Source organism: Planktothrix agardhii (assembly GCF_904830935.1).
Classification (GTDB): domain Bacteria; phylum Cyanobacteriota; class Cyanobacteriia; order Cyanobacteriales; family Microcoleaceae; genus Planktothrix; species Planktothrix agardhii.
Map to the genome: position 1 here is coordinate 1787817 of NZ_LR882952.1, position 42184 is coordinate 1830000.

Consider the following 42184-nt stretch of genomic DNA (forward strand, 5'->3'; position numbering starts at 1 on the left):
AAATCTGACGAAATTAATCAAGCAAAATACCTTGGTTATTGAAGAATTGGTACGTCAATCCCTGCGAGCAGAACAGGAATTGTCCGACCTAGAAATTCGTTTAGTCTGTTGGTTGGCAGTAAATCAAAAAGCGGCAACCTTGAGTGAGTTAGCAACGGATTTAATTCTCTCGGAAACTGAAGCCGAAGTCCAGACTTCCTTAGAATTTTTAGTTGAGCGATCGCTGTTAGAAACAACTAATTTTAGCGCTCCTATGGCTTACACGGTTAATAGTAACTTCAGAAAAGCCGTCTGGTATCAGTTAATGGGTAAATCCTTTAATGAACTGGGTTATAAACACTACTTAGAAGGGGAGTTTCAATCGGCTAAAATCAATTTATTGCAAGCAATTCGCTATCATTCGGCTTTAAGTGCAGGTCATTATAATTTAGGTTCGACCTATGAAAAGCTCGATCAGTTTGAAGAAGCCAGAAAACATTATCAAATTCTAGTCGATGTGGATAATAACCGCGCAACACAGGCGGCGGTAAATAATTTAGCACGATTGGAAATTTTAGATGGCAAAACCGAGGAAGCTATTGATAAATTAGAAAAAACCTTGGTACAAGTTAAGGATAAAGGAATCCGAGCCGCCTTATATAAGAATTTAGGCTGGGCTTATTTCCTAGAAAATAATCCAAAACAGGCTGAAGTTGAGTTACGTCAATCCTTAGAATTAAAAGAATCTAATGTGGTAGCTTACTATCTTTTAGCTCAGGTTTTAGAAGCCCAAAACCGTCATAAACAAGCCTTAACGTTTTGGAAAACGGCCTTAGAACAGGACGAATTAGATCAAAAATCTAATGGTGTTACCTGGCGTTTACCTGAATTGCTGGCTTGGCGGATGACTGCTCGCCAACGCTTACTGAAATAATCGCTTAAGTAGGTAGGCGGGATTAAACTTTTTCATTTAACAATATGTAAAGGAGGCTTAGATCAGCTATTAGAAAGCGTTAGAACGATTTACAATCGTTTACATGGAGACTTTATAGAGCCTACCTACTTAAAGCCTCCTTTCCCTATTTCCCTGACTTGGGGATTGACATCCACCCCGCCGTAAACGGACGGGGATTCCTCACCACGCTACCTTTTTAGGATGGTCGCTGAATGGGGATAACTGTCCTTTCGGATCAACAAAGAATTTCGTTGAAAAAAATCTACTAGATCATAGTTTAAAACATCTTTTGAAAAAATAAATTGACTTATACAACAAGGTAGAAATTTTAGCAATTGCAACCTTAAAGGTTATTTTTAAAAAACCGCTCCCTAAGTTTACCAAGGGCTTCCAATCATTGTAAATCCTGACCAGTAATAGGGATGGGATAGGCTGGTAATATTAAATTCTGTCAGATTCTCAGGGAGAGGAATAGCGCCAAAGGTGGTTATCAATTGATCATTTTCGATCCGAGTTTTTCCTTGAATCATGTCAATTTGTGCCTCTTGTAAAGCGATCGCTTTAATCGGAGCTTGCTTTAAAGATTCATAAAATTCACTCATTAATCCCAAGGTTCCTTGATCACTAACATACCATAAACTCGCTAAAGCGGATTTAACTCCCGCCTGCACCGCTAACCCAGCAAATCCTAATTCTGACCGTCGATCTCCTAATGCTGTTCGACAAGCACTTAAAGTTAATAATTCCACTATGGGATTATCCCAACCCAAATTAGGAAGTTCTGTTAAGGGTAATTTTTCATTCCATAATTGAATAAAAGAATTACTCGGAGATCCGGTTTTAAAATCAGCGTGGGTGGCTAAATGAATCACTTGAAAATCAGATATACGCCGTTGGGATTTCAGATTTTCCAGGGTAAATCGTTCGTTTAAGAATTTTTCCCCAGGCCAAATTTCAGTAATATTTTGGAGTTCAATTGGAACCGCCGGAAGTGGATTTTGTTGTTGAAATTGACTGGCTCCCATGGCTAGGACTTGCGCTTGACCAATGGGTTGATATCGAAAGTCAATTAAGCTGGTACTCGGAATTAAACTAATCCCATATTTTTCGGTTAAAAATTGTTGACCATCCCATAAAACTGCCATCGGTAAACTCCGTAAACCTGCATCCAGGGAGAATAGAATTGTAGAAATTCCTAATCTTTTCAAATTATCTTCTATCGGTTGAATCATCCATTGATAAAGTTGTTTCGCCGGAGCTTGATAACTGACTTTATCCCGTTTTCGGGGGTTGGTAATTTCACTTTGTAATTGTCGAACAACGGGGAATAATTTTTCTTTAGTGGCTTCAGGAACGCTATGTCTTATGGGTTCACCGAAGGAAGGAACCACAATGATTTCTAATTGCTCTTCCCTGGAAACAATATAAACAATCGCATAAACCTGTTTAGTTTTTATCTCTAATTCTTTTAAAAATTGTTGAACTTCTGAACGATTTAATTGGGTTCCTTGGACTCCTAAATGTTGTTTAAATTCTTGATTTCTTGACTGTTCTAATGCTAAAAATGTCGAATCTAAGTTATCAAAACCAAAAGCAATATCTACCGTTGATAAAATTTTCTTGGACAGAAAATTATTGTTATCATTAATAATAATTTCAGGAGAAGTTTCTTCTATTTTTTGTTCTTGGTCAGGAGGAATTAAGGCATCTTGTTGTAGGATAACTCCGGTATCAATTAAGGGTTGATTTACATTGGGGGGAATATTAGGCGCGTCATCGGTGGAAATAACAATATTTCCTGATGTGAATGAATCTTCAAAACTTTGGGGTGGCAGAATATTAAAGTCTCCTGTAGTATTGTTATCATTAATAATAATTTCAGGAGAAGTTTCTTCTATTTTTTGTTCTTGGTCAGGACGAATTAATACATCTTCTTGTAGGATAACTTCGGTATCAATTAAGGGTTGATTTACATTGGGGGGAATATTAGGCGCGTCATCGGTGGAAATAACAATATTTCCTGATGTGAATGAACCTTCAAAACTTTGGAGTGGCAGAATATTAAAGTCTCCTGTAGTAATGACGGAGGCTGTTCCATTCATTGCTAAGTTACCTCCGATTTCAAAGGGAGCAACAGGGGGATTCAGTGGCCCTCCGGCCTGACGAATCGTAATCGAACCCCCGCCCAGACGTCCTGCGGTGGAGATACTGGCGGTTCCCGTGGGGGAAAATTGGGTGGGGAAGGAGTTGGTAGCACGGAAGTAGCCTTGAGTTGATTCCGCAAAAACGTTACCCCCGAGACCATTGGGGGATTCAGCGTTAATAAATTCGACCTGAACATCATTAATCGGGTCGAGGAAGACGTTACCGCCCTGGGTTTGACCTTGAGTATCAATTTGTCCGGTGGTAATGCTGGTTTGGGCTTTAACCGTAACATTACCGCCTGTCGAACCGGATGTCAGTATATTTCCGGTTGTAACATTTCCGGTATTCGCTTCTAGGGAGATATTTCCGCCCGCATTACCTGGGGATGAGCTATTCAGGGTGTTAGTAGTAATATTTCCCTGGGGGGTACTTAGGGAAATACCCCCACCGTTAGCATTAGGGGATGAACTATTCAGGGAGTTAACCGTAATATTCCCGTTACGGCTATTGAGGGTAATACCAGGGGATGCGGTAATATCACGGGTGGTAATATCATTATTGGCGGTGACTGCAACCGTACCATTACTGAGAATATTAGCATTGAGGTTAACAATATTACTGGCATTAATATTCAGTCCCCCTGACCCTAGGGTAATAGGGGCGTTAGCTTGGACGGTTCCGGCGGTAATCCCTAAACCGTTTAGGGTAGATTCTGTGGTAAAAGTATCTAAATTTACATCATTATTCCCCGCGTTAAGAGTTAACTTTCCTTTTCCACCAAGGGTTGAACCAATAAAGTCAATTGCTCCATTTCCAATACTGGTGTCTAATGTAACTGAATTTCCAGAAACATTAACGGTATTTACGGAGGAAAAGTTAAGTCCGGCGCTGGTGTAGATATCTCCAAACAGGTTAAGGGCGCTCGCTTGTTGGAAAATTAATCCGTTTATGGGGTTATTATTATTACCAACGGTATTCAGGGAAATTGTTCCATTTCCGGCGTTGAGTGTTAGGGTTTGGGAACCTGTTATCGGACTATTATTAAATAGGATATTACCATTATTTCCGGTGGTATTAATAATAATAGGATTTTCGAGTTGAGTTCCCCCAGAAGCATTACTAAAATCAATATTATTATTTGTAGTTAAATTGCCTTTTAGGGTCGTGAGTCCGGTGGTATTAACTTGCAAACTAGACAGGGGGTTACTATCACCCACAGTAGAAAAAGTAATATTACCGCTACCCGCATTCAGGGTTAAGTTACTATTTCCTTGTCCACCAAGGGTTGAACCAATAAAGTCAATTGCTCCATTTCCAATACTGGTGTCTAATGTAACTGAATTTCCAGAAACATTAACGGTATTTACGGAGGAAAAGTTAAGTCCGGCGCTGGTGTAGATATCTCCAAACAGGTTAAGGGCGCTCGCTTGTTGAAAAATTAATCCGTTTATGGGGTTATTATTATTACCAACGGTATTCAGGGAAATTGTTCCATTTCCGGCGTTGAGTGTTAGGGTTTGGGAACCTGTTATCGGACTATTATTAAATAGAATATTACCATTATTTCCGGTGGTATTAATAATAATAGGATTTTCGAGTTGAGTTCCCCCAGAAGCATTACTAAAATCAATATTATTATTTGTAGTTAAATTGCCTTTTAGGGTCGTGAGTCCGGTGGTATTAACTTGCAAACTAGACAGGGGGTTACTATCACCCACAGTAGAAAAAGTAATATTACCGCTACCCGCATTCAGGGTTAAGTTACTATTTCCATTGATAGAATTATTGAAAATAATATCACCACTATTATTAGTTCCCGATGAAGTTAGGGTAATATTAGGGGATGCGAGTTGTAGGGGACTATTATATTGTTGTTGACTTCCGACCCCATTATTGCTAGAGGTATTAATATCACCATTTAAAATAATTGGATTATTTCCAGTGTTTAAAGTAACATTTCCCGCTTGGTTGTTTTGGGTGCTGGTATTGATTTCCCCCAGGGTAATATTAGCAGGAGTTGTCATCGTAATATCACCGCCATTGCTATTAGGAGAACTGCTATTAATAATTCCGCCACTACTATCAATATTTCCCGTATTGCTATTTAATATAATAGCTTGACCTTGGGTAGTTAGGTTGGCGGTAGTGATATTATTTTCGGCATTAATATTAATAGTGGCGGTATTCGTGGCGGTGATGGGTTGGGTTAAATTAACCGTACCACTGCTATTGATATTAATTCCTTCTCCCTCAAGATTAATTCCCCCATTACTATTGACATCTCCACTGGTTAGATTTAAAGTATTTAAGGGATTTGTTGCTCCTATTGCTTGATTAATATTAACCGTTCCCGTCCCCGCTTCCAGGGTTAAATTAGCAGTCCCTGGAGTATTACTATCAACGGTATTATTAAAGGTAACATTTCCACTTCTGGCGGTTCCCGATGTGTTTAAAGTAACGATATCTGCATCTAAAATCACCGGAGAATTAAAGATAATATTATTCCCTGAACCAATAGTAGCAGAAGTATCAATATTATTAGTTAAATTAATTGTATTTCCAGAGAGAGTTAGGGTTCCGGCTTGACTGGTTCCTAAATTAGATTCTGTGCGGGTAATTACTGCGCCTATAGTTAAATTTTCAGCCGCATTTAGGTTGATTTCTCCTCCGTTTTCGGTGGTTGAACTACTATTAAGAATACCCGATGCGGTATTAATATTTCCGGTATTACTGGTGAGAGAAATTCTTGACCCATTACTAATAATATCCGCCGTTGTAATATCTCCAGTAGCACTAACATCAATAGGACTATTATTAGCTGTTATGGTATCACCTAAATTAATATTTTGAGTTGCATTAACATTAATTCCCCCATTCTCTACCGTTACCGCAGACTGAGTAACCACATTTCCGCTATTAATGATTAAGTTTTGTAGCGGCAGACTATCCCCTATTGCTTGACTAAAAGTTGCATCTCCCGTTCCAGTTTCTAGGGTTAAACTATTACGTCCTCCCATTAGCAAGGGGAGGGTAGGGGTGGGGTTAATACCCCCGTTAATTGTTCCATTAAAGGTAACATTCCCCCCGCTATTATTTCCCGTTGTATTGATAGTAATATTGGGTTTAGGTAGAATAACATTAGCATTAAAATTAACATCACTTCCCTGACCTTTGGTGGCTGAGGTATTAATATCTCCAGTTAAATTAATAGTATTATTTCCTGAAGAAATATCTAGGGTTCCTGCCTGACTATTGGTAGAATTAGAGGCGGTACTGGTATTAATTCCTCCTAAAGTAATCGTTCCCGAAGCGTTGAGGGTTTGGTTGCCGCCATCATTATCAGAAGAACTACTATCTAAAATGCCAGCTTGGGTATTAATTTCCCCATTGGTAGCAGAAACCGTAATTGTATTACCCTGACCTGTGGTGGCGGAAGTATTAATATTATCAGTTACCGTAATAATATTATTAGCAGAAGTTAAACTAACACTTCCTCCTTGGGTGTTTCCACGGGCATTAATTCCGGCAACCCTAATATTACCCGCCGCATTAATCGCAATATTTCCCCCACTTCCCTGAATAGAACTACTATCAATAATTCCAAAACTACTATTGATATTTCCTTCACTACTTTGGAGATTAATTTCACCCCCGGTATTAGTCACGGAATTAATTAATAAATCTCGATTTCCTGATATGGTGATACTTCCTGAACCTGTGGTAGTAATGGGGGTATTTTCTCCAATAATTACACTATTTGTATTCTCGCCATTCTCGCCATTATTCACACCATCGATTAAAATTGACCCCGTATTACTTTGAATTTTACTCTCTCCAAATATTCCCACCGCCTGACTATTAGCAACTGCCGCACTACGACCTTGAATATTAATATTCCCACTCGCTAAACTATTAATTTCTGCGGTATTAATTAAAATAATCCCATTACTCTCACTCCCCGTACTATTGCCAGTTCCAGTTAAATTAATGCTCCCTGTTCCTGACGATTGAATTAGACTATTTCCCAATAAAATACCCTGTCCACCTAAAGAAGATGAACTCACTCCAGTTAAATTCAGATTTCCATTAATAACCCCAATAATAGGGTTATCTAAAATCAAAATCCCATGACTATCGGGAGTTTGACTACTACTTCCCACTAAATTAATATTTCCCGTTGCTGTCGCGGTAATATTTGCACCTCCAAATAGGGCAATTCCATGACTACTATTCCCCGTAGCACTACTAAGTCCATCTAAATTAATATTCCCAATTCCAGTAGAAACAATTTCACCTCCATCCCCAATAAAAATTCCTATACTTGAGGTTAAACCCTGTCCCAAACCGTTAATTTTAATATCACTATTTAGGGTTTGTATTTTTCCATTCGCGATAAAAATTCCCTCGCTAATATTACCCTGACCACTAACCCCCGATAAGGTAATATTTCCGGTTCCTGTGGAAGAAATTAGGGAGTTATTTAATATAGAAATTCCGTCATTATTATTTCCTGTGGCGTTATTATTTCCGTTTAAATCAATATTTCCAGTTCCGGTTGAAGCAATATTACTATCACTAATATAAACTGCCACGCTATTATTGATTCCGGCGGGAGTTCCTGTGATTTTAATTGTACCATCAACGGTTGAAATATTACTTTGGTTCAAATTCACACCAAAACTATTTAATCCATTCTCACTACTTCCAGTTAAGGTAATATTCCCTGTTCTGCTTTGTAAGGTAGAATTATTATTGAGTAAAACACCAATATTATTGGTTTGACTGCCTTTACTATTGCCAATAATACTAATATTTCCTGCCTCTGAATTAATAGTAGATTGTTCTAACCAAACTCCTATATTAGTCTCGGTTTGTAGACCACTGGTTCCAGTTAAATTAACATTTCCATTGCCAGAATTTAAGCTACTATTCGTTAATAGAATCCCATGATTAAAGGGTTGGTTATTAACCGCAATGCCATCTAGGGTGATGTTTCCCCCCAAGGTATTAATTTGACTATTATCAATCCAAACTCCAGAATGGAATAGGACATTTCCTCGACCCGTTGCGGTAAAATCTCCTCCCTTTGTATCGAGGGTAGCGTTTTTAATATAAATAGCACCATTATTATTATTCTCAAAATCTGCATTAAAATTCAGGTTTAATTTATCACTATCATTCGGGATACTATCCCTAATAGTTTGTCCATTCAGAATAATATTCCCCGCCGCATTTAAGGTTAAACTTCTTTCCCCCCCAATTCCATCAAAATCAAAGGAAGTTTGAAAGGTAATATTCCCATCTTGGGAATTGGTTCCCACATCCCCGGTTTCTACAACAACATTACCTTCACTTAGCGCCGACTTCAATACAAAAACACTTAATCTTCCATTATCATCGCTGGTATTAAATAGTAATTCACCCGTGGGTAAAGGATTTTGATTCAGGTTTGTATTTCCCCTCGTATCATCAACAATATCAATATTATTTGGGTCAAGTAACCAGGTTCCTCCTAACCCGACAGGGGCTGAAATATCGGGGGCGGTGTTAATATCTAAAATACCGCGACTACTGGTTTCAACAAATCCGCCATTGCCATTTTGGATTCCTCCCCGCACCTGAATATTACCATAAACTTGAGTTAAATCTTCAGACCAAATAATAACTCGACCGCCATTTCCCGTGTCTAAAGCATTAGCATTAATAAAAGAATCTGGACTAATAAAGGTTTTTTGGGCATGGGGAAAATCCCCTAATCCTTTATAGTCTCCCCCGATTAAAATTGTTCCTCCTCCGGTTAATCCCGATGCGTTTAAGGTACTATTAATTAAGCCAATCCTATCCCCTGTTAACTGAAGATTTCCCCCGCTTTGATTGGGTGAACTGACATCAATAGTTCCTGATAAAATCGTAGTTCCAGGTGTGGTGGGAACTGTAATTCCCGAAGCAGTTAAAATAACCTGACCCTGTTCATTAACCTTAACTTGACTCGCACTAACTGAATTTCCTCCAGTGAGTAATTCCGGTAAAGATAAGGCGGTAAAGGTAGAATTATTTTGAGGAATATCTGAAGTTAATTCTAAATTTAATAAATGTCCGTCCTGGGAAAGTCGAACTAAATTTTCCCCAGTCACCGACGCAATAGTAATATTTCCGGCGGGTGCGGATATTGTTCCGGTATTTAAAACCGTTCCTGCTAATAATGTTATATTCTCTCCAGGGGAAACCGTGAGATTTCCGAAATTAACTAAACTCCCAGGATTTTCGGAATTAAACACAAAATCCCTAGGAGTTCCGACTAAGGTTTGCCATTGATTTTCCCCGATAGCTTGTAACCAATTTTGATTCCCAAATCCAATCGAACTTGCTGTCGTAGCGGTAAAAGAGGCAGGAATATTTAAACTGGCATTTTCTCCAAAAACAATTCCCGCCGGGTTGATTAAAAATAGGTTAGAATTTCCGCCCGTAACTTGAATTAATCCATTAACAAAAGAGGCTTCTCCCCCGGTAACTCGTCCTAATATATTCTGAATTTTAGGATTAGAAATAAAGTTAATAATTTGACCCTGAGATAGTCCTAACTTTTCAAAACTATGGAATAAATTTGCTCCATTTCCCGATAAACTGCCGCCATTAATATTAAACTGATTTCCCTGATGAATGACTTGGGTTCCGGTTCCATCCTGTGCCGGAATAATCGTTTGTGCCACAATTGAAGTGGGAAATAGGCAAACTAACAGTACCGATGGAAGGACTACCCGGGGAGTGAATAGAACCGGAATTTGTGCAAAAGGTTGCAATTTGAGGAGGCGCGTTTGTTTCCGATTCATATTTCTAACCTATCCAGAGAAACCTGTCTCTATCCTAGGCCAGTTTTTCCTAAATAGCAACTCTTAATTTTGATAATAAATTATAAATCTTTATAAATTCATCAATTTCTATAGTAAACTAAGAAAATGCACTCAATCCCGTCTAATCATCAATGGATCAACATCAACATCCGGTAATTCTGAATGAGTCTGTCGCCACAACGGACTTAGCAACCCTGCGCCATTGGCTACTGGATTTATTTTGTCAACTCGCCTATAAAGAAGGAGATTTTGTACTTTCTTCCGGTCAACAGAGTTCCTACTATATTAATGGTAAACAAGTCACTTTGCATCCCCATGGAGCTTTGGCTATTGGCCGTTTATTATTAGCAATGTTACCCGAAGATACCCAAGCGGTGGCCGGATTAACCCTCGGTGCTGACCCGATGGTTTCGGCGGTGAGTGTGGTTTCTGCCTATCAAAATCGGCCAGTTTTTGCCTTAATTGTTCGCAAGGAAGCCAAAGGACATGGAACCCAGGCCTATATTGAGGGGCCAACTTTACCCCCTGACGCCCAGGTGGTAGTCCTTGAGGATGTGGTGACTACGGGACAATCGGCAATGAAAGCGGTCAAACGCCTACAGGATGCGGGATATCAGGCCCATCATATTATCGCTTTAGTAGACAGACAACAGGGGGGCGGGGAACTCTATCAGCAGGAAGGCTTAGAATTTCAGAGTCTATTTACGATAGATGATTTAAAAGCCCATAATGCCAGTAACAATTGTGCCAAAGTATGATATCCTCCTGAGTATTTTCAATTTTGCGACATACCATCCCTTCCCAAAAATTATCGATGAACAGCAAACATTTTATCTTGCCTGGATTTGCGCTTTTGTTGGGTACAGTGTTCCTGGGGACTGCGGTTGCTAGGGAACTCACCGCAGATGAGAAAACAGTCGTTTGTAAACTCAAAGAAGTAGTTAAGGATGCGGGGAGAGACGGTTTTGAATTGGCATTTTGGCCGATTGTCCGTAAGGGGCCAGCGAAGGCGAATGCTCCTCTAACCATTAGACTTGATCCTGCGATAGAATATTTATTTGTTGGCTATTGTGACGAAAATTGTACCGATGTAAATTTAAGTATTAAAACCCTGGATGGGAAGGTTTTACAATCAGAAAAAGATACTTTATCTGTGATGCCATTTAAACCTCCGGCTGCTAATATTTATGAACTTAATCTTAATATGACCAGTTGTAGCCGCAAAGATGGATGTGTTTATGGAATTGGTATTTTAGCACCCAAAGGGGTCAAAGTTCCCTATGCTCCATCCTTACCCAAAGACCTTGCTAAATTTGAGTTTTGCCAATAATTCAGTTATAGCAGGGAACGCCGGATCTGGGAACGCCGGATCTGGGAACAGCCCCCCCAAACCCCCCGTGCACGGGGGGCTTAGGGGGAAAATACTTCACCGTCTGGGTTCTAAAATCCGTCTGGTATCCTAACTGCCTTGACGGTTGCTATATAAGTAGAGACGTGCCATGGCGCGTCTTTACTAGCTGTTAACTGTTAAATGATTACCAACGCAGAATTTTTCCACACAGCGCACAAACATTTCTACACCCATAGCTAAGACCGTTTCATCAAAATTAAAACGGGGATGATGATGGGGAAAATCTAAATTTTTATCCGCATTTGCCGAACCCAAAAAGAAATAACAACCCGGAACAGCTTGGAGAAAATAGGCAATATCTTCCGCCGCCATAGTTTGGCATTCTGGCACAAGTCCGGCGGGAGTTTCAACTAAAGTTTCCGCCACACTTTGTACCAACTCCGTAATCCGTTTATCATTAATCACCGGAGGATATAAAGAGGCATAATTAAGTTCATAACTCGCCCCATGACTTTGGCAAACCCCGGCAATAATTTGTTCAACTCGACTCCCAAAAAACCCTTTATAGCTAGGATTAAAATACCGCACTGTTCCCAACATTTTAGCACTATCCGCAATCACATTATCGGTATTTCCAGCATGAAGGGAACCCACACTAACAACGGCTGCATCTAAGGGATTAACATTCCGAGAAACAATGGTTTGTAGGGCTAAAACAATATGGGAGGCAACCACAATGGAATCAATAGTTTGATGGGGAATTGCCCCATGTCCGCCCTTTCCATAAATTGTACATTGAAATTTTTCTACGGCCGCCATTAACGCCCCGCTACGGACTCCAATAGTTCCTAAAGGTAAATTATTCCATAGGTGTAATCCAATTAAACCATCCACATTAGGGTTCTTTAAAACCCCCGCTTCAATCATCGGTTTAGCACCCCCTGGCCCTTCTTCGGCGGGTTGAAAAATAATTTTAACTAACCCTTGAAAACTATGGCGATGATGGGCTAAATAATAGGCAGTTCCTAAAGCAATCGCCGTATGACCATCATGGCCGCAGGCGTGCATAATTCCCTGATGTTGAGATTTATAAGAAACATCATTTTCTTCTTGAATTGGTAAGGCGTCTAAATCGGCACGAATCGCTAAAACTGGCCCGGGTTTTCCACTATCAATAATAGCCACAATTCCGGTTTTAGCAATTCCGGTTTCATGCTCAATTCCCCATTTTTTCAGTTTTTCGGCAACAAATTCCGCCGTTAAGGTTTCCTTAAATCCCAATTCAGGATACTGATGTAAGTGGCGACGCCATTCGATTAACTGCGGCTGTAAGTTACGGATATCTAGTCGCAGTTGTGAGTTATTGACTGAATTTAAGCTGGGAATTGTAGAAACCATCGGTATACAGAAAATCTGAAAAATCTATTTAAGGATCTAAAATTAATTGTAACATTATTTTAATGTTTGTAGGGGCGGGTTCCGAATTAATCTTTATAACTTTACGAATAACCTACCTCAACTCTCCCCAACTATTACCCAATAAAATTCCAGATTAACTGAAAATCAATGCTGAGTTTGGGCGGGTTTTTCAGATTATTTGTGCTGAACATAAATTATTACAGAACCCGCCCCTACATCTTTGTGATTAATTAAAAATAGTTTCTATGTCTAAATTTGCAGCAATTTGAGTCAGTTTTTCTCGATCCGTTGGTGTATCAAGATGGGGTAAAATTCCTAAAATTGGAATTTGGGTTAAAGATTCTATCAGATTGGTAGGAGTCCAATTTTCAATATCCTGCTCTGAAATAGGTTCGACACAATTTAAGACTAAACCTTTCAGAAATACCCCCGTTTGTCGAGCTAAAGCCACATTAGCCACCCCCTGAGCGATCGCACCTAAACGAACCGGAACCACTAAAATAGTCGGTAAATGCCAATCCCGTGCCAAATCAGCAACTATTAATTCATTCGTCACCGGAGAACCCAACCCCCCCAACCCTTCTATTAATACAAAATCCAGACGCTCTTGCAACTGACAGAAATGCGACCAAACTAACTTTAAATCGACTATTTTTCCTTCCATTTCGGCTGCAATTGGAGGAGCAAGAGGGGCTTTAAAATGCAAAGGATTAATGTCTTCAATCGACTGACCTAAATCAAAAAGTTGAGTATACAATTCCCGATCGCCCTCTCCCGTTTGAATCGGTTTAAATACCCCTAAAGTTCGAGACAAATAATAGGTTTGCCAATAGGAAATTAACGCCGTTGTTAACACTGTTTTCCCCACATTTGTATCCGTTCCAGCAATCAATAAAGTCCTGTTCATAACTCTCACCAGTAACCAGTCAATAAATAAAATATTACACAGTTATAATTTTACCATAACAATCTTATGTGGCTGTAATAATACGAGCAAGACCTATGCCACTTATGCGTTATTTGGCTTTTTGTCTATTTGGCAACGGATGTTTTCGATTGAAATCAGTGATGACAAGATTGATCAACTCCTCGCTGATGGGGTCATTCATCTTGATATACAAGAATATGTTAAACAGTCTGAGCAGATTATTATTAAAGCTTGTCAAGAATATACTCAACAATTACCTAAGATTTTTGCAACATCAACTGAACGTTTTAAAAAAACCGAGTTTCAAGTAGAAGATGAAAGCGGGTCAACTTAAATTCAATCACTTGATCTAAAAATAAGAGAATGAAATACTCCTCAAAAATCTTCAATAGTTTTGATTCTTAATTAAATCTCTAATTTTTAAATTATGTTTTAATGAATCAAGACAGAATATAATCAATACAGCACAGTTACAGGTTGACTAGATGGCAATTTTACATGGAAGTTGGTGCATGACGTCGAAGGGGTGTTTTTTCCTTTGGGCAGAAACCTGGCGGCGAGTCCCGTCGGAGTCCTTTTATTCAGAAGCAATTTTTCCCTATCCTTTTGCTTTAAATGATACAGAATTATTGACTCAACCCTTATTAAAAAATATTGGGTTATCAAATATTCTATCCCAACAAATTATAGCGTTACCAACAGATATTTCTGAATCTGGAGACCTGACTCCGATTTATTCTGCTACAACTAATATTCCTAAATCCTATCTTTATCCTTGGCAAATTACGGGAATTTCTCTTAATCCTAAACAAGCGTTTCAATTTTTACAATTCCTACCCTTGAATACCGTTATAACATCTGATTCTGACCTGGGAGAGGATCTACGTTTTTGGTCACATATTGCTCGTTGGAGTTTGGATTTATTAGCTAGATCTAAATTTTTACCTGGATTAATTCAACAATCTGATCAAACTATTATATCTCAATGGCAACCGCTTCTTGATAGTGCTATTGATCAAGCTCGATTATTGCGTTTTGCCCAACAAATGCCAAGGGTTTGTCAAGTGTATCAGGAGTTAATAGCAGGTGATAGTTTAGCGATTAATTTGCCCCTATCTGCTCAGGATATTATTATTAATTTTTTATCGGTAATGATTGATCAACAGGTGAGAAATGTAGCCAAGGAAGTTAATAAAAAAGCGATTGTATCACTTCCAATTTGGCAGAAATGGTTACAAAGTTTAGGAGAACAGGAAAATACTATTAATGCCGAATTAACAGAAATAGAATCCCTAGAAACCGCTTTAAAAAATTGGACTGCTCCCCTACAATATTCTTTATCTGAACCCAATCTATTTGCGACGGCTTTTCATTTACATCCTCCCACAGAATATAATCCTAATTGGCAATTAGAATATTGTCTACAAGCTATTGATCAACCTGAATTTATTGTTAATTCTAATATTGTTTGGAATCATCCCGTTGACTCGTTTAATTATCGAGGGAGAACGATTAAACATCCCCAGGAAACCCTGTTAAAAGGCTTAGGATTGGCTTCAAAATTATATCCGGTAATTGAAACCAGTTTACAGCAAGCACGCCCCCAAAGCTGTAGTTTAAATCCTTTACAAGCTTATCAATTCTTGAAAAGCTATGCTTGGCGTTTTACTGATAGTGGTTTAGGGGTAATATTACCTCCCAGTTTAGCAAATCGAGAGGGGTGGGCGAGTCGATTAGGATTAAGTATTAAAGCAGAAACGCCTAAATTAAAAACCAATGAAAGATTAGGATTAAAAAGTTTATTTAACTTTAAATGGCAATTATCAATTGGTGGTCAAACCATGACTAAAGCGGAATTTGATCGCTTAGTTGCTAAGGAAAGTCCGTTAGTAGAAATTAATGGGGAATGGGTGGAGTTACGGGAATCGGATATTAGATCGGCAAAGATATTTTTTAGTCAAAGAAAAGATGAAATGACTCTTTCTTTAGAAGATGCGTTAAGGTTATCAACGGGAGATACTCAAATGATTGAAAAATTACCCGTTGTTAACTTTGAAGCGGGAGGAAAATTACAGGAATTATTGAATACTTTAACCAATAATCGTAACTTAGAACCGATTCCAAATCCTAAAGATTTTCAAGGGGAATTACGACCCTATCAAGCTAGAGGTGCAGGTTGGTTGTCTTTCCTAGAAAAATGGGGTTTAGGAGCTTGTTTAGCTGATGATATGGGCTTGGGAAAAACCATAGAATTTATTGCTTTTTTACTGCATTTAAAAGAACAAAATAGTTTAGAAAATCCGGTTTTATTGGTTTGTCCAACATCGGTTTTAGGGAATTGGGAACGGGAGGTTAAAAAGTTTAGTCCGACCTTAAAAGTTATGGTTCATCATGGCGATAAACGCGCCAAAGGTAAAAATTTTGCTAAAATAATTCAAGATAAAAATTTAGTGATTACCAGTTATCCCTTAACCTTCCGAGACGAGAAAGAATTGCAAGGGGTAACTTGGCAAGGATTGGTATTAGATGAAGCTCAAAATATTAAAAATCCCGATGCTAAACAATCCAAAACTGTTAGAAATATTAACGCATCTTTCAAAATAGCATTAACAGGAACTCCGGTAGAAAATCGCCTCTCGGAATTGTGGTCAATTATGGATTTTTTAAATCCAGGGTATTTAGGACAACGGCTATTTTTTCAACGACGGTTTGCTATTCCCATTGAAAAATATGGGGATACGGACTCTTTAAAGATTTTGCGATCGCTTGTTCAACCTTTTATTTTACGTCGGTTAAAAACCGATAAGGATATTATTCAAGATTTACCCGAAAAACAGGAAAATATAGTATTTTGTCTATTAACAACTGAACAAGCAACCCTATATCAAAAGATTGTCGATGACTCCTTAGCAAAAATTGATGATGCGGAAGGAATTCAACGTCGAGGGATGATTTTAGCTCTATTAGTAAAACTTAAACAACTCTGCAACCATCCAGTTTTAATCGAAGCTAAAGTTAAAAATAGTAAAAAATCAGATATAATTAAGACCCAATATTCGGGAAAATTACAACGTTTGACGGAAATGTTAGATGAGGTTTTAGCCGAAGGAGATCGGGCTTTAATTTTTACTCAATTTGCTGAATGGGGAAAAGTATTACAACCCTATTTAGAAGATTATTTCAACCGAGAAATATTATTTTTATATGGAAGTACCTCAAAAAATAAACGGGAAGAAATGATTGATCGGTTTCAAAATGATCCCCAAGCTCCACCGATTATGATATTATCGTTAAAAGCTGGAGGAGTAGGTTTGAATTTAACCCGGGCGAATCATGTTTTCCACTTTGACCGATGGTGGAATCCAGCAGTGGAAAATCAAGCGACAGATCGAGTTTTTAGAATTGGTCAAACCCGAAATGTACAAGTACATAAGTTTGTTTGTACAGGAACTTTAGAAGAAAAAATCCATGATTTAATTGAAAGTAAAAAAGCGTTAGCGGAACAGGTTGTCAGTGCGGGAGAAGATTGGTTAACAGCTTTAGATACCGATCAACTCAGAAATCTATTAATATTAGATCGGGACTCAATTATTGACGAATAAATTCCGTTGTAGCACCGTTGTTGCGCTGAAGCGCATCTTATCTTATAACAATTATTTGCGCTAAAGCGCAACAACTATCTGCGCTAAAGCGCAACAACTAGAAGGAGGACAAAATGAGTCAGGAATGGTGGTCACAACAATGGTTAGATTTATTGGACAAATATCGGTTCAAAAAACGCTTGGAACGAGCCAGAAATTACGCTAGAGAAGGTAATGTTTTAAAGATTGAATTTAAAGATCAAAAAGTTTTAGCACAGGTTCAGGGGACTCAAATCGAACCTTATACCGTTTCCTTGTGGTTGGATATATTTAGTGATGAAGAATGGAATTATATTATTACAACTCTATCACAACGGGCAATTTTTAGTGCTAAATTATTAGCGGGAGAAATGCCACAGGATATTGAGGATGTATTTGCCGCCAATGGGTTAAGATTATTTCCTTTTTCCCTAGAGAATGTTCATTCTGAATGTAGTTGTCCAGATCAAGCTAATCCCTGTAAACATATTGCCGCAGTTTATTATATGTTAGGCGATCGCTTTAGTGAAGATCCTTTTGTTTTGTTTCAACTTAGGGGAAAAAGTGCCGAACAAATTATTAATTCTTTACGACAGTTGCGAGGTCAAAGTCAAGATGAAATTAACGTTGCTACCTCGGAAGAAATCACTATAAAATCTAATCCTAATTCCTTGAAATTAGATCAATTTTGGAATTACTCTCAACAGCTAGATTCCGCTTTAGTTGTGATTACACCTCCTCCGAGTAGTGAAACGGTACTTGATATTTTAGGGGCAATAAATTTAGCTACAATAGGAATTAAATCTACAAATCGTTCTACGTTATCTGACATAGATATTGTGATGCAATATTTAGAAACAGTTTACAAAAATGTCAGCCAGCAAGCGGTTTTAGTAGCACTTAATCGGGAAAAAAATTAATTAATTAATCAACAAAATAGGGTAATTTAGTATCTGGTCTGTTAAAAAGAAGATCAATTAGGTGATCATATTCATCAAGATTGTCAACCTCTAATGTAAAAATGAGAAGTGTAGCCTTGCGTTAGGGATGGTTTAGAATCGTGGTTTTTAAAATTGGTTTATTAGGACTGGGAACAGTTGGAACCGGAGTGGTTGAAATTCTGTCCAACCCGGAGGGTCGTCATCCCTTGTTATCGGAATTAAGTTTGCATCGGGTGGGGGTGCGATCGCTTTCTAAACCCCGGAGTGTCAATATACCAGAAGATATGCTGACAACGGATTTAGAAACAATTGTGATTGATCCAGCCATTGATATTGTGGTGGAATTAATCGGGGGTTTGGAACCAGCGCGATCGCTAATTCTCCAAGCGATTGAAAATGGCAAGCATATTGTCACCGCCAATAAAGCCGTGATTTCCCGTTATGGGAGTGAAATTTTTGATGCGGCGAATAAAAAAGGGGTTTATGTGATGTTAGAAGCCGCCGTTGGGGGTGGGATTCCGGTGATTCAACCGTTAAAACAATCCTTGGGTGCGAATCGAATTCAAACAGTCACCGGAATTATTAATGGCACAACTAACTATATTTTGACCCGGATGAAAAATGAAGGGGCAGATTTCTCCGAAGTCTTAGCGGATGCTCAACGGTTAGGATATGCAGAAGCTGACCCCACCGCCGATATTGATGGCTTAGATGCGGGGGATAAAATTGCGATTCTGGCATCCCTAGCTTTTGGAGGCAGAATTAAGTTAGAACAGGTTTACTGTGAAGGAATTAGAAAGGTAACGGCGACGGATATCACCTATGCGGAAAAATTGGGATTTGTGATTAAGTTATTAGCGATCGCATCCCGCAGTCCCCAGGCGACTCCCGATCAGGATTTATTATCGGTTCGAGTTCATCCGACTTTAGTGACCTTATCCCATCCTTTAGCCAGTATTAATGATGTTTATAATGCCATTTTAGTTGAAGGGGAACCGATTGGACAGGTGATGTTTTTTGGCAGAGGAGCCGGATCGGGGCCTACGGCGAGTGCGGTAGTTTCTGATATTTTAAATATTGTTGCTGTTTTACAAATGCAAGAAGCAGAAGTTGTTAATCCGATTATTCCCCATGAAATGATGAATTGTACCCATCAACATTACTGTAAAATTGCGCCGATGGAGGATTTAGTCACCCGTTTTTATACTCGATTTCTAACCAAGGATTCTCCTGGGGTAATTGGAAAATTAGGAACTTGTTTTGGTCAGCATCATGTCAGTATAGAATCAATTGTACAAACGGGATTTCATGAAAATTTAGCAGAAATTGTTGTAGTTACCCATAATGTTTTGGAGGGTAATTTTAATCAAGCTTTAAGTGAAATTAAAGGTTTTGATGAAATTGACAGTATTCCTAGTATTTTAAGGGTACTGTAAATCAGTTATCAGTAAACAGTTATCAGTTATCAGTGCAAGGGTTATCAGTTATCACCGTAAAATTTATCGGTTGTCAGTTAACAGTAAAGAGATGACTGTTAACTGATGACTGTTAACTGATGACTGATGACTGATGACTGATGACTGATGACTGTTAACTGATTAGGAGTGTAGATCCGTAGGTTATGATAAATATATTCATATTTCTTAATTTTTGTTTACAAAATCCTGATGACTGCAACAAGCATCGCCAAAACCAAGCAATTCTTTAAGAAAACCATATTTTTTGACAACGAGCCAACCCCAGAACTGATAGCCATTTTACTGGTGTACTTTGTCCAGGGAATTTTAGGACTGGCCCGTTTAGGGGTGAGTTTTTTCCTCAAGGATGAACTGGGAATGAGTCCGGCGGAAGTGTCAATATTACTGGGAATTGTGGCGATTCCCTGGATTATTAAACCCCTATTTGGCTTTATTTCCGACGGTCTGCCGATTTTCGGTTATCGCCGTCGTCCCTATTTAATCCTATCAGGAATATTGGGGGCCTTATCCTGGGTGGCTATGGCCACAATTGTTCATACTCCTTTAGCCGCTACGGGGGCGATTGCCTTGAGTTCCCTTTCCGTGGCCATTGGCGATGTAATTGTCGATTCCTTAGTTGTTGAAAGAGCCCGTCACGAATCAATTAATAATATTGGTTCGCTGCAATCCGCTTCCTGGGGAGCGTCGGCTATTGGCGGATTAATTACCGCCTATTTAGGGGGGTTTTTATTAGAGCAATTTCCCCCGCAAACCATATTTTTAATTACAGCAACTTTTCCCTTAATTACTTCCATGGTGGCGGGATTAATTGCAGAAGAATTTCAGGGTCAACCCTCCAATTGGCAAACGGTTAAATCTCAAATTAAAAATCTGCGTCAAGCCATCACCCAAAAATCAATTTGGTTGCCTACAGCCTTTATTTTTCTTTGGCAAGCCACACCCACGGCTGATTCTGCATTTTTCTTTTTTACCACTAATGAATTAGGATTTCAACCCGAATTTTTAGGGCGAGTTCGTTTAGTTACAAGTATTGCCTCCTTACTCGGAATTTGGCTATTTCAAAGATTTTTTAAGTCCGTTCCCTTTCGGACAATCTTTTTTTGGTCAACAATTATTTCCACCTTATTAGGGATGACCATGTTACTATTAGTCACCCACACTAACCGAACCCTAGGAATTGATGATCATTGGTTTAGTTTGGGGGATAGTTTAATCCTAACCGTGATGGGACAAATTGCCTATATGCCTGTTTTGATATTAGCTGCTCGCCTCTGTCCTCCCGGGGTAGAAGCCACATTATTTGCCCTATTAATGTCGGTTTCTAATTTAGCAGGTTTAATTTCTTATCAATTAGGTGGTATCCTTACCTATTATTTAGGAATTACGGAAACCAATTTTGACCAATTATGGTTACTGGTAATGATTACTAACCTAAGTACCCTATTACCTATTCCCCTAATTCATTGGTTGCCCAATAGTAATGCAGAAATCGAACCTCCAATGGTCAGTATTCAACCCTCAGAACTTGATCAATTAACCGTAAATCCTTAATTAAGAGACAATGAAAAATATAATTTCTCAGCCAGAAAATTCCACAAAAACCTTATCCTATAGTACCCAAGATTGGGCAAAAGGATATCTTTCTCAACCCCATGAATACGACTATTGGATTGAAGATATTGAAGGAGAAATTCCGACTGAACTAGAAGGAACCCTCTATCGAAATGGCCCAGGCTTATTAGATATAAATGGACAAAATTTTCGTCATCCCTTTGATGGCGATGGCATGATTTCTGCGATTCGCTTTACCAAAGGTACGGCCCACTATTGTAATAAATTTGTCAAAACTCAAGGTTATTTAGAAGAACAAAAAGCCGGAAAAATTCTCTATCGTGGTGTATTTGGAACCCAAAAAGCTGGGGGATGGTTAGCAAATTTTATGGATTTAAAAATCAAAAATATTGCTAATACAAGTGTTATTTATTGGGCGGGAAAACTATTAGCATTATGGGAAGCTGCCCAACCCTATCATCTGGATGCAAATACCTTAGAAACCATTGGAATTGATAATTTAGAGGGAATTTTAGAACCCGGAGATGCCTTTTCAGCCCATCCTCGAATTGATCCTAATTGTGAATGGAATGGCGGTGAACCCTGTTTAGTCAATTTTTCGATTAAACCGATGTTATCAACCACCATTACAATTTATGAAATTTCTACTCAAGGAAAGTTACTCAGAAAACAGGTTCATTCTGTACCTGGATTTGCTTTTATTCACGATTTTGCTATTACTCCTAATTATTGTATTTTCTTCCAAAATCCAGTCCAGTTTAATCCCATTCCCTATTTATTGGGATTATCGGGTGCGGGAGAATGTATTAACTTTCAAACCAAAAAACCGACTAAAATTATTGTAATTCCCAGGGGTAAAAATGGCAAAATTCAATATTTTGAAATGCCCTTGGGATTTGTGTTTCATCATGCCAATGCTTATGAACAAGATGATACTATTTTTGTGGATTCTATTTGTTATAAATCCCTATCCCAAATTAGCCCAAATCAAGATTATCGAGAAACGGATTTTAGTCTATTAGATCCGGGACAATTATGGCGTTTTTCTTTAAATTTAACTACAAAAAAAGTAGAACGTCAACTGATTGAATCTCGCTGTTGTGAATTTCCGACTTTACATCCGAATTATGTCGGTAGACCCTATCGTTATTTATATTTAGCAGCCGCCCACGATGCCGAAATAAATGCCCCCTTACAGGCGATTTTGAAAGTAGATTTAAACACCAATCAGCGTCAATTATGGAGTGCAGCACCCGCAGGATTTGTCAGTGAACCTATATTTGTACCGCGTAAAAATGCGATCGCCGAAGATGATGGATGGGTGTTAACAGTAGTGTATGATTCCCAAAATCATCGTTCCGAGATTGTGATTTTGGATAGTCGTGATTTGAGCAAAGGTGCGATCGCTCGATTACACTTAAAACATCATATTCCCTACGGTTTGCATGGAAACTTTGTGAGCTTTTAATATTCAGCCTCCGACGATCCTAAAAACAACAATATAGGAGATCCCTAAATATGTTAGGCTAATAATAACAGAATTAGCAGACCATTAAGCGAGGCAGTCCGATGAAGTTTAGCATCGTGATTACAACCTATAACCGCATTGCTTTACTGAAACGGGCAATTGATTCCGCATTGAAACAAACAATTCCTTGTGAAGTTGTTGTTGCTGATGATGCTTCCTCTGATCAAACAGAAGACTATGTTCGTAGTTTATCTTCCTCCTTAATTCAACAGGGAGATCACCGTTTAGTTTATCATCGTAACCCCAGTAATCTCGGTCATTCTGCCACAATGAATGCTGGAGTTAGAGCCGCTTCTGGAGACTGGATTAAACCAGTAGATGATGATGATTATTTGGCTGTTAATTGCATTGAAGAAATGAGCAAAGCAATTAAAACTTATCAAAACAAAGTCAATCAAAATTCATCCTCCCAGGCGGTAATTTGTTCGGTGTCAGCAAGTCAAGTAGACCCGAATGGTAAAGAATTAGGTCGGACTCGTTTAACCGGCCCTGGCAAAGTTTATTATATTCCCCAGGAAGATATTCACTATGGAATGTTATTGGAACAAGTGCCATTTGGAACCCCGATTCAAGTTGCCTATTCCAAAGAAGCATTTATCAAATCCGGCGGCTGGGATTCGAGTTTAGATACTAATTGTGATGATATTGATTCTTGGATTAAAATTTCTCAATTTGGAGATGCAATTTTTATTAATCAGTGTTTAGCCTATCGTACAATTTGGCCAGGAGCTTTTAATCAAAAAATATCCCTAAAAAAGCGATTAGATACTAATATTTTAATTAAGGAAAAAATCTATAAATTGGTTAATCAAAAATATCAGATCCAACTCCCTAGACTTGAACATATTAGGGATTATCTGAAACTGCATTGGAGTCTGGTGGCATTAAAAAGAGCTAAAGTTAAAAACGCTATTTGTTTTTCCTCAAAATCTTTGTTTTCTGCTCAAGGCTGGAAATTATTAATATCCTCTCTTTTAAATAGAAGACAACAATGGTCAAAATTAAAACAAATGTTAAAAATAGATAAAACTTCAGAACTTTTCGTCAAAAAAATAATTTTAATTGAATAATATTATGAAACATATTTTAAAAATAGCTCGAACTTTCCTATCAACCTACTATGCTTATATGGTTGAATATCGAGCCGAATTATTTTTCTGGGTATTGTCTGGCTCCTTACCTTTTATTTTAATGGGAATTTGGATAAAAGCCTCCGAAACAGGTAATATTGGACTCACTTCTATTGAATTTGCTCGATATTTTTTGGCTGCTTTTATTGTCCGACAAAGTAATGTAGTTTGGGTAATTTGGGAGTTTGAAAAAGAAGTAATTCAAGGAAAACTTTCCCCTCGATTATTACAACCCATTGATCCAGTTTGGCATCATTTTCTTAGCCATATTGCCGAACGATTTGCCCGTTTTCCCTTTATTGTTGGGCTAATTCTTTTATTTTTTGCCCTCTATCCTGAATCTTTTTGGATACCCAGTTTAGGACAAACCTTATTATTTTTATTAGTATTAATTTTAGCTTTTATGCTACGGTTTATTATTCAATATACCTTTGCTTTATTGTCATTTTGGATAGAAAGAGCCAGTGCTATTGAAAAAATTTGGTATTTACCCTATATATTTTTATCAGGAATAATTGCCCCTTTAACAGTCTTTCCTCCCTTAATTCGGGAAATAACATTATGGACTCCCTTTCCCTACCTAATTTATTTTCCCGCTTCTATTATTGTGGGATTTCCCGTTGATTTATTTCGAGGTTTATTGATCATGTTCTTTTGGGGAATTTTGTTTTTAATTATCAACCGTTGGCTATGGAAACGGGGATTAAAACAATATTCAGGAATGGGCGCATAGTAGTGAGTCCTTTAGGACTCTCTTTCTATGAGAAAGCCCTAAAGGGCTTACTACGATTTAATGGGTTATATTAATATAAATACATCACCAAAAAAAACAACAATGAGACTACTTCACACAATGTTACGGGTGGGAAACCTAGACCATTCCTTAAAATTTTACTGTGATATTTTAGGAATGAAACTACTGCGCCAGAAAGACTATCCAGGGGGTGAATTTACCTTAGCCTTTGTCGGTTATGGTGATGAATCCGATCATAGCGTGATTGAGTTAACCTATAACTGGGGCGTCGAACAATATGAAATTGGTACAGGTTATGGTCATATAGCCCTCGGTGTTGATGATATTTACGCCACTTGTGAACAAATTAGAGCAGCAGGCGGTAAAATTACCCGTGAACCCGGCCCAATGAAACATGGAAACACTGTAATTGCCTTTGTGGAAGATCCCGATGGTTATAAAATCGAGTTAATTCAGTTAGGAACTCAGGGATCAAATTCCGAAAAAGAAACTACTGTTTCTGCTTCTAAAACATAATAAAACCCTACCCTAACCCTCCTCTTGGTAAGGGGAGGGGACAGGATTTTTAGTTAAGTTTTTGTTAAATTGCGATCGCGCATCTTTTATAGCTACAAATCATCACAAAAAGTAAGCTTTTAAAGTTATGCAATATCCTTTATTACTGATATTCAGAACCCCCTAAACATCTTTCTAATGATGAATTAGCCACAGATCGTACCGAAATGGCTAAATACCGCAGTCGAGCCGCCGCTGATCGCACCTTAATGGCTTGGATACGCACCTGTCTCTCGTTAATTGCTTTTGGTTTTGGTATTCCCACTATTGTTAGAACATCAGAATATCCGATAATATCTTAAAACTGCTATAAAATGTAAAATAATACCTTAGATTTGCCATGACTACCACCCAACTTAAATCCTTAAGTCTAGAATCTTTTCTTCAACAATATTATATTGATGAATCTCCTGCTTGGGAATATATTGATGGTAAAATCAGACAAAAACCAATGCCTCAAGGACAACATAGTAAACTACAATATAAATTCTGTGAAACGATCAACCAAATAGCAGAACCTTCTAAAATTGCTTATGCTTTGCCGGAACTCCGTTGTACTTTTGGCGGGCGTTCTGTTGTACCTGATATTGCTGTCTTTTTATGGAATAGAATACCCCTAACCCCAGAAGAAGAAATTGCTAATCAATTTGATTCTTTCCCTGACTGGACTATTGAGATTTTATCACCCAATCAAAAATTAACAAAAGTCATCGATAATATTCTGCATTGTTTAGAATATGGTTGTAAATTGGGATGGTTAATTGATCCAGATGAACGATCAATTTTTGTATTTCAACCCAATCAAATTTTGAAGAATTATAAGATTGATTCAGCAGAAAAGTTACCCATTTTAGAATCAATTGATATTAATTTAACGGTTTCTCAAATTTTTGGTTGGTTAAAACAGAAGCCGTTGATAGACTAATTCAGGGCAATTTGTTAGCCTTTTACTCATTAGATATCAATATTCTGGTCAGTATTGTTGTTATACACATTTTAGTAATTATGTCAATATATTAAGATTGCAAATTTCCTATGACATTACCTCTAAAATACCAGGATAATGTAGAAGTATTTCAGAATGGTGTTCAATTTATGGTGACAGGTTCAACCAATATCATTGTTGTTCAAATTGTGCCTGAAATTTTGAAACTCCGATAAAATTAAAGGCGATTACCATATCAATACAATTCTAGATCCAAGGAGCAACTAAAAATGACCGATAAAAAACCAAACATTGTCATCATTTGGGGTGATGATATTGGTCAATCCAACATCAGTTGTTATACTCACGGTTTGATGGGCTATAAAACCCCTAATATTGATCGGATTGCCAAAGAGGGGATGCTATTTACCGACTCCTACGCCGAGCAGAGTTGTACAGCCGGGCGCTCGGCATTTATCACAGGCCAATGTGTTTTTCGCACGGGCTTAAGTAAAGTCGGGATGCCTGGAGCTAATCTAGGAATGCGTGCTGAAGATCCGACTATTGCCGAACTCCTGAAGCCCTTGGGTTACGCCACCGGACAATTTGGCAAAAACCACCTGGGCGATAAAGACGAAATGCTGCCCACCAACCACGGCTTCGACGAATTTTTTGGTAATCTCTATCACCTCAACGCAGAAGAAGAACCGGAATTACGAGACTATCCCCCGGCCGCAGATTTTCCTAATTACAAGAAAATGTTTGGCCCGCGCGGTGTCCTCGACTGTAAAGCCAACCCAGACGGGACTCAAACCATTGTCGATACGGGTGCGCTGACCAAGAAGCGGATGGAAACCATTGATGATGAAGTGCTGGCCAAAGCCAAGGATTTTATCGATCGTCAGGTAAAGGCAGGTATTCCCTTCCTTCTCTGGTTTAATACGACCCACATGCACTTCCGTACCCATCCCAAGCCTGAGAGTGTAGGGCAGTCGGGACGCTGGCAGTCAGAATACCACGACGTTATGATTGACCATGACAAGTGCGTTGGGGAATTGCTCAATTATCTCGATGCCCTCGGTATCACGGATAATACTTTTGTCATGTATAGCACCGATAACGGCCCCCATATCAACTCCTGGCCCGATGCCGGGATGACCCCTTTTCGGAGTGAAAAGAATACTAACTGGGAAGGCGCATTCCGTGTACCAAAGTTGGTGCGCTGGCCTGGTGTGATTGAACCGGGTAGTATCTCGAATGAAATTGTCAGTCACATGGATTGGTTGCCAACTTTTGTGGCGATGGCAGGTGATCCAGATATTAAGGAAAAACTACTCACAGGCTATCAGGCGGGTAATAAAACCTTCAAGGTACATCTGGATGGCTATAACCTAGTGCCTTACCTAAAAGGCGAGGTGGAAAAAAGCCCACGACTGGAATATTTCTACTTCAGTGATGATGGCAACTTGATGGCACTGCGCTATGACCACTGGAAGACGGTTTTCATGGAACAACGGGTAACAGGTACTTGCCAGATTTGGGCAGAACCCTTTGTTGTGTTGCGGGTTCCAAAACTGTTCAATCTCCGTACCGATCCCTATGAGCGTGCAGATATTACCTCAAATACCTATTGGGATTGGATGTTTGATCACATTCCTTTAGTATTAGCAGCCCAGCCTATCGTTGCCAAATTTATCGCCACTTTCCAAGAGTTTCCCCCACGTCAAAAAGCAGCCAGTTTTACGGTTGATCAGGTGATGGAGAAAATTACCTCTGGTATTGCAAGTCGTTAATCAGCAAGAAAAATCATGATCAAAAAGCTGCTCGGTCTAGCATCTGCTCTCGAAATACTCACAGGTTTAGCCCTAATCATCGCTCCTTCGGATGTCGCTATGTTGTTGTTAGGGGATGGGGTTTCTGGTATCGGGACTGTGGTAGGTCGGGTAGCTGGCTTTGGTTTGTTTGCTTTGGGATTGGCTTGTCAACCGCGATCGCAAGATATTGACAGTTCTGATCAAGTAGTTTTGGGGATGCTCACCAAAAAACGAGCGAGAAGCCCCTGGCTTTAGACATGGGGAGGAAAGTGGCTGCGGTTTCAACCGCCTTCAATATTTCCTGATCTAACTGATTGAAAAGTTGAGTTAGAATAGATCGTAAGTAAAACAACCATCTGCGTGTTGAAACACTCTAGTATCGGAGAAATCCCGGCACAGTGAGCCACCACACTCCTTGAGGAGTAGTAAGCCTGTATAACTGACAAGTAATGGCAGAGTGTGAAGCGTACCTATCTGGCGTTGTGATGGTCTATGAAAACAAACACAATTTAAAAGTAAGCGCAATTGCAATATCTTTTATAAGGGTAGTTGTTTTGAGCGTGTAGAGGTGATTTGATAGCGCCTTTGAGAGTTTTCGGATTCATTCAAGAATCCCCGTGGCTTCAGCCCTGGGGAGTATCAACTACAATATCTTGATAGCAATCTACCTTATCCCCATTCAGCGACCATCCTAAAAAGGTGGCGTGGTGAGGAATCCCCGTCCGTTTACGGCGGGGTGGATGTCAACGTTTAATTGCTCAGAGGAAGTGGGTGAGCGATCGCCAACTTCCTCTTGATTTAATTTTTGAACATAAGGCGACTTAAACAAAAATCAATTCCAAAATCTGATACCCACTCCCCTCAAAAGTGGTGTTGATTTCCCTATCTGTCAGTGAGTTTCAAAAAATGTAGTGCTTCATGGCAAAGAATCGAGTTAAATTAGATACAACAGGTGCATTAATCAAATTGACTCAGAACCGCCGCCAGGAGAATTAATCCCCTATAACTTGAATTGACCGAAGAAAGGGGCAAGAGGTAAGAGGCAAAAGATGAAGTCTTTTCCCCCTATTCCCAGATCCGGTGTTCCCTGTTTCCTAGTATTTGTCAGTCCTAGGTTGAGAAATTTGACCCCAGTTTTAAACCCTGTCGATTAAAAAGGAGTATGCAGCTAATGGCTTCAAGCGCCGCCCCTCAACATCCTGTTGAGCATCAATCCAAACTCAAAATAAGTAATCCTAAAGCCCATAATCATTATCGATTTCAAGATTTTTTCAGCTTTGATCCGTCTATGGGTACGGTCACAGACTGGAATCAAATGCGAAATATCTTTACCAGTGAAGATTTTATCATCGGTTTGGTCGAAGGATTAGAGGAAGAAGTCGGTAGCGCCTCCTCGGTAATCATGTATACCATTGGCAAAGAATGGGGCGTTAAGGATGCTATCTTTTTCCAGCAGTGGTATGAGGCCGAATATGGCCAAAGTATTCGACAGTCTAACCTGATGTTTCTCTTAGAAACTTGGTGGTGGCCTTTTACTGCCCAAGGTTGGGGACGCTGGGAAGTGGACATGAGCGATCGCAAACATGGCTGTATCTTTATTAACCTATTTGACTCAGCCGTTGCCCGGACTTTAGGCGATGTGGGCAAACCCGTTTGTCATATCTATGCTGGATTATTTGCTGGATTTTTTAGTAATCTGGTTAAAAAAAGCCTAAGTTGTATCGAACTGCAATGTTATTCCATGGGAGAAACCTATTGTAAGTTTCTTTTGGGAAACCCAGACCGGATTGATGCTGCGGGTTTTTGGCTGAATGAAGGAGCCACCGCCAGGGATATTCAGCGAAAATTACAGGATGGAGCGGTCTTGCGATGAATAATCCCCCGGGTTGGCTCAGTGAATCTGTTCAAGACTTTTTCAGTAATCTTAACTGGTTAGGTACACCCGCGAGGGTAGAAAAGAGTCATCCGACTACTTCATCACAGTCCAATTTAACCCTATCCGTCGCTGATTTTTTTCAACGGATTGATTGGGAAGGAGTTCCCCAGGTCGGAGTTATGCCGATTATACCTGCTGCTGCTTCTAATACCCCGGATCAACTTGATGTTACCATCGACGATTTAATGGGTTTATTTTAACAGGTAATGGGTAATGGGTAAAGAAACAGGCAATGGGTAGTAGGTAATCGGCAATAGGTAAACAATCAATTCTTAAACCCATTACCCATTACTCATTACCCATTACTCAATTCTTACACTGATTACTGATTACTGATTACTGATTACTGATTACTATGCAAGCTGAATTAAATCAATTATTAGTCAAAGCGGAAAATCGCTATCTTCAAACCGAAGAATTGCTGGGTTTTAAGAGCTATTCAGAAACTTTAGCCCAACGATTAAAAATTTATGAATTTCTTCGTGATCGAGAAGTGGTGATTTTTCAGCCTGTTGCCGATCAAATTTCAGTTATATTTCCCCAGGAAAAACAAGAACGCTTAGAACAGGTTTTACAACAATGGATTCTGATTTTGCGCCATAGTGCAATGGCGATGTTATTAAATGATTCAGAATACCTTCAGCGACGGGTGATTGATTGGTTATCAGGTATAGTTCAAGCCCATAATACCCAAGCAATTGATACTCAAGTCTACCAATTGCTTAATACCCGTTTAAATGAATTGCTCTCGGCAAAGGCAATGGTTTTTATCCAACCATTCCTAGAACAAGTTAAAAGTTACTTGCTAAAACCTTGAATAAAAAAGAGTTAATTGATTCTGATTAGCACTTTTATGGAAACCCTGGTAAAAAAATATCTGTTCATCACAACCGCGATTCGGTTAACTATCAACCGTCAATATCACCTGTTTAAATCATGATTGAAATCAACAATTTACTAATTAAACCTCAACTTCCGGGCAACTATTTTGCTTATGATGCTTATGTGAAAGGGGATCTGGAATTGGGCTTACTAGAAAATCGCCTCGGAGGTCGTTTACTAGGTCTTCCCTCAACCTTCCTTGAAGCAATTTATACCGGATTAGAACAAGAAACAGGTCAAGCCACCCGCTTAGTCTTATTCAATTGTGGTCGCTGGTGGGGAAAAAATTTTTATGTCCGTTTTTGTGAAGAAATCAGCGAATATTATGACAAAACTGTGGCGCAAATGGAAATGATCGAATTCATTCAATGTTTACAACAATGTTGGAAAACCCATGGTTGGGGAACATTTGATTTGGATGCCCAATATACTAACACCGGATTTTTGATCTTGATTACCAAAAATTCCCCCTTTGCTAGTGTTGCTAAGGACTGGAACCGACCTGTTTGTTTTTTGGAAGCTGGAATTTTTAGCTCCTTTTTTAGTCGATTAACCGGACGAGACCTCCATTGTGTTCAAACAACCTGTGAGTCCATGGGTGCAGATTCTAACCAATTTATTCTCGGTTTGAGTAATCGTTTACAATCAGTCGAAGCCTTAGTAGATCAGGGGAAAGATCATGACACTATTCTGAAATCACTGGCATGAAATATTAATTAATTAAGAATTAAAAATTAAGAGTTACAAATTACGAGAATATTAATTCGTAATTCATAATTCGTATTAGGTTTAACCCATGGATGCGATTGAACTGCTGAGTCGATATGGAGATGGAGAACGGGATTTTAAGGGCGTAAGTCTGCGAGGTATGATTCTAAGTACCAATTCTTATCGACCCAATACCATACCAACTATGGGTTTGGCTAATATTCGAGAACCCCAAAATCGACCGCATTTAATTGGTGTCGATTTAAGTAATGCTGACTTAAGCGAAGCCCATCTCAGTCTAGTTAATCTCAGTAAGGCTAATTTGACTGGAGCCAATTTAACCGGGGCTAATCTCAGTGGAGCCAGTCTCAGTGGCACGATTCTAACCGGAGCGAACCTGAGTCGGGTTAACCTCGAAGGCTCTCACCTGAATTGGGCAAATTTGCAAGAGGCGGATCTGAATCATTGCAATCTCAAAGGCGCTGATTTTAGTTCTGCAATTCTCATACAAGCGATTTTGACTCAAGCCTGTTTAGTTAAAGCCTATTTAATTAAGGCGAATCTCCATCAAGCGATCTTGAAAAACACGGATTTAACCCAGGCTAATTTGAAAGATGTAGATTTATCCGGTGCAGATTTGACTCAAGCTATTATTGTCCGAGCTAATTTAAGTGGAGCTAATTGCACCGGGGCTGATTTAACCAAGGCCCAAATGTTAAAAACTAATTTAAGACACGCTGATTTAACCGATGCTTTTCTTAATTCTGCAACTTTATTAGAAGCCGATCTCAATGAAGCTAACTTAACTCGTGCTAATCTGAGTAAAGCCAATTTGAGCAAAACTTATCTGAGGAATGTCTGTTTAAATGGTGCTCATTTAAGTGGAATTAATTTGAGTGGGGCGGATTTGGGCGGAATTGATTTAAGACAAAAATTATTAACGGGAATCAATTTAGCGGGGGCATATTTAAGTGAAGCCAACTTGGAAGGTGCTTTATTAATGGATGCTAACTTAAATGCCAGTAATTTAAGTTCTGCTAATTTGAGTAAATCTTGTCTAATTAATGCCGATTTAAGAAATAGTCATCTGGGTAATGCTAACTTAGCCGATGCGAATTTAATGGGAGCTAATTTGAGCGGGGCTGATTTAAGAGGGGCAATTTTAAAGGGGGCAATTCTAGCCAATGCCGAAATTAAGGGTGCAAAGTTACATGGAGCTACATTACCGAATGGAAAAGTTTATAACTCTTAAAAGTAAAGGAATTTTATGAAGGTCTTTTTTTGCATAAAGTATTGTAATTCATTTCAATTATAGGTAAAAATAGATTATTTTCTACTGATAACTGTTGACTGATAACTGATATAGCAGTCGCCAGACCTATTAGGACAAAGAGTGATGCAGCAAAGCTAGACGGTGAAGTCTTTTCCTCCGAGATCCGGCGTTCCCTGTTCTCGTTCGACAAGCTCACGACGCAGCCTGTTCCCTGCTATAACTGTTTATTACTCATCTTTCGCATTCCGAGTTCGAGCTAAATATTCGCCCACTTGTAAACGAGTTTCTTTCAATTGATTCAGAATTGATCGAGTGATTAGTTTTCCAGTTTCCACAACCACTTCCCCAGTAATAGGATGTAGAAGTTCCTGTTCTGCTCGTCGCCCGACTAAAGATTCTATATCTTCGATGGCATCAATATACATCCCAGAGGGTAACTCAACAACAATACCCTCCCCAAGAACATGAGCTTGACAGGCCAAACGGGAATTAGGTTTAGCCGTTGTAATCACTTCTAAGGTTCTTTGTTCACGGCGGCTGACTTTAGATAAACCATCCATGCCATCCTTAATAAAAACATGACAGGTGGCACACATTCCCCGCCCCCCGCATTCTTTCAGAACATGAAGTTCCTTGGTCATCAATGCCGAAAGCAAATTAGAATTAGTCTGAACTGCCATTTCTTCCGCAAATCGGTTCCAGTCGAAGTATTTTAGCCATTTGTTTAGATTAGAGAATCAAATGTAGATTGCACAAGTTAGCAGTTAGATTCAAAATTTCAGGGACATTAACGTCCCATTATTCTGGCACATTAACAGTTTCAGTATCCTTATACAGGCTCGTTTTTCATCTCCCCTGTTATTTTCATAACAAATTCAAGCCTTAAGAGCGATGAAGTTGAGCATTAGGCTCTTGCACCCAAATTGCATAACCTTTTGGAGTTTTAGTAATGACAGTGCTGTCTCCGACCTTTCCCAGTTTAGCAACGATTTCTAAAGTTTTCTCAGCATTCTCTACCGCCTTAAAAAAACTGTAGTATTCCTGATCAACACAAACCGCGGGAACAGGTTGCTCCAAATCCGGCACCTTGATCCGACAAGTGCGATACTGATTTTGAGATTGAATGATTTTAGTTGGGGCTGGCCCTGTAACTGGTGTTGTAGAGTCTGATTCAACGGTCGAAAACATAAACACCCCTGGTTACTGGATAAGGTTAATTTGTCAGTAATACCCATATACTATAGGATAGGGAATTAACGAGGCGGTCTAAAACACACCATGCAGGCTTCTCGATACCGAATTTTAGGGTTAGTAGGACAAGGCCAGTTTGGTAAGGTTTACTGTGCCAGCGATCGCCGTACTGGAAAACTCGTAGCTCTGAAGGAACTGAGTCATCAAAGCGCCCCTACTCACCAATTTTTACAAGAACTATGGTTTATTATCAGTCTACAACATCCTAATATTGCCGCTTGTCTAGGTCTTGAACACATCCAGACCGGACGCTATTTAGTCATGGAATATTGTGAAGGAGGAACACTTCGTCATCTTGTCGAACAACAGAATTCTCTACGTCTACAAGAAGCATTAAACTTGATCATCGGCGTTTTAGAGGGTTTAGACTACGCCCATCAACGGGGTATTATTCACTGTGATATTAAACCTGAAAATATCCTACTCACCCTCAAATCCCAAGGGTGGCATCCAAAATTATCAGACTTTGGCATTGCTCGCCGTCTTCCCATAGCTGGAAAACTGTCCTCTTCAGAAAAGCCCCCCACTTTTACTGGAGGATCTCCTGCTTACATGGCTCCAGAAAGATTTTATGGTATTTATTCTCCTCGATCAGATATTTATGCGGTGGGGGTTGTCTTATTTGAACTATTGGTGGGCGATCGCCCCTTTCATGGGTTACCCGGTGAGTTGATGTCAGCCCACTTAAATCAGCGGTTAGAGATGTCTACAGAGATTCCTGAAGCCCTACAAACAATCATTCAAAAAGCCTTAGAAAAACTCCCAGCCCGTCGCTATAAAACCGCAGCAGAGATGGCAGAAGCATTGCAAACAGCCATAGTTAATCCTCAAATTCAAAGTCTAGCTAACTCTATTATTTTGGGGAAATTTCCTGATTCCCCCGAAGACGAACAATTCTCCAAAGCTCAGATTTCTAATCTAACTTTATCAGTTGATCATTCTATTCCATTATATTCCGTTGGAAATTCCAAATTCCCCCTAAATTGTATTACTAATTTTCCCTATCTTTATACAGCGTTTGGTCAAACATTAAAAATTTGGTCTTCTCCCCCTCCTGAAGAAACTCAGGTTATTGCTCAAAATCCAATTCATTTCCCAGAACCGATTTTAGCCATGCAAATGATGAGAAATGGGTGTTGTGTGATGACCAAAAATAAAATTTATTATGCGACTAATTTTCAAGACAATCCTAAATCCTTATTGAATTTAAGTGCGATTCAATCTCATACATCTTATGATCAAGAATCACAAGACTCTAATCAAGTTAAAGCAGAAAAAAACCATCCTTTAAATCCTTTAAATATAGCTTCACATAAAGATTTATTATATAGAGTTGCCATTGAACCAAAGAGTCATTATATGGCTTTAGCTTTTTCGGGACAATTACGATTTTATTCCCTTACGGATAAACAGGGTTCTCCCGCTTTAAAACTTATTAAAAAATTATCTCTTTCTGTTCCTCAAATTCCAGAACTTATATTTTTAGACCGTAGATATTTACTCGGAGTTTGGCTAAACTTCAAACAAAAAAACTGCACGTTGCTCAGGGTTTATACCCGCCGAGGAACCCCCATTGGCAACCTTAAATTATTCATTCCTTTAAAACAAATCATTCCCACTCCTCAACCCTATACTGTATTGGGTATTGGATGCGATGATCAACCTCAGCTTATTCTTTTACACCTAAAGCCCTTAAGTATTATTCGCATCTCCTTAAACTCTCCGCCCACCATCGCTTGCGCTACCTCCTGGGGATATGTTATAGTAGATAAAGAGGGAAAATATACCTTCTTTAATTTAGAAGGAAAATTGTTAGGAGATTATCTTGGCCCTGTTCATCCTCAAGCCATAACCTCTTGGGGAAAAACAGGTTTAGCAATTCTCACCGCTTCCGAACCCCAGGGTGACTTACACTTTGTAAAATCTATTAATCTTGAGCAAGACCTATGAATAACAATCCATTAATAGAATCAATTGATTCCGTAGAAATCACAATAAATACTATTGAAAAATCATCAACAACCCAACCTCAAAACCTAGATGATTTTCTCGATCAAACCCTAATTAAATTTATTGATTTAGTTTCCTTTAATTCTATCTCTAACTCTCCTGAAATTCCCGCTAATTTAGTCCAAGCCATGCAAGAATTGATTCAAATTCTTGCTCATTTGCGATCTCCTAATGGAGCCTGGCCAAGCAATTTACCCCAAACCCCTGAAAACCTCATTCCTTATGTTATAGAAGAAGTTTCTGAAGTATTAACAGCTTATAGGGGAATTACGAATTGCGAATTACGAATTACGAATGGGGAATATTTTACTTCCCCTGCTCCCCTGCTCCAGCCCCCAGTTATTTTATTTCTTAATACATTAGTTCCTCAATTATTATGGAATTTATCCCAGACTTCCTATCAATTTATGCGACTTTTAACCGGAATTAATGCTGAAATTTTATTACCTAATCAAGATTGGACACCTGGAAAATTAAGATTAGTTGCCAGTTTAATTATTAAAACAGAAAATCTAGAGAGTTCAATCGATCTGGCAACCAGTTTTTTTCCTCCTCCCTTGATTCCGACTGAAGCCTATGTTCAATCTAATGACTGTTCCCTATGTCAACATCCTTTAGAAGTTCAATCTTTATTAACACAAATTACCCATAACCTTCAAGATAGTTTTAATCAAATTAATTTTTTTAATGATCCCATCAACACTGAAATTATTTATCCAAAAAGTCAATGGGAATCAAGTCAAATCCACATAAAGATGGGATTTCAATTTATTGCTGACCCTGAAACATCAGAAGTCAGTCCCTTTTATTATTCGCTAGAAAATGACCAAAAAGACGAAGAACTTTTTATCCATACACCCATTCAAAATGTTGAATATTCGATCCTAGCTTCCGTTTCTCAGGCGTCTTTATTCAAAACACAAATTCGACTAACTGACCCAGGAATCATTGAACCTTATATTCAAAACCAAATCCAAAATCATGGTTTACACTGGCTTAAACAACAAAAACAATCCTATAATCTGAACCTTTCTGCCGAACCCATTTCAAATCTTGATCTTCAAGCCGAACATTCCTCTTTAATCGACTTAATTGAAATTGCAGATGAATTAGTTGATATTATTTACAGTCCCCAATCTCCTTCCAGTTTGATGCGTCTTCAACCTGAAATACCACTAACAGAATTATCCCTAAGATTGCTATGGCAGATGGTTAAAAGCAGTTATAATATTATGCAACTTATTAGTGGAATTAAAGCCAAAGTCCTGCAACCTGGATTGGTTTGGCAAACCGGACACTTGAGATTATTAGCAGTTTTAAATGCCGAATTTCTAAACGATTCTTGGGAAGTAGATATTGCCAGCAGCCAACCTCTGAAATTTGACATAAATCTCCTTATCTCTAACTCGATTATCCAGTCAGATGACCATGAATGGTGTCGATTTCCTCAATCACTAGAATTTTTAAAAATGCAAATCATTAATTTATTAGAAACCACTCCTGAACTTAAAAGTTGGATCAAAGGAGTCAAAATAGATTGGGGTAATTCCCATGAAAATTTAACACTATCTATTCCTTGGAAATCTGGATTTGCCCAACTCAGCTTTGATTTTGAATGGATTCCCAATCAGTCATCAGTAAAAAATCAGTTTTAAGTCATTTCTAATCATCAAGGATTCTTAAACATCGGACTTACGCACAAACCGGGTTTATGAACGAGAACTCACCGATTTCATCCGCAAAATCAGGGTCAGAAACCCGGTTTCTTTGGTCTTGTGCGTAAGTCCTGAAACAGTTAAGACTTAATTTATAGTCATTAGCTTTCAAATGAAACTTTTACACTCATAACTGGTGACTCAAATGTACACTTATGCTTTTTTCAAAACACCCATATCACCCCTTAAACTTTCTTCTGGGATCAGAGGTTGTTTAGAAATTATCAATTTTCAAGGATTATCCGCCTTGGTAGAAACTGATTTAAAAGCTCAAGACCTCCCAGATACCGATGAACAATTAATACAAGCTATTTTAATTCATGATCAAATTATCCGTTCCGTTTTCGAACAAACCACCCTCTTACCGCTACGCTTTGGCATTTGTTTTCCTTCTGACATAGCACTTTCCGAGCATTTAGCCCTACATCAACAGGACTACTTGCAAAAACTAGAGCAATTCCAACATAAGACCGAGTATTGTTTACAGGGAATTCCTCTCGAACCCACCCCAGTTCTTACTCAACCCAACTCCATAAACTCGTCCCCCCAGAGAGGGCGAGACTACTTCTTAGGCAAAAAACAATTCCATCAGCGTCAACTGGAATATCAACAGCAACAAGCCCAAGAATGGCAAGAGCTAGTTGGCACCATTAGCCAAACCTATCCAGAAAACCGTTTCGCCGACAGCCAACCCAACCGAGAACGCATCTATATATTGATTGACCAAACCCAAACCCTCCAACTACAAGACCAATTCAACCAATGGCAAAGCCAGTCCCACCATTGGCAGTTAAGCCTTGGGGATGCTCTACCCCCCTACCATTTCTTATAAAAGTCAACTGCCAAAACCAGTCTCAAAAAAATTTCCATCCTTTCCATATAAATATTGAAAGAAGCAATCGTCTGAAAGTCTGATGGTACAAGGATTTCAAAAAAAAAACAAAAAAACCTCAAAAAAAGCTTGACAAACCAGAGCAGATTAGATAAATTAGTAAATGCGCTTGAGAAACGAAAGCGACGAGAGCGCGCCGAACCTAGAAAAAAGAATACGTTTGAAAGTCGAATTTACAAACTCCTAGTCAAAAAACTAAACGAGGAGTCAACTGTAAAGTTGATGACTCAAAAATAACATGACTAATTAAATTAGTCAACAGAAGAGCTAACAGATTCTTCAAAACGGAGAGTTTGATCCTGGCTCAGGATGAACGCTGGCGGTCTGCTTAACACATGCAAGTCGAACGGAATCCTTAGGGATTTAGTGGCGGACGGGTGAGTAACACGTAAGAACCTGCCTCTAGGACGGGGACAACAGTTGGAAACGACTGCTAAACCCGGATGAGCCGAAAGGTAAAAGATTAATCGCCTAGAGAGGGGCTTGCGTCTGATTAGCTAGTTGGTGAGGTAAGAGCCCACCAAGGCGACGATCAGTAGCTGGTCTGAGAGGATGATCAGCCACACTGGGACTGAGACACGGCCCAGACTCCTACGGGAGGCAGCAGTGGGGAATTTTCCGCAATGGGCGAAAGCCTGACGGAGCAAGACCGCGTGGGGGAGGAAGGTTCTTGGATTGTCAACCCCTTTTCTCAGGGAAGAACACAATGACGGTACCTGAGGAAAAAGCATCGGCTAACTCCGTGCCAGCAGCCGCGGTAATACGGGGGATGCAAGCGTTATCCGGAATGATTGGGCGTAAAGAGTCCGTAGGTAGTCATCCAAGTCTGCTGTTAAAGAGCGAGGCTTAACTTCGTAAAGGCAGTGGAAACTGGAAGACTAGAGTGTAGTAGGGGCAGAGGGAATTCCTGGTGTAGCGGTGAAATGCGTAGAGATCAGGAAGAACACCGGTGGCGAAGGCGCTCTGCTGGGCTATAACTGACACTGAGGGACGAAAGCTAGGGGAGCGAATGGGATTAGATACCCCAGTAGTCCTAGCGGTAAACGATGGAAACTAGGTGTGGCCTGTATCGACCCGGGCCGTGCCGAAGCAAACGCGTTAAGTTTCCCGCCTGGGGAGTACGCACGCAAGTGTGAAACTCAAAGGAATTGACGGGGGCCCGCACAAGCGGTGGAGTATGTGGTTTAATTCGATGCAACGCGAAGAACCTTACCAGGACTTGACATCTCTGGAATCTCCTTGAAAGGGGAGAGTGCCGTAAGGAACCAGAAGACAGGTGCTGCATGGCTGTCGTCAGCTCGTGTCGTGAGATGTTGGGTTAAGTCCCGCAACGAGCGCAACCCTCGTCGTTAGTTGCCATCATTAAGTTGGGAACTCTAGCGAGACTGCCGGTGACAAACCGGAGGAAGGTGAGGATGACGTCAAGTCAGCATGGCCCTTACGTCCTGGGCGACACACGTACTACAATGCGAGGGACACAGAGCAGCCAACCCGCGAGGGAGAGCGAATCTCACAAACCCTGGCACAGTTCAGATTGCAGGCTGCAACTCGCCTGCATGAAGGAGGAATCGCTAGTAATCGCAGGTCAGCATACTGCGGTGAATCCGTTCCCGGGCCTTGTACACACCGCCCGTCACACCATGGAAGTGAGCCACGCCCGAAGTCATTACTCTAACCCTTTCGGGGGAGGAGGGTGCCGAAGGCGGGGTTGATGACTGGGGTGAAGTCGTAACAAGGTAGCCGTACCGGAAGGTGTGGCTGGATCACCTCCTTTTAGGGAGACCTACTTTTGATGAGAGTGCCAAATCCAACAAAAATAGCACCATCAAAAGTCATCCCAGGTCGTGCTAGGAAAGAAAGAGACTTTCAAACGTATCTAAAGTTCGGAAAAAGGGCTATTAGCTCAGGTGGTTAGAGCGCACCCCTGATAAGGGTGAGGTCCCTGGTTCAAGTCCAGGATGGCCCACCTAAAAAATGTGGGGGTATAGCTCAGTTGGTAGAGCGCTGCCTTTGCAAGGCAGATGTCAGCGGTTCGAGTCCGCTTACCTCCACTAAAAATATTCCTAGAACAAATCAGCACTACAGCTTTCTGTGAAGAAAGAGTAAATGCTGGAAAAAGTTCCAGCCAGAACCTTGAAAACTGCATAGAAGAATCAAAAGGGATCAACAATGAAACCAGAACCGGGAATCAGAAACCCGGAAAAGTTCTGGTGTTCAGGAGTTCGGAAACGAACAGAAAATCTCTAAAAAAGAGAAAGTGGTCAAGATAGAAAGGGCTGACGGTGGAAACCTTGGCACACAGAGGCGAAGAAGGACGTGGCGACCGACGATAAACTCCGGGGAGCTGGAAGCGAGCGACGAGCCGGGGGTGTCCGAATGGGGCAACCCAAAAACAGCCCACTGAATCAAATAGGTGGGCATGAGCGAACCGGGCGAACTGAAACATCTTAGTAGCCCGAGGAAAAGAAAGCAAAAGCGATTTCCCGAGTAGTGGTGAGCGAAAGGGAAACAGCCTAAACCAGTCGGTTTACCGATTGGGGTAGTGGGACAGCGACACTGGACTTAGAGAGTTAGACAAAGCAGATGAAACCTGCACCAGAGAGGGTGAAAGTCCCGTAGTCGAAAACTCAAAAAGCCTAGCTGAATCCCGAGTAGCACGGAGCCCGTGAAAGTCCGTGTGAATCCGCCTCGACCACGAGGTAAGGCTAAATACTCCTGTGTGACCGATAGAGAAACAGTACCGTGAGGGAAAGGTGAAAAGAACCCCGGAAGGGGAGTGAAACAGAACCTGAAACCGTCAGCTTACAAGCAGTGGGAGTCCGATTAAACGGATGACCGCGTGCCTGTTGAAGCATGAGCCGGCGAGTTAAAGGCAATGGCAGGTTAAGACAGAAAATGTCGAAGCCCAAGCGAAAGCGAGTCTGAAGAGGGCGAAGTCGTCATTGTTTTTAGACCCGAACCCGGGTGATCTAACCATGTCCAGGATGAAGCTTGGGTAAAACCAATTGAAGGTCCGAACCGACCGATGTTGAAAAATCGGCGGATGAGGTGTGGTTAGGGGTGAAATGCCAATCGAACCCGGAGCTAGCTGGTTCTCCCCGAAATGTGTTGAGGCACAGCGGTTGTGGAAAAATCTGGGGGGTAAAGCACTGTTTCGGTGCGGGCTGCGAGAGCGGTACCAAATCGAGACAAACTCTGAATACCCAGAGGAAGAACAACCAGTCAGACGGTGGGGGATAAGCTCCATCGTCAAGAGGGAAACAGCCCAGACCACCAGCTAAGGTCCCCAAATCACCACTAAGTGAGAAAGGAGGTGGGAATGCCGAGACAACCAGGAGGTTTGCCTAGAAGCAGCCAACCTTAAAAGAGTGCGTAATAGCTCACTGGTCAAGCGTTGCTGCGCCGAAAATGAACGGGGCTAAGTGGTGTACCGAAGCTGTGGAATATGATTTATTGTATTGGTAGGGGAGCGTTCTGGCGTAGGGAGAAGCACTAGCGGAAGCAGGTGTGGACGAACCAGAAGTGAGAATGTCGGCTTGAGTAGCGAAAATGTAGGTGAGAATCCTACACCC

The 42184-nt window shown here is 39.9% G+C and carries 31 protein-coding genes, 2 tRNA genes and 2 rRNA genes (2 of these 35 only partly in view); 29 read left to right on the plus strand and 6 right to left on the minus strand.

The features are described 5' to 3' along the window. Nucleotides 1–913, plus strand: partial view of a tetratricopeptide repeat protein gene (locus NMG88_RS08310; RefSeq protein ID WP_227365882.1) — the end only. The gene continues 1010 nt to the left of window position 1, outside the view; only the last 913 of its 1923 coding nucleotides appear in the window; its start codon lies off the left edge, out of view; the stop codon is at nt 911–913. A gap of 398 nt (nt 914–1311) precedes the next feature. Here the strand turns inward: NMG88_RS08310 and NMG88_RS08315 are convergent, their stop codons facing one another. Further along, nucleotides 1312–9909 (minus strand): CHAT domain-containing protein, encoded by an 8598-nt coding sequence (locus tag NMG88_RS08315; protein ID WP_254035312.1) that lies wholly within the window; start codon nt 9907–9909, stop codon nt 1312–1314. A 152-nt stretch (nt 9910–10061) separates the two neighbouring features. On the opposite strand from NMG88_RS08315, the gene pyrE reads away from it, so the two are divergent. Continuing rightward, nucleotides 10062–10688, plus strand: a complete 627-nt coding sequence (pyrE, locus tag NMG88_RS08320) for an orotate phosphoribosyltransferase (protein WP_042153418.1) — start codon at nt 10062–10064, stop codon at nt 10686–10688. A gap of 56 nt (nt 10689–10744) precedes the next feature. Then, nucleotides 10745–11260 (plus strand): hypothetical protein, encoded by a 516-nt coding sequence (locus NMG88_RS08325; protein WP_026788781.1) that lies wholly within the window; start codon nt 10745–10747, stop codon nt 11258–11260. Nucleotides 11261–11443: 183 nt separating this feature from the next. Here the strand turns inward: NMG88_RS08325 and NMG88_RS08330 are convergent, their stop codons facing one another. Both NMG88_RS08330 and bioD read right to left on the minus strand, forming a co-directional pair. Then, nucleotides 11444–12679 carry a M20 family metallopeptidase gene (locus NMG88_RS08330; protein ID WP_227350413.1) on the minus strand — a complete coding sequence of 412 codons (1236 nt, stop codon included), beginning with the start codon at nt 12677–12679 and terminating at the stop codon, nt 11444–11446. 247 nt (nt 12680–12926) lie between these two features. Further along, nucleotides 12927–13607 carry a dethiobiotin synthase gene (gene bioD, locus NMG88_RS08335; RefSeq protein WP_042153424.1) on the minus strand — a complete coding sequence of 227 codons (681 nt, stop codon included), beginning with the start codon at nt 13605–13607 and terminating at the stop codon, nt 12927–12929. Nucleotides 13608–13728: 121 nt separating this feature from the next. On the opposite strand from bioD, the gene NMG88_RS08340 reads away from it, so the two are divergent. The 14 genes from NMG88_RS08340 (at nt 13729) to NMG88_RS08400 (ending at nt 28200) form a co-directional block, all read left to right on the plus strand. Continuing rightward, a complete protein-coding gene (locus tag NMG88_RS08340) occupies nt 13729–13962 on the plus strand; it encodes a hypothetical protein (protein ID WP_144390439.1) in 234 nt (77 codons plus the stop codon). Between the two features lie 151 nt (nt 13963–14113). Then, nucleotides 14114–17230 (plus strand): DEAD/DEAH box helicase, encoded by a 3117-nt coding sequence (locus NMG88_RS08345; protein ID WP_235765665.1) that lies wholly within the window; start codon nt 14114–14116, stop codon nt 17228–17230. A 113-nt stretch (nt 17231–17343) separates the two neighbouring features. Continuing rightward, nucleotides 17344–18168, plus strand: a complete 825-nt coding sequence (locus tag NMG88_RS08350; protein WP_227350415.1) for an SWIM zinc finger family protein — start codon at nt 17344–17346, stop codon at nt 18166–18168. Between the two features lie 140 nt (nt 18169–18308). Continuing rightward, entirely contained in the window at nt 18309–19625 is a 1317-nt protein-coding gene (locus NMG88_RS08355; RefSeq protein ID WP_235751281.1) for a homoserine dehydrogenase, read from the plus strand. A gap of 231 nt (nt 19626–19856) precedes the next feature. Further along, the gene (locus NMG88_RS08360; protein WP_264477041.1) at nt 19857–21218 is read left to right on the plus strand and encodes a folate/biopterin family MFS transporter; all 1362 of its coding nucleotides are present in this window, start codon (nt 19857–19859) and stop codon (nt 21216–21218) included. A gap of 10 nt (nt 21219–21228) precedes the next feature. Further along, complete coding sequence (locus NMG88_RS08365) at nt 21229–22707, plus strand: carotenoid oxygenase family protein (RefSeq protein WP_227382466.1); 1479 nt, start codon at nt 21229–21231, stop codon at nt 22705–22707. Nucleotides 22708–22808: 101 nt separating this feature from the next. Continuing rightward, a complete protein-coding gene (locus tag NMG88_RS08370; RefSeq protein WP_042153433.1) occupies nt 22809–23837 on the plus strand; it encodes a glycosyltransferase family 2 protein in 1029 nt (342 codons plus the stop codon). A 4-nt stretch (nt 23838–23841) separates the two neighbouring features. After that, nucleotides 23842–24630 (plus strand): ABC transporter permease, encoded by a 789-nt coding sequence (locus tag NMG88_RS08375; protein ID WP_027254313.1) that lies wholly within the window; start codon nt 23842–23844, stop codon nt 24628–24630. Between the two features lie 102 nt (nt 24631–24732). After that, on the plus strand, nt 24733–25167 hold the full coding sequence (gloA, locus tag NMG88_RS08380; RefSeq protein ID WP_026788770.1) for a lactoylglutathione lyase: 435 nt from the start codon (nt 24733–24735) through the stop codon (nt 25165–25167). A gap of 206 nt (nt 25168–25373) precedes the next feature. Then, complete coding sequence (locus NMG88_RS08385; RefSeq protein WP_235751282.1) at nt 25374–25508, plus strand: DUF202 domain-containing protein; 135 nt, start codon at nt 25374–25376, stop codon at nt 25506–25508. A gap of 38 nt (nt 25509–25546) precedes the next feature. Continuing rightward, nucleotides 25547–26131, plus strand: coding sequence for a Uma2 family endonuclease (locus NMG88_RS08390; RefSeq protein ID WP_042153439.1), 585 nt, complete (start codon nt 25547–25549; stop codon nt 26129–26131). A 110-nt stretch (nt 26132–26241) separates the two neighbouring features. Next, entirely contained in the window at nt 26242–26367 is a 126-nt protein-coding gene (locus NMG88_RS22475) for a hypothetical protein (protein WP_264477042.1), read from the plus strand. A gap of 54 nt (nt 26368–26421) precedes the next feature. Beyond that, nucleotides 26422–27924, plus strand: coding sequence for an arylsulfatase (locus NMG88_RS08395; RefSeq protein ID WP_254035313.1), 1503 nt, complete (start codon nt 26422–26424; stop codon nt 27922–27924). 15 nt (nt 27925–27939) lie between these two features. Beyond that, nucleotides 27940–28200 (plus strand): hypothetical protein, encoded by a 261-nt coding sequence (locus tag NMG88_RS08400; RefSeq protein WP_043938854.1) that lies wholly within the window; start codon nt 27940–27942, stop codon nt 28198–28200. A gap of 436 nt (nt 28201–28636) precedes the next feature. On the opposite strand, the gene NMG88_RS08405 is transcribed toward NMG88_RS08400, so the two are convergent. After that, on the minus strand, nt 28637–28774 hold the full coding sequence (locus NMG88_RS08405) for a hypothetical protein (RefSeq protein WP_158442140.1): 138 nt from the start codon (nt 28772–28774) through the stop codon (nt 28637–28639). 342 nt (nt 28775–29116) lie between these two features. Between NMG88_RS08405 and NMG88_RS08410 the strand changes: the two genes are divergently transcribed. The 5 genes from NMG88_RS08410 to NMG88_RS08430 all read left to right on the plus strand — a co-directional run bounded on the left by NMG88_RS08410 (nt 29117) and on the right by NMG88_RS08430 (nt 32723). Next, the gene (locus NMG88_RS08410) at nt 29117–29818 is read left to right on the plus strand and encodes a V4R domain-containing protein (protein ID WP_254035314.1); all 702 of its coding nucleotides are present in this window, start codon (nt 29117–29119) and stop codon (nt 29816–29818) included. Then, on the plus strand, nt 29815–30081 hold the full coding sequence (locus tag NMG88_RS08415) for a hypothetical protein (protein ID WP_026788758.1): 267 nt from the start codon (nt 29815–29817) through the stop codon (nt 30079–30081). The genes NMG88_RS08410 and NMG88_RS08415 overlap by 4 nt, the downstream gene beginning before the upstream one ends. Before the next feature lie 155 nt (nt 30082–30236). Then, entirely contained in the window at nt 30237–30698 is a 462-nt protein-coding gene (locus NMG88_RS08420) for a globin family protein (protein WP_026794598.1), read from the plus strand. A 119-nt stretch (nt 30699–30817) separates the two neighbouring features. Then, a complete protein-coding gene (locus NMG88_RS08425; protein WP_042153448.1) occupies nt 30818–31471 on the plus strand; it encodes a V4R domain-containing protein in 654 nt (217 codons plus the stop codon). 88 nt (nt 31472–31559) lie between these two features. Then, complete coding sequence (locus NMG88_RS08430; protein ID WP_042153451.1) at nt 31560–32723, plus strand: pentapeptide repeat-containing protein; 1164 nt, start codon at nt 31560–31562, stop codon at nt 32721–32723. Nucleotides 32724–32971: 248 nt separating this feature from the next. Here the strand turns inward: NMG88_RS08430 and NMG88_RS08435 are convergent, their stop codons facing one another. Continuing rightward, nucleotides 32972–33424: a 2Fe-2S iron-sulfur cluster-binding protein gene (locus NMG88_RS08435; protein ID WP_346732945.1), complete on the minus strand. Its 453-nt coding sequence runs from the start codon at nt 33422–33424 to the stop codon at nt 32972–32974. 202 nt (nt 33425–33626) lie between these two features. Next, nucleotides 33627–33932, minus strand: coding sequence for a hypothetical protein (locus NMG88_RS08440; RefSeq protein WP_026788752.1), 306 nt, complete (start codon nt 33930–33932; stop codon nt 33627–33629). 90 nt (nt 33933–34022) lie between these two features. Here NMG88_RS08440 and NMG88_RS08445 point away from each other — a divergent pair, with 90 nt between their 5' ends. The 7 genes from NMG88_RS08445 to NMG88_RS08475 all read left to right on the plus strand — a co-directional run. Then, nucleotides 34023–35945 carry a serine/threonine protein kinase gene (locus NMG88_RS08445; RefSeq protein ID WP_214560919.1) on the plus strand — a complete coding sequence of 641 codons (1923 nt, stop codon included), beginning with the start codon at nt 34023–34025 and terminating at the stop codon, nt 35943–35945. After that, nucleotides 35942–37660, plus strand: a complete 1719-nt coding sequence (locus NMG88_RS08450; RefSeq protein ID WP_026797055.1) for a hypothetical protein — start codon at nt 35942–35944, stop codon at nt 37658–37660. Before NMG88_RS08445 ends, NMG88_RS08450 begins: the two co-directional genes overlap by 4 nt. A 205-nt stretch (nt 37661–37865) precedes the next feature. Next, nucleotides 37866–38552, plus strand: a complete 687-nt coding sequence (locus tag NMG88_RS08455; protein ID WP_227382547.1) for a GvpL/GvpF family gas vesicle protein — start codon at nt 37866–37868, stop codon at nt 38550–38552. A 341-nt stretch (nt 38553–38893) separates the two neighbouring features. Continuing rightward, nucleotides 38894–40386: ribosomal RNA gene (locus tag NMG88_RS08460) — 16S ribosomal RNA — on the plus strand. Nucleotides 40387–40504: 118 nt separating this feature from the next. Beyond that, a tRNA-Ile gene (locus tag NMG88_RS08465) sits at nt 40505–40578 on the plus strand. A 12-nt stretch (nt 40579–40590) separates the two neighbouring features. Next, nucleotides 40591–40663: transfer RNA gene (locus NMG88_RS08470), tRNA-Ala, on the plus strand. Nucleotides 40664–40871: 208 nt separating this feature from the next. Then, nucleotides 40872–42184: ribosomal RNA gene (locus NMG88_RS08475) — 23S ribosomal RNA — on the plus strand; it runs 1574 nt beyond the window's last position. Together the 16S and 23S rRNA genes with 2 tRNA genes alongside form the textbook arrangement of a ribosomal RNA operon.

Excerpts from the sequence above, each read along its gene's own strand:
- NMG88_RS08455 (WP_227382547.1), top strand. The coding sequence starts at position 37,866 with ATGTACACTTATGCTTTTTTCAAAACACCCATATCACCCCTTAAACTT.
- NMG88_RS08410 (WP_254035314.1), top strand. The coding sequence starts at position 29,117 with ATGGCTTCAAGCGCCGCCCCTCAACATCCTGTTGAGCATCAATCCAAA.
- bioD (WP_042153424.1), bottom strand. The coding sequence starts at position 13,607 with ATGAACAGGACTTTATTGATTGCTGGAACGGATACAAATGTGGGGAAA.
- NMG88_RS08315 (WP_254035312.1), bottom strand. The coding sequence starts at position 9,909 with ATGAATCGGAAACAAACGCGCCTCCTCAAATTGCAACCTTTTGCACAA.
- NMG88_RS08350 (WP_227350415.1), top strand. The coding sequence starts at position 17,344 with ATGAGTCAGGAATGGTGGTCACAACAATGGTTAGATTTATTGGACAAA.
- NMG88_RS08375 (WP_027254313.1), top strand. The coding sequence starts at position 23,842 with ATGAAACATATTTTAAAAATAGCTCGAACTTTCCTATCAACCTACTAT.
- NMG88_RS22475 (WP_264477042.1), top strand. The coding sequence starts at position 26,242 with ATGACATTACCTCTAAAATACCAGGATAATGTAGAAGTATTTCAGAAT.
- NMG88_RS08365 (WP_227382466.1), top strand. The coding sequence starts at position 21,229 with ATGAAAAATATAATTTCTCAGCCAGAAAATTCCACAAAAACCTTATCC.
- NMG88_RS08330 (WP_227350413.1), bottom strand. The coding sequence starts at position 12,679 with ATGGTTTCTACAATTCCCAGCTTAAATTCAGTCAATAACTCACAACTG.
- gloA (WP_026788770.1), top strand. The coding sequence starts at position 24,733 with ATGAGACTACTTCACACAATGTTACGGGTGGGAAACCTAGACCATTCC.
- NMG88_RS08445 (WP_214560919.1), top strand. The coding sequence starts at position 34,023 with ATGCAGGCTTCTCGATACCGAATTTTAGGGTTAGTAGGACAAGGCCAG.
- NMG88_RS08370 (WP_042153433.1), top strand. The coding sequence starts at position 22,809 with ATGAAGTTTAGCATCGTGATTACAACCTATAACCGCATTGCTTTACTG.
- NMG88_RS08425 (WP_042153448.1), top strand. The coding sequence starts at position 30,818 with ATGATTGAAATCAACAATTTACTAATTAAACCTCAACTTCCGGGCAAC.
- pyrE (WP_042153418.1), top strand. The coding sequence starts at position 10,062 with ATGGATCAACATCAACATCCGGTAATTCTGAATGAGTCTGTCGCCACA.
- NMG88_RS08345 (WP_235765665.1), top strand. The coding sequence starts at position 14,114 with ATGGCAATTTTACATGGAAGTTGGTGCATGACGTCGAAGGGGTGTTTT.
- NMG88_RS08450 (WP_026797055.1), top strand. The coding sequence starts at position 35,942 with ATGAATAACAATCCATTAATAGAATCAATTGATTCCGTAGAAATCACA.
- NMG88_RS08435 (WP_346732945.1), bottom strand. The coding sequence starts at position 33,424 with ATGGCAGTTCAGACTAATTCTAATTTGCTTTCGGCATTGATGACCAAG.
- NMG88_RS08385 (WP_235751282.1), top strand. The coding sequence starts at position 25,374 with ATGGCTAAATACCGCAGTCGAGCCGCCGCTGATCGCACCTTAATGGCT.
- NMG88_RS08430 (WP_042153451.1), top strand. The coding sequence starts at position 31,560 with ATGGATGCGATTGAACTGCTGAGTCGATATGGAGATGGAGAACGGGAT.
- NMG88_RS08400 (WP_043938854.1), top strand. The coding sequence starts at position 27,940 with ATGATCAAAAAGCTGCTCGGTCTAGCATCTGCTCTCGAAATACTCACA.
- NMG88_RS08420 (WP_026794598.1), top strand. The coding sequence starts at position 30,237 with ATGCAAGCTGAATTAAATCAATTATTAGTCAAAGCGGAAAATCGCTAT.
- NMG88_RS08360 (WP_264477041.1), top strand. The coding sequence starts at position 19,857 with ATGACTGCAACAAGCATCGCCAAAACCAAGCAATTCTTTAAGAAAACC.
- NMG88_RS08325 (WP_026788781.1), top strand. The coding sequence starts at position 10,745 with ATGAACAGCAAACATTTTATCTTGCCTGGATTTGCGCTTTTGTTGGGT.
- NMG88_RS08440 (WP_026788752.1), bottom strand. The coding sequence starts at position 33,932 with ATGTTTTCGACCGTTGAATCAGACTCTACAACACCAGTTACAGGGCCA.
- NMG88_RS08395 (WP_254035313.1), top strand. The coding sequence starts at position 26,422 with ATGACCGATAAAAAACCAAACATTGTCATCATTTGGGGTGATGATATT.
- NMG88_RS08390 (WP_042153439.1), top strand. The coding sequence starts at position 25,547 with ATGACTACCACCCAACTTAAATCCTTAAGTCTAGAATCTTTTCTTCAA.
- NMG88_RS08415 (WP_026788758.1), top strand. The coding sequence starts at position 29,815 with ATGAATAATCCCCCGGGTTGGCTCAGTGAATCTGTTCAAGACTTTTTC.